At 34.8% G+C, this 57,671-nt stretch carries 50 protein-coding genes (1 of these 50 running past the window's edge); 25 read left to right on the top strand and 25 right to left on the bottom strand.

The window, feature by feature from the left end; translation table 11 throughout:
• The 4 genes in view from B3C18_RS01980 to B3C18_RS01965 are tightly spaced (at most 58 nt apart) and all read left to right on the top strand, a layout consistent with a single transcriptional unit that may run on beyond the window.
• Nucleotides 1–436, top strand: partial view of an NAD(P)H-dependent oxidoreductase gene (locus tag B3C18_RS01980; RefSeq protein WP_291141542.1) — the 3' portion only. 170 nt of this gene lie to the left of the window's left edge; the window shows 436 of its 606 coding nt (coding positions 171–606); its start codon lies off the left edge, out of view; its stop codon occupies nt 434–436.
• 2 nt (nt 437–438) lie between these two features.
• Nucleotides 439–717, top strand: a complete 279-nt coding sequence (locus B3C18_RS01975; RefSeq protein WP_291141537.1) for a putative quinol monooxygenase — start codon at nt 439–441, stop codon at nt 715–717.
• A complete protein-coding gene (locus B3C18_RS01970; protein ID WP_414655336.1) occupies nt 717–1,706 on the top strand; it encodes a zinc-dependent alcohol dehydrogenase family protein in 990 nt (329 codons plus the stop codon). The genes B3C18_RS01975 and B3C18_RS01970 overlap by 1 nt, the downstream gene beginning before the upstream one ends.
• 58 nt (nt 1,707–1,764) lie before the next feature.
• Nucleotides 1,765–2,226 (top strand): DUF3291 domain-containing protein, encoded by a 462-nt coding sequence (locus tag B3C18_RS01965; protein ID WP_291141531.1) that lies wholly within the window; start codon nt 1,765–1,767, stop codon nt 2,224–2,226.
• A gap of 95 nt (nt 2,227–2,321) precedes the next feature.
• Here the strand turns inward: B3C18_RS01965 and B3C18_RS01960 are convergent, their stop codons facing one another.
• Nucleotides 2,322–3,029 (bottom strand): class I SAM-dependent methyltransferase, encoded by a 708-nt coding sequence (locus tag B3C18_RS01960; RefSeq protein ID WP_291141528.1) that lies wholly within the window; start codon nt 3,027–3,029, stop codon nt 2,322–2,324.
• A gap of 201 nt (nt 3,030–3,230) precedes the next feature.
• Between B3C18_RS01960 and B3C18_RS01955 the strand changes: the two genes are divergently transcribed.
• Both B3C18_RS01955 and B3C18_RS01950 read left to right on the top strand, forming a co-directional pair.
• Nucleotides 3,231–4,118: a LysR family transcriptional regulator gene (locus B3C18_RS01955; protein WP_291141526.1), complete on the top strand. Its 888-nt coding sequence runs from the start codon at nt 3,231–3,233 to the stop codon at nt 4,116–4,118.
• Nucleotides 4,119–4,511: 393 nt separating this feature from the next.
• Entirely contained in the window at nt 4,512–5,792 is a 1,281-nt protein-coding gene (locus B3C18_RS01950) for a DUF2130 domain-containing protein (RefSeq protein ID WP_291141523.1), read from the top strand.
• A 163-nt stretch (nt 5,793–5,955) separates the two neighbouring features.
• Here B3C18_RS01950 and B3C18_RS01945 read toward each other — a convergent pair whose 3' ends face one another.
• Nucleotides 5,956–6,387: an META domain-containing protein gene (locus B3C18_RS01945; RefSeq protein WP_291141520.1), complete on the bottom strand. Its 432-nt coding sequence runs from the start codon at nt 6,385–6,387 to the stop codon at nt 5,956–5,958.
• Nucleotides 6,388–6,502: 115 nt separating this feature from the next.
• Nucleotides 6,503–7,282: an META domain-containing protein gene (locus B3C18_RS01940; protein ID WP_291141517.1), complete on the bottom strand. Its 780-nt coding sequence runs from the start codon at nt 7,280–7,282 to the stop codon at nt 6,503–6,505.
• A 268-nt stretch (nt 7,283–7,550) separates the two neighbouring features.
• On the opposite strand from B3C18_RS01940, the gene nirB reads away from it, so the two are divergent.
• The 11 genes from nirB to B3C18_RS01885 all read left to right on the top strand — a co-directional run bounded on the left by nirB (nt 7,551) and on the right by B3C18_RS01885 (nt 20,783).
• Entirely contained in the window at nt 7,551–10,064 is a 2,514-nt protein-coding gene (gene nirB / locus B3C18_RS01935; RefSeq protein WP_291141514.1) for a nitrite reductase large subunit NirB, read from the top strand.
• A 234-nt stretch (nt 10,065–10,298) separates the two neighbouring features.
• Entirely contained in the window at nt 10,299–10,676 is a 378-nt protein-coding gene (nirD, locus tag B3C18_RS01930; RefSeq protein ID WP_291141511.1) for a nitrite reductase small subunit NirD, read from the top strand.
• A 246-nt stretch (nt 10,677–10,922) separates the two neighbouring features.
• Nucleotides 10,923–11,507, top strand: coding sequence for a DUF4202 domain-containing protein (locus tag B3C18_RS01925; protein WP_180858793.1), 585 nt, complete (start codon nt 10,923–10,925; stop codon nt 11,505–11,507).
• Nucleotides 11,508–11,516: 9 nt separating this feature from the next.
• Nucleotides 11,517–13,325, top strand: coding sequence for an ATP-binding protein (locus B3C18_RS01920; RefSeq protein ID WP_291141503.1), 1,809 nt, complete (start codon nt 11,517–11,519; stop codon nt 13,323–13,325).
• Between the two features lie 715 nt (nt 13,326–14,040).
• Nucleotides 14,041–14,700 (top strand): response regulator transcription factor, encoded by a 660-nt coding sequence (locus tag B3C18_RS01915; RefSeq protein WP_291141497.1) that lies wholly within the window; start codon nt 14,041–14,043, stop codon nt 14,698–14,700.
• 95 nt (nt 14,701–14,795) lie between these two features.
• The gene (locus B3C18_RS01910; protein WP_291141494.1) at nt 14,796–16,295 is read left to right on the top strand and encodes an MFS transporter; all 1,500 of its coding nucleotides are present in this window, start codon (nt 14,796–14,798) and stop codon (nt 16,293–16,295) included.
• A gap of 80 nt (nt 16,296–16,375) precedes the next feature.
• Nucleotides 16,376–17,638 (top strand): alginate export family protein, encoded by a 1,263-nt coding sequence (locus B3C18_RS01905; protein ID WP_291141491.1) that lies wholly within the window; start codon nt 16,376–16,378, stop codon nt 17,636–17,638.
• Between the two features lie 141 nt (nt 17,639–17,779).
• Nucleotides 17,780–18,145 (top strand): hypothetical protein, encoded by a 366-nt coding sequence (locus B3C18_RS01900; protein ID WP_291141489.1) that lies wholly within the window; start codon nt 17,780–17,782, stop codon nt 18,143–18,145.
• 697 nt (nt 18,146–18,842) lie between these two features.
• On the top strand, nt 18,843–19,556 hold the full coding sequence (locus B3C18_RS01895; RefSeq protein ID WP_291141486.1) for an endonuclease/exonuclease/phosphatase family protein: 714 nt from the start codon (nt 18,843–18,845) through the stop codon (nt 19,554–19,556).
• Nucleotides 19,557–19,559: 3 nt separating this feature from the next.
• Complete coding sequence (locus B3C18_RS01890) at nt 19,560–20,180, top strand: class I SAM-dependent methyltransferase (protein WP_291141481.1); 621 nt, start codon at nt 19,560–19,562, stop codon at nt 20,178–20,180.
• A 60-nt stretch (nt 20,181–20,240) separates the two neighbouring features.
• Entirely contained in the window at nt 20,241–20,783 is a 543-nt protein-coding gene (locus B3C18_RS01885) for a transglycosylase domain-containing protein (protein WP_291141478.1), read from the top strand.
• Between the two features lie 19 nt (nt 20,784–20,802).
• On the opposite strand, the gene B3C18_RS01880 is transcribed toward B3C18_RS01885, so the two are convergent.
• On the bottom strand, nt 20,803–21,507 hold the full coding sequence (locus B3C18_RS01880) for a Crp/Fnr family transcriptional regulator (RefSeq protein ID WP_291141475.1): 705 nt from the start codon (nt 21,505–21,507) through the stop codon (nt 20,803–20,805).
• A gap of 175 nt (nt 21,508–21,682) precedes the next feature.
• Here B3C18_RS01880 and B3C18_RS01875 point away from each other — a divergent pair, with 175 nt between their 5' ends.
• Together B3C18_RS01875 and B3C18_RS01870 are read left to right on the top strand one after the other, a co-directional pair.
• Nucleotides 21,683–25,201, top strand: coding sequence for a nitrate reductase (locus tag B3C18_RS01875; protein ID WP_291141473.1), 3,519 nt, complete (start codon nt 21,683–21,685; stop codon nt 25,199–25,201).
• A gap of 285 nt (nt 25,202–25,486) precedes the next feature.
• Entirely contained in the window at nt 25,487–26,929 is a 1,443-nt protein-coding gene (locus B3C18_RS01870) for a rubredoxin (protein ID WP_291141470.1), read from the top strand.
• A gap of 29 nt (nt 26,930–26,958) precedes the next feature.
• Here the strand turns inward: B3C18_RS01870 and B3C18_RS01865 are convergent, their stop codons facing one another.
• Genes B3C18_RS01865 through B3C18_RS01855 form a run of 3 tightly spaced genes read right to left on the bottom strand, consistent with a single transcriptional unit; the run spans nt 26,959 to nt 28,296 of the window.
• Entirely contained in the window at nt 26,959–27,426 is a 468-nt protein-coding gene (locus tag B3C18_RS01865) for a MarR family winged helix-turn-helix transcriptional regulator (protein WP_291141467.1), read from the bottom strand.
• A gap of 10 nt (nt 27,427–27,436) precedes the next feature.
• A complete protein-coding gene (locus tag B3C18_RS01860; RefSeq protein WP_291141465.1) occupies nt 27,437–27,880 on the bottom strand; it encodes an EVE domain-containing protein in 444 nt (147 codons plus the stop codon).
• Nucleotides 27,877–28,296, bottom strand: coding sequence for an SRPBCC family protein (locus tag B3C18_RS01855; protein WP_291141462.1), 420 nt, complete (start codon nt 28,294–28,296; stop codon nt 27,877–27,879). Before B3C18_RS01855 ends, B3C18_RS01860 begins: the two co-directional genes overlap by 4 nt.
• A gap of 303 nt (nt 28,297–28,599) precedes the next feature.
• Between B3C18_RS01855 and B3C18_RS01850 the strand changes: the two genes are divergently transcribed.
• Nucleotides 28,600–29,265 (top strand): hypothetical protein, encoded by a 666-nt coding sequence (locus B3C18_RS01850; RefSeq protein ID WP_291141459.1) that lies wholly within the window; start codon nt 28,600–28,602, stop codon nt 29,263–29,265.
• Nucleotides 29,266–29,459: 194 nt separating this feature from the next.
• On the opposite strand, the gene moaA is transcribed toward B3C18_RS01850, so the two are convergent.
• The 18 genes from moaA to B3C18_RS01760 form a co-directional block, all read right to left on the bottom strand.
• Complete coding sequence (gene moaA, locus B3C18_RS01845) at nt 29,460–30,467, bottom strand: GTP 3',8-cyclase MoaA (protein ID WP_291141456.1); 1,008 nt, start codon at nt 30,465–30,467, stop codon at nt 29,460–29,462.
• On the bottom strand, nt 30,454–31,368 hold the full coding sequence (moaCB, locus tag B3C18_RS01840; RefSeq protein ID WP_291141453.1) for a bifunctional molybdenum cofactor biosynthesis protein MoaC/MoaB: 915 nt from the start codon (nt 31,366–31,368) through the stop codon (nt 30,454–30,456). Before moaCB ends, moaA begins: the two co-directional genes overlap by 14 nt.
• 9 nt (nt 31,369–31,377) lie before the next feature.
• Entirely contained in the window at nt 31,378–31,809 is a 432-nt protein-coding gene (locus B3C18_RS01835) for a molybdenum cofactor biosynthesis protein MoaE (RefSeq protein ID WP_056202704.1), read from the bottom strand.
• 98 nt (nt 31,810–31,907) lie between these two features.
• On the bottom strand, nt 31,908–32,261 hold the full coding sequence (locus tag B3C18_RS01830; protein WP_082577810.1) for a lysozyme inhibitor LprI family protein: 354 nt from the start codon (nt 32,259–32,261) through the stop codon (nt 31,908–31,910).
• 3 nt (nt 32,262–32,264) lie between these two features.
• Nucleotides 32,265–33,341: a HesA/MoeB/ThiF family protein gene (moeB, locus tag B3C18_RS01825; RefSeq protein WP_291141445.1), complete on the bottom strand. Its 1,077-nt coding sequence runs from the start codon at nt 33,339–33,341 to the stop codon at nt 32,265–32,267.
• Between the two features lie 10 nt (nt 33,342–33,351).
• A complete protein-coding gene (locus B3C18_RS01820) occupies nt 33,352–33,591 on the bottom strand; it encodes a MoaD/ThiS family protein (protein ID WP_291141442.1) in 240 nt (79 codons plus the stop codon).
• Between the two features lie 2 nt (nt 33,592–33,593).
• Entirely contained in the window at nt 33,594–34,382 is a 789-nt protein-coding gene (cobA, locus tag B3C18_RS01815; protein WP_291141439.1) for a uroporphyrinogen-III C-methyltransferase, read from the bottom strand.
• A 5-nt stretch (nt 34,383–34,387) separates the two neighbouring features.
• A complete protein-coding gene (locus B3C18_RS01810; RefSeq protein ID WP_291141437.1) occupies nt 34,388–34,957 on the bottom strand; it encodes a molybdenum cofactor guanylyltransferase in 570 nt (189 codons plus the stop codon).
• 262 nt (nt 34,958–35,219) lie between these two features.
• Nucleotides 35,220–35,966 carry a sulfite exporter TauE/SafE family protein gene (locus B3C18_RS01805; protein WP_291141434.1) on the bottom strand — a complete coding sequence of 249 codons (747 nt, stop codon included), beginning with the start codon at nt 35,964–35,966 and terminating at the stop codon, nt 35,220–35,222.
• A 171-nt stretch (nt 35,967–36,137) separates the two neighbouring features.
• Complete coding sequence (glp, locus tag B3C18_RS01800; RefSeq protein WP_291141431.1) at nt 36,138–37,310, bottom strand: gephyrin-like molybdotransferase Glp; 1,173 nt, start codon at nt 37,308–37,310, stop codon at nt 36,138–36,140.
• A gap of 162 nt (nt 37,311–37,472) precedes the next feature.
• Nucleotides 37,473–37,721, bottom strand: coding sequence for a DUF6755 family protein (locus B3C18_RS01795; protein WP_053470284.1), 249 nt, complete (start codon nt 37,719–37,721; stop codon nt 37,473–37,475).
• 24 nt (nt 37,722–37,745) lie between these two features.
• Nucleotides 37,746–38,258, bottom strand: coding sequence for a ubiquinol-cytochrome c reductase iron-sulfur subunit (locus B3C18_RS01790; protein ID WP_291141426.1), 513 nt, complete (start codon nt 38,256–38,258; stop codon nt 37,746–37,748).
• Between the two features lie 9 nt (nt 38,259–38,267).
• Nucleotides 38,268–38,837: a 4Fe-4S dicluster domain-containing protein gene (locus B3C18_RS01785; RefSeq protein WP_291141424.1), complete on the bottom strand. Its 570-nt coding sequence runs from the start codon at nt 38,835–38,837 to the stop codon at nt 38,268–38,270.
• Nucleotides 38,838–38,856: 19 nt separating this feature from the next.
• Entirely contained in the window at nt 38,857–41,073 is a 2,217-nt protein-coding gene (locus tag B3C18_RS01780) for a molybdopterin oxidoreductase family protein (protein ID WP_291141421.1), read from the bottom strand.
• A gap of 92 nt (nt 41,074–41,165) precedes the next feature.
• Nucleotides 41,166–42,215: an MFS transporter gene (locus B3C18_RS01775; RefSeq protein ID WP_291141418.1), complete on the bottom strand. Its 1,050-nt coding sequence runs from the start codon at nt 42,213–42,215 to the stop codon at nt 41,166–41,168.
• Nucleotides 42,216–42,243: 28 nt separating this feature from the next.
• Nucleotides 42,244–43,836, bottom strand: a complete 1,593-nt coding sequence (locus tag B3C18_RS01770) for a magnesium transporter MgtE N-terminal domain-containing protein (protein ID WP_291141414.1) — start codon at nt 43,834–43,836, stop codon at nt 42,244–42,246.
• Between the two features lie 18 nt (nt 43,837–43,854).
• Complete coding sequence (locus B3C18_RS01765; protein ID WP_291141411.1) at nt 43,855–45,327, bottom strand: MFS transporter; 1,473 nt, start codon at nt 45,325–45,327, stop codon at nt 43,855–43,857.
• 232 nt (nt 45,328–45,559) lie between these two features.
• Nucleotides 45,560–47,032: an MFS transporter gene (locus B3C18_RS01760; protein WP_291141408.1), complete on the bottom strand. Its 1,473-nt coding sequence runs from the start codon at nt 47,030–47,032 to the stop codon at nt 45,560–45,562.
• A 964-nt stretch (nt 47,033–47,996) separates the two neighbouring features.
• Here B3C18_RS01760 and B3C18_RS01755 point away from each other — a divergent pair.
• The 5 genes from B3C18_RS01755 to B3C18_RS01735 form a co-directional block, all read left to right on the top strand.
• Nucleotides 47,997–51,122 carry a SusC/RagA family TonB-linked outer membrane protein gene (locus B3C18_RS01755; protein WP_291141406.1) on the top strand — a complete coding sequence of 1,042 codons (3,126 nt, stop codon included), beginning with the start codon at nt 47,997–47,999 and terminating at the stop codon, nt 51,120–51,122.
• A gap of 19 nt (nt 51,123–51,141) precedes the next feature.
• Complete coding sequence (locus B3C18_RS01750; RefSeq protein WP_291141403.1) at nt 51,142–52,614, top strand: RagB/SusD family nutrient uptake outer membrane protein; 1,473 nt, start codon at nt 51,142–51,144, stop codon at nt 52,612–52,614.
• Nucleotides 52,615–52,618: 4 nt separating this feature from the next.
• Complete coding sequence (locus B3C18_RS01745) at nt 52,619–54,187, top strand: arylsulfatase (RefSeq protein ID WP_291141400.1); 1,569 nt, start codon at nt 52,619–52,621, stop codon at nt 54,185–54,187.
• 231 nt (nt 54,188–54,418) lie between these two features.
• Nucleotides 54,419–56,314, top strand: a complete 1,896-nt coding sequence (locus B3C18_RS01740; protein ID WP_291141397.1) for an arylsulfatase — start codon at nt 54,419–54,421, stop codon at nt 56,312–56,314.
• 61 nt (nt 56,315–56,375) lie between these two features.
• The coding region (locus B3C18_RS01735) for a sulfatase-like hydrolase/transferase (protein ID WP_291141394.1) at nt 56,376–57,671 on the top strand (1,296 nt) is incomplete at its 3' end.

The raw sequence follows: 57,671 nt of genomic DNA, 5'->3' as shown, positions 1-57,671 counted from the left end.
ATTTGTTTGGGCAGATGTTGTTGTATATCACACACCGGTTTGGTGGTTTCAGTTACCAAATCTTTTCAAAAAATACATCGATGACGTTTTCACAGCCGGACACCAAAAAGGAATTTACAAAAGCGATGGAAGAAGCCGAGTAAATCCTGACATCAATTACGGAACAGGCGGACAATTACACGGACGTAAATATATACTGACTACAAGTTGGAATGCGCCTGCAACTGCCTTTACACTTCCGGGAGAATTTTTCGAAGAAACATCTGTAGACGAAGGAGTTATGTTTGGTTTCCATAAAATGAATAAATTTGTAGGTATGGAAAAACTAAACAGTTTCCATTTCCACGACGTTGAAAAAGGTGCAACTGCAGAAAACATTGTCATCTTCAAAGAAAACTACACCAAACACTTAGAAGAAACTTTTAAAAATTTATAATCATGATCTCTATCACCGCAATTATAAAAAGTAAACAAGAAAACATTGAAGAAGTTAAAACCTTGATTCAAAACCTTGTTACACAAACCAGAAAAGAAGAAGCCTGCGTTCGTTACGATCTTCACACAACTGATAATGTATTCATTATTTGGGAAGAATGGAAAGATCAGGCAGGACTTGATATACATAACAATCAACCACATTTACAAGATTTTATTGCAAAAAGCGAAGCATTAACTGCCGCGCCAATTCAAGTTTACAAAACAATCCAAATACTTTAATAAATAAAGCTATGAAAGCACTTTTTACCAATACATACGAATCTGAGTTCGTAAAAACTGAGATTGAAAAACCAACTCCTAAAAAAGGAGAAGTTTTAGTTAAAATACACGCAAGCGGCGTAAACCCAATCGATAACAAAATCCGACTTGGACTTTCGCCTTATGCATCACCTGTTTTACCCGCTGTTTTAGGAACCGATCTTGCCGGAGTAATTGAAGAAATTGGTGAAGGCGTAATGGAATTTAAAGTTGGTGACGAAGTTTACGGACTTGCTGGCGGCGTTCTTGGTCTTCAGGGAACTTTAGCAGAATATACCGCTGTAGATGCAGATTTACTAGCTATAAAACCTAAAAACCTAAGCATGAAAGAAGCAGCAGGAATTCCGCTAGTATTGCTTACAGCTTGGGAAGGTTTGATTGACAGAGCAAGAGTTCAAAAAGGAGATAAAGTTTTGGTTCACGCAGGCGCAGGCGGCGTTGGGCATATGGTAGTACAATTAGCTAAAATTTTTGGTGCCGATGTATACGCAACGGTTTCTTCTCAAAAAGCAGAAATTGTAAAATCGTATGGAGCAACCGCGATTGATAAAAACACACCAGTTGAAGATTGCGTAAATCAATACACAGACGGAAAAGGTTTTGATGTTATTTACGATACCATTGGAGGTCAATCTTTTGATGATTCACTTAAAGCTATTCGTCATTACGGCCAAATCAGCAGCTGTTATGCTTTCGGAACTCATACATTAGCAATAAGTTCACTTCGTAATGCAAGTATTCATGGTATTTTTGTTTTACGTCCAATGATTGGCAACGAAGGAAGAAAACATCATGGAGATATTTTAAAAGAAACAACTAAGTTTATTGAAGAAGGAAAACTAAAACCATTAATTGATCCTAGAACATTCACTTTAGACAACGCAATGGAAGCTCATAAAGCTGTTAGTGATAATTCTGCCATTGGAAAAATTGTTGTAGATATCATTTAATTCTTTCTAGGATATATTTCAAAAAAAACTAAATTGCTTCATAATTAACAACATAAATATGAGCAATTACCATTTAGCAGAAATTAATATTGCCAAAATGAAAGGAGTCGATATCAACGATCCAATCATGAAAGAATTTGTAGATAACCTGGATTTAGTAAACACTTTAGCCGAAAACAGTGAAGGATTTGTCTGGCGTTTAAAAGATGATTCCGATAATGCCACGAATTTAAATCCATACAATGACGAGCAAATAATTATAAATGTTTCGGTTTGGGAAAACATTGAAACCTTAGAAAATTATATGTACAAAACTTTTCACAGCGAGTTTTTAAAGCGCAGAAAAGAATGGTTTCTTAAATTCGGAAAAGCACACACCGCCATGTGGTGGATTCCTAAAGGAAATATTCCTACTCTGGAAGAAGCGGTAGAAAAATTAGATTATTTACAACAAAACGGAGCATCAGAACTTGTTTTTAATTTAAGAAGCAAATTCCCTGCTCCTAAGCAAATCGCATAGTTTTTTTGCCACGAATTTCACTAATTTACACTAATTTTTATTCTCATAGAAAAAAAAATAATTCGTGAAAATTCGTGAAATTCGTGGCAAACCTTTTATTTAATCCCACCAAAAGCCCCAAAACACATATTCTTATGTAAAATTTCAACGCTTTTAAAACCTACTTTTTTCATCAAATCCAATTGGTAATTCATTGATCTTGGCGTATCTTCTTTGGCGATATAATCAAATACATTTTGACGATATTCTGCCCCTCCTATTCCTTCTAAATATTCCCCGTAACGCTCCCACGTATATTCATTCAACAAATCAGTATCCTGCGTGATTAAATCAGAAATCATAAAACAACCGCCTGGTTTTAATAATTTAAACAACTTTGTAAAAGTAGTTTCCCAATCTTTGTCGTCGCGTAGATGATGCAAAACGGCTCCAGCCAATATAATATCAAAACTATTTTCCTCTAAATAAACTTCCCGAATATCTCCTTGTTTAATTTCAACTTTTCCGTTTGTTGCAGCCGAAACTCTTTCAAAAGCTTTATCCAACATTGGTAAACTCAAATCGACCAAAGTGCAATTTAAATCTGGCAATTTAGACAACATCATTAAAGTGTAATTTCCGGCACCGCAGCCAATATCTAAAACATGAGTAGCATTTGGAACAATTCGTTTTGAAGCTTCCGTAATTAATTCTAATGAAACTTTAGCATCAATTGTAGACAACTGCCCCGTTTCTAAATTCGAAAATCGTTCGACATCATTATCAAACCTTTCTCTGATCTCTGCAATAGTTGATTTTTTCATAGCTTTTGTTTTAGATTGCCCACGGATTTTGCGGATTAAACCCGTTGGCGTAGATATTATTTAATCTTTATATAAAAACAAATTAGTGCAAATCTGTTTCATCCGTAAAATCCGTGGTCCATTATTTTTTTTCAAAACTATCCTTTTCATAAATACTTTAAAAATACTATTTTTATCAATTAATAATACTTTTAAAGTATCATGGAATTACGTCACTTAAAATATTTTCTGGCTGTAGCCGAAGAACTGAACTTTACGAAAGCTTCAGAAAAACTATTTATTTCGCAGCCGCCATTAAGCCGCCAGATTATCGAACTCGAAGAAGAACTTCAGGCGAAACTTTTCATTCGGAACAATAAAAAAGTAGAATTGACCGAAGCTGGAAAATATTTCGAAAAAGAAGTCAAAACACTTTTTCAAAATTTGGAACATATCTCTTTAAAAACAAAAAAGATTGCCGAGAATGTTTCAGGCGAATTCAGGATTGCTTATATCAGCTCTATTTATTCGGCAGTTATTTCCGATTTAATAAAACATTTAAAAATACAATTTCCGTATGTGAATTTCAAGCTTTTTGAAGTTTCTACCACAAAGCAAATCGATGCGTTAGAACAAGGAAAAATCGAAATGGGAATTATACGTTCTCCTATAAAATCTCCTAAAATAAAATCGCATTTATGGTTTCAGGATGGATTTTCAATTGTATTTAATAAAAATAACATTCAGCTGAAATCTGAAAAAGAGATATTAAATTTAAAAGATGAAACTTTTGTATTTTTCAATAAAGATTACGCACCTCATTATCATGAAGTTTTATTAGAGCTTTGTGCATTTTATGGCTTTACGCCGAAGATAATTCACGAAGCCAACAACATTAATTCAATAGTACAATTAGTCAAAAACGGATTAGGAATTTCGATTGTTCCTTCAAATATTGCAAAGAATAATCAAGATCCTGAAATTGGTTTTATCGAATTGAAAAAAGTCAATTTGCGTACAGATGTTTCGATAATTACATCAAAAGAAGATGAATCTGAAATCACTAAAGCCGCTGTTGATTTTTTATTGAAGAAAAGTGGTTCACGCTAAGATTGCTTTATAATTTAATCTCGCAAAGTCGCAGAGGCGCAAAGTTTTTTTTGAGTTGCGTCCAGCTTTAGCTGGATGGAAAAATAATTAAGTTTAAAAGGCTTTAGCTAAATCTGTAGTTTTTTGGCTAAAGCCTTTTCTAATTCAACTTTTATACCTCCAGCTAAAGCTGGAGGCAATTGAAAAAATCCTTTTAATCTTTTTAATCTGTGGCTAAAAAAAACTTTGCGCCTCTGCGACTTTGCGAGATTAATCAAAAACAATTCGTGAAAATTCGTGCAATTCGTGGCAAACAAAAAAATCGTTACAATTTATCACACCAATCTCACTCATAAAAAGAGAACTTTTAAATACCTTAGCAAATTATAATTCTACAAAATAAAATCAATAAAAATGGCTGAACAATCTTCAATTCAGTGTCCAAACTGCGGAACTCCCATCGATGTCAATGATGTATTAAAACATCAATTGGAAGATAGTATACGCAAAGAATTTCAACAGAAAGCTACCATCCAAAATAAAGAATTAGAACTCAAAAACGAGCAGTTCGAAAAAGCAAAAGCCGAATTTGAAGTAAAGAAAAAACAGGAAAATGAGCTTTTTATTGAGCGTCTTGAGAAAGAGAAAAAAACAGCCGAAAAAGAAATTACCGAAAAACTAAAAGTCAAACTAGAAGAAGAAAACAAAGATCGTTTGCTTTTAATGGAAAAAGAACTCTCTGAAAAATCAGAAAAAATCAGAGAATTAAATAAAATGGAAGGCGAAATTGCAAAATTACAGCGTGAAAAACTGGAAATGAAAGAAGCAATTGAAGCCGAAGCACAAAAGCAATTAAACGCTACTTTGGTGTTAGAACGTGATAAAATCCGCAAACAGGAAGAAGAAAAAAACGAGCTGAAAATCAAAGAATATCAAAAACAATCTGACGATCAAAAAAAGCTGATCGAAGAAATGAAACGCAAGCAGGAACAAGGTTCTATGCAATTACAAGGCGAAGTAATGGAATTAGCGATCGAAGAATGGCTGGCAAATAATTTCCCTCTTGACAGCATTGATGAAATCAAAAAAGGTGCAAATGGTGCCGATTGTCTTCAAATTGTAAACACCCGCGAACTGCAAAATTGCGGTTCTATTTATTACGAAAGTAAAAGAACAAAAGCTTTTCAGCCTTCCTGGATCGAAAAATTTAAAAACGATATTAGAACAAAAAGAGCCAATATCGGTGTTTTGGTAACCGAAGTTATGCCGGCCGGAATGGAACGTATGGGAATGCGCGACGGAATCTGGATTTGTACGTATGAAGAATTTAAAGGTTTAAGCGCTGTTTTACGTCAGTCACTAATTCAGGTAAGTCAGGCCGTTCAGGCGCAGGAAAACAAAGGCGATAAAATGTCGATGTTGTACGATTTTTTAACCAGTAATGAATTCCGTTTGCAGATTGAAGGAATCGTAGAAGGTTTTACGCAAATGCAAGGTGATCTTGATGCGGAGAAAAGAGCGATGCAAAGAATCTGGAAACAACGTGAAAAACAAATCGAAAAAGTAGTTCACAACACTTTAGGAATGTACGGATCAATTCGTGGTATTGCTGGAAAGGCGGTTCAGACTGTACGAGCTTTAGAATTGGATTTTATTGAAGGTGATGATGAAGATCCTAAAGAATTATTGGAATAACAATGTGAGATGGCACGCGGATTTAACGGATTCGCTTACGCGAAAACGCGGATTTGCACGGATTTTTTTTATCTTTTTCTTTGCGGAATTATTAGTGCGATTTCTCGTTCCTCGAAATGACAAAATAAAAAAGGCTTCGAAATTAATCGAAGCCTTTTGTGAATTAACCTTTTTTGAAAGACATTGTAAGACCAAATTGATTAGAAAGGTAAAGTTTGTTATTTTCAATAGAATAACCAGAAGTCGTTCTTAATAACTGCATAAATTCACCTTCTTTTTTTGCATCACATTTTTTAGTTTCTGAAGTAAGATTAGGAAATTTAAGTTTTCCTGCACCATCAGATTCTAAACTTCCTTTAATACCGTTGCATCCTGTTGATCCAGAAAAACTTGATGAAGTTAATTCTAATTTTGGAGCACTTGAAAAGTCTTTATCCGTAATTACTTTTCCGTTTAAATTCTCTAAAATCCAGGTTTGTTGTAATTTCTTTTCAATTGCGTTTTCGTTAGTTACAGCTACTGAATTTGTAGTTTTACTTGATTTGCAGCTACAAACTAATGATACAGCAACAAACAACATTAAAATCTTTTTCATGTAAAATAAATATTTATAAGTTTTATTTTACAAAAATATTCCAGCTTTAAGTCATTTTTATGTTACTATAAGTCATTTTTAAACCATTATAAGACATTTTAAAAACTCAAAATTATCAATCTACTTTCTTAAAAACCAAAAGTTTACCTGAAGGATTCGACAAAGTCAATCGGTTATTTTCAATACTATATGTAGTCGTATTTTGAAGAGCTTTCGTAAATTCTCCTTCTTTATTTCCCGGTGCACAAGCCATTAAAGTCGAAATCACTTTAGAGAAACGAAGTAAATCTTTTTCATAAAAAATACTTCCGCTTATCGCATTACAACCACCGTAACCCATAAATCTATTTTCAGAAGAGTTGATTTCAATTCGTGGCAATTCTCTTTGAAAATCGGTTATGAAAACTTTAAATCCGTTGAGTTCTTCCAGAACCCAAATATCATGTAAACGATAATCGGTATTATACTTTCCGCAGCCGCCAATCTTTTTAGTTTCTAATTCAGCATTATTTTTAATTTCTATCGAAACTTTATAAGGAGAAATAGCTCCCGACATTGAATTTTGACAATCTACCTGCTGTATTGTAATAGTCGCTGTCGAAGTTTCATTAGCAACTTTATACATCTTAACATTAGCATCCATTGCTTTAACTGCATCAACAGGCGCAAAAAAAAGTTTTTCTTTTCCCGTAATTAAAGAGGTGAAAATGATTTCTTCATTTCCCATCTTTAAGCCCCAAAACGGCTCATTTCCGGTTGCAGTAAAATAATATTTCATTTCATCTTCCTGAGAACCATATTCAGAAATAGTTTTAGTATCCGAAGTTTGGCCCGTTGTAGATTTACAGCCCACAATTAAAGAAAATACGAACAAAAGTGAAAATATATTTTTCATAACATTTTATTTGAAATAAGACCTTTTAACAAAATACAAGTAAAATTCTTATGAATTTACGACATTATTTTGAATTTCTTATTTAGAATCTTTTCAAATTTAAAATAATTATCACTCTTCCATTTCGCTAAAAACCCGCACTACGTAAAAGATTACGATCAAATACGTATTACGGAAAAACTATATCTACTTAAAAAAATAAATACCATACGTATTTTTATAAGTATTAATACTTATATTTGCGTAGTAATACTTAATTAAAGAAATCATGATTAGAGTAATAGTAGTTGGAAACGGCATGGTTGGTTATAAATTTTGCGAAAAATTCATTGCAAAATCAGGACAGGAAAAGTATCAAATTACCGTTTTTGGTGAAGAACCAAGGCGTGCTTACGACCGTGTTCATTTAAGTGAATACTTTGGAGGAAAAACGGCCGATGATTTATCATTATCAACAACCGAATGGTACGCCGAAAACAACATTATTCTAAATACATCTGAATTAATTACAGATATTAATCGTACCGAAAAAACAATACATACCCATTTAGAAAAAACACATACGTACGATTACTTAGTTTTAGCAACAGGTTCATCAGCTTTTGTTCCGCCAATTGACGGAGTCGAAAAAGAAGGCGTGTTTGTATACAGAACTATCGAAGACTTAGACGCTATTATGGCTTATGCCAAAAAAATAAAACAAAAAGGTGCAACCGAAGCCGCTGTTCTTGGCGGAGGATTATTAGGTCTTGAAGCTGCAAAAGCCGTGAGGGATTTAGGATTGAATCCGCATGTTGTCGAATTTGCCCCGCGCTTGATGCCGAGACAATTAGACAAAGGCGCAAGTGATATGCTGCAATCTAAAATTGAAGAATTAAATATTGGAATTCATCTTAACAAAGCAACGCAATATATTGATGGAAAGGAAAGTATAACAGGAATGATGTTTGCTGACGACGAATTGTTAAAAGTAGACATGTTGGTTATATCTGCCGGAATTAAACCTCGCGACGAATTAGCTCGAGTTTCTGGACTTGAGGTGGGTTTAAGAGGCGGAATCGTGGTAAACAATCAAATGCAGACATCAGATCCTTCTATTTATGCGATTGGCGAAGCGGCACTTTACAATCAAAACATTTACGGACTTGTTGCTCCAGGTTACGAAATGGCCGATGTTGCTGCCGAACAAATCTTAAATGGTTCTAAAACCATGAGAGAAACCATCGATATGTCGACACAATTGAAATTAATTGGTGTCGAAGTTGCGAGTTTTGGTGATCCTTTTGTTGAAAATGAAAACGTAACGGCCATTATTTATGAGAATAAATTAAGCGGAGTTTACAAAAGAATCAACGTTACCAAAGATTCTAAAACGCTTTTAGGCGGGATTTTAGTTGGAGATTCAAGTGATTATAATTCACTTTTCCAGATTTACAGTAACGCAATGGCACTACCTAAAAATCCGGAAGATTTGATTTTAGGTTCTCGCGACGGATCTGAAGGTTCAAGTTTAGGAAGTGTAATGGATTTGCCAGACACCGCAGTAATTTGTTCTTGCGAAAATGTTACGAAAGGGGCTATCTGCTGTAAAATTTTAGATGAAAGCTGTGCTAGTTTTTCAGATGTTGTAAAAGCAACGAAAGCTACTTCTGGGTGCGGTGGCTGTAAACCAATGGTTTCAGATTTGGTAAAAGCCACTCAAAAATCTTTAGGAAAAGAAGTAAAAGAAGTGATTTGCGAGCATTTCAATTACAATCGTCAGGAATTATTCGATTTAGTAAAAATCAATAAATACGAGAATTTTTATGATGTTTTAGATCATCATGGAAAAGGCGACGGCTGCGAAGTTTGCAAACCTGTTGTCGCTTCGATTTTCTCAAGTATTTACAACGATACAGCAAACAAACACGTTACCACTCAAGATACAAACGATAGATTTTTGGCTAATATTCAACGTAATGGAACTTATTCTGTAGTTCCCAGAGTTGCCGGAGGCGAAATTACTGCCGAAAAATTAATTGTAATTGGCGAAGTAGCTAAACAATTCGATTTATATACCAAAATTACCGGAGCGCAACGAGTTGATTTATTTGGAGCGCATTTAAGTGATTTACCAAAAATCTGGAAAATATTAATTGATAACGGTTTTGAAAGCGGACATGCTTACGGAAAATCACTTCGTGCCGTAAAAAGCTGTGTCGGAAATGCATGGTGCCGTTACGGAATGGACGACAGCGCCGGATTTGCCATCGAACTTGAAAACAGATACAAAGGAATTCGTTCTCCGCATAAATTAAAAGGCGGTGTTTCGGCCTGCATTCGCGAATGTGCAGAAGCAAGAGGAAAAGATTTCGGATTAATCGCCGTTGAAGGCGGATGGAATTTATACATCGCTGGAAATGGCGGAGCAAATCCAAAACATGCCGTTTTATTAGCCGAAAAAATCGACAAAGAAACGGTTATCAAATACATGGACAGATTCTTAATGTATTATATCCGTACCGCTGGCCCGCTGATTAGAACTTCGACCTGGTTAGAAAAATTAGACGGAGGTTTAGAATATTTAAAACAAGTTATCATCGAAGACAGTTTAGGAATCTGCGAAACATTAGAAGCCGAAATGCAGACTCTCGTTAACACTTTTGAATGCGAATGGAAACAAGTTTTAGAAAAACCAAGATTATTAAAACGTTTTAATCATTTCGTAAACTCAGACGAGAAAGACGACAATGCCGTTTTTGTTCCACTAAGAGATCAAAAGGCGCCAAAAGCGTGGACTTAAAAAAATTGTTTTAATCTCGCAAAGACACAAAGTCACAAAATCAAATTGCAAAACTTAAGAAAAAAACTTAGCGACTTTGCGTCTTTGTGGCAAAACATCATAAAGCTCCAAAAAAAAAACAAAAAAATATCAATAACGTTTGCTGTCCTTCTTACCCTCTTTTTTACTGCGCCATCAAAACTCTCTTGATTGTAAAAAGAGGGCTAAGAAACAGGAAATCAAAACAAAATTACAATGGAAGAAATCTTAAATCAATACGAAACAGTCCATGCAAACGACGCTACAATTTGGTTTAAAGCGGGCAAAGTTGAAGATTTCCCGACCAATCGCGGCGGCTGCATTAAATACAAAAACAAGCAGATTGCAATTTTCAATTTCACACGCCGCAACGAGTGGTACGCGTGCCAAAACGCGTGTCCGCATAAAATGGAAATGGTACTTTCAAGAGGAATGACAGGATCTACAGATGATATCCCTAAAATCGCCTGCCCAATGCATAAAAAAACATTTTCTTTGGTTGATGGTTCTAACTTAAATGGCGACGATTTTAAAATTGCAACTTATCCAATTAAAGTTATTGAAAATGAAGTTTTTGTTGGATTTGTAGATTAATTTTAAAGCCACAGATTTCACAGATTAAAAGGATTAAAATTTTTTGCCACGAATTTCACGAATTAGCACGAATTAAATTAGTGGAATTCGTGAAATTCGTGGCAAAAAAACTTAACACCAGATTAAATCTGTGAAAATCCTTTAATCTGTGGCAAAAAACAAAACAATAATTCGTGCTAATTCGTGAAATTCGTGGCTAAAAAAAACTTAATTCCGTATCTTTGAAATCTATTATCAAACCAAAAAATGACTACACCTTTTCAAAAAGCAAGCGAATGGATTGATGCTGAAAACGCTCAGGATCCAAACTTCGAAACCGACCAAAACAAAGAATATCCAAAAGAATTATTGTATTCAAACAGGATGTACGAAAGACTGATGCAGTTTGAACCCAATGCATCCGAAGAAATCCAAATTGCGTCAAAAGCGCAACATATCTGCCGATGGAAAGTCGCTCGCGAATCGTACCCAATGGATCGTGTAGGTTATTTGAAATGGAGAGAAGAATTGAAAAAATTCCACGCTAAAACTACAGCCGAAATTCTTGAAAAAGCAGGTTATGATCAAACTTTTATCGATCGCGTTTCTTTTTTAATAGAGAAAAAATTACTTAAAAAAGATCACGAAACACAATTATTAGAAGATGTTATCTGTCTTGTATTTTTAGAATATTATTTAGAACCTTTCGTTCATAAACATGACGAAGAAAAACTAAAAAATATCATCAAAAAAACCTGGGATAAAATGTCGGATAAAGGTCATCAGGAAGCCTTAAAAATCAATTATTCTGAAGAAAATTTAAATCTTATAAAAGCATCTTTAGGATTGTAAACTGACTTTATGAAGAAAAGCAATCAGGAAGAAGATAAAATCACATTCAAAAATTTACGCCGCCTGTATTTTTTTGCACTTCTTACTATTGCCTTAACTATAATTATCAGTCAGGTTTTAGTTCAGTATAATCTGAATCAGCAGTTAAGCGATTCTAAAATCATCAACTTTTCGGGAAAACAAAGAATGCTGAGCCAGAAAATCGTCAAAGAAGTTCTGATTCTGCATTATGTTTCTGATACTGCTTCAGCTAAACAAATTTCACATTTACAAGATGTTTTATCACTTTGGAAAAAAAACCAAAATGCACTCGAAAACGGCAGCGACAGTTTGGCTTTTCCAAAAGAAAAATCAGAAACACTCAGCAAATTATATCTGGAAATCAATCCAATTTTCAATAAAATTGCACAAACAACCGATTCGTTTTTATCGAATTTAAAGCAGAAAAAACAATCCGCAGTAAATCAAAAACTGGTACAGATCATTTTAGAAAATGAAGGTTCTTTCCTTTCAAAAATGAATCAGATTGTAACGCAATACGATCTCGAAGCACACGAAAAAGTAACCGAACAGCGCAAAATAGAATATTGGATTTTTGGCTTTACTTTATTAGTTCTCCTTTTAGAATTCTTTTTCATTTTCAAACCCACAAACAAGAAAATAGAACGATTAATTACAAGACTTTTATCTTCTGAAAAGAAAGCTTTAAAACTAGCTTACGACACTGAAATTATTAGCGAAATCAAAGAAAATTCGGTTAAAGAATTAAAATCGCTCAACTACGCAATGGAGAACACTTTACTCTATTGCCGAATTGCGCCCGATGGTTCGATTATTCATATTGGAGAAAAATTTGCCAAACTTTTAAACTACACCAAATTTTCATCCAACAAAAAATTCTCTGAAGTTTTAACTGTTGATGAAAAAGAGCAAATCAATATTGACCGACTTATTTTCGAAAAACAAAGAAGCGGCTGGCAGGGCGAAATCAAAATTTTAAACAAAGAAAATCAAACCATTTGGTTAGATTTATCAATGGTTCCCGTAACTATTAAAAAAGACGAACTTGAACTTTTGATTGTTTGTTTCAACATTACCGAACGCAAAAAGGCACAGCGCGAAGTCGAACGTTTGAATCTTGAAAACACCACCGAAAAAATCAATCAGCAAAAGATTATTTCGAGCAAAATTGTTGAAAATCAGGAAAACGAACAAAACCGAATCGCCAAAGAAATTCATGACGGAATTGGTCAAATGCTTACGGGTTTGAAGTTCAGTCTGGAAAGCATCAATTTAGACGACAGAGAAAAATCGGAACAAAAAATTGAATACCTAAAGAAACTTTCGCTAGACATTATAAAAGGCGTCCGCACCGCAACTTTCAACTTAATGCCTCCGGAATTGAGCGATCACGGAATCGTTTCTTCTTTGGCAAAACTAACTCAGGAACTTTCAAAACTAACTGGAAAAGAAATTCTTTTCTACAACAAAACCGATTTCGACCAGCGTTTAGATTCTCTAATCGAAATCAACATTTATCGTCTTACACAGGAAGCCATAAACAACGCCATAAAATACGCTGAGTCGTCGCATATTATTGTACAACTTTCACACAGCGAGACACTTTTAAGCGTAATTATCGACGACAACGGAAAAGGTTTCGACATCAATTCTGTCGATAAAAAACGAAACAGCGAATCTGGAATGGGATTATTATTTATGAAAGAAAGAATTCAATACATCAACGGCCGCGTTTTCATCAACTCAATTCCGGGCGAAGGAACGAGAATTACTTTTAATATTCCGATACTGAAGTAGAAATTCTAAATTTTTAAATTCCAATATTTAAGTACCAAATTCCAATTGCGTAAAGTATTGTCAGGCTGAGCGAAGTCGAAGCCCACGCAAAGTAAATCCACAATCAAAAAAATAAAAATAATTATCTGGGCGAGCCACCATCCCAATAAGAGGGCAAATTTACTTTGTCTTTATTCGCCCTCTTATCGGGATGCTGTCGGGCTATCCGGGCTACTTCGGTAGCTTCCTCCTATCCCTCTCGCGGGCAAACGTTTTTAGAAAGAAGATTTTAATTTCATTGAGAGTTAAAATAAAATAAATCAATTGCCTCCAGCTTTAGCTGGAGGTATACAAACAAGTATTAAAAAGGCTTTAGCCAAACTAACACATTTGGCTAAAGCCCTGTTTTTATCAATCTATAAAACCTCCAGCTAAAGCTGGAGGCAATTAAAAACCAAACTTTGTCAAAGTTTTAAAACTTTGACAAAGTTGACCACATTCTTGTCAGGCTGAGCGAAGTCGAAGCCCGCGCAAACTTAATCGACAATCTTTACAGAGCTACTTACGCAGGCTTCGACTTCGCTCAGCCTGACAATACTAAGTCCAATTTTGCAATTTAAAATTTCCAACATTAGAAATTTTAATGTTAGAAATTAAAATCTAAAAAATTACGTATATTAGCGTCTTCTTTATAGATGAATATACGTAAAAATCCAGAATCTAAATTAAGTAAATTATGAGTAATATCATTCGTGTAGTGCTGGCAGATGACCATGTTTTTGTTAGAGACGGAATCAAATCTCTATTGGAAAACGAAGCAAACATTGAGGTTGTAGGTGAAGCAATTGATGGTGCTGATGCACTTGAAGTTGTTGCCGATACAAAACCCGATTTACTTATAGCCGATATTCGTATGCCAAACTTAACCGGCATCGAACTAGTAGAAAAACTTAGAAGCGAAAATAACAACATAAAAATCATTATGCTTTCGATGCACGAATCGGAAGAATACGTATTGAAATCCATAAAAGCCGGAGCCGATGGTTATTTACTGAAAGGTTCGAGCAAAGAAGAATTTTTAAAAGCACTTCATACGGTTTCTGCCGGCGGAAAATATTTTAGTGGCGATATTTCATCTATCTTAATTGGTCAATTGACAAATTCTTCTAATTCATTAGAGCCGAAGCAAAACTTAAGCGATGAAATGATGATTACCAAAAGAGAAAAAGAAATCCTGACTCTTTTATTATCCGGAAAAGGAAACAAGGAAATTGCCGAAGCGCTGGATATTAGTAAACGTACAGCCGAAGTACACCGTTTTAACTTGATGAAAAAACTGAAAGTAAAAAACTTAATGGAACTTTCTAATAAAGCAACTGAGTATTCTTTGATTTAAAAATACGTATAAATACGTAATTATTTTTCAAAAACTGCGTTTTAGCATGTTTTAACTAAGTTATAGTACTTATTTTTACAAAAAATATAAGTGCTATGAAAACTACAAACTCATTATCTCAATCACACAAAATTTTATTTTTGAACACATTGGCTTTTACCGTGTGTTTTGCCTGCTGGACCTTAAACGGGGTTTTAGTAACCTTTTTAGTCGATAACGGAATTTTCCACTGGAGCGTTGTTCAGGTGGGATGGCTTTTAGGTATTCCAATTCTAACGGGTTCCATTATGCGTCTGCCAATTGGAATACTGACAGATAAATTTGGAGGAAAATATGTTTTTTCACTTTTACTCCTTCTCAGTTCGATTCCGTTGTTTCTCCTTCCTTACGCCGACAGCTTTTTTATGTTTGCATTACTAAGTTTCTTCTTCGGAATGGTTGGAACAAGTTTTGCAGTCGGAATTGGATATACCTCAATTTGGTATCCAAAAGAATGGCAAGGTCGCGCTTTAGGTATTTTCGGAATGGGAAATGCCGGTGCCGCTATCACAACCTTTTTAGCTCCTTCCCTATTAAATCACTTTTCGATCGATGATCCGCAAAACGGATGGAAAATACTTCCTGTTATTTATGCTGTTTCTTTAGTTGTAATAGGAATCGCTTTTTTGATTTTCACACAAAATAAAAAGCCGGAAAACAATACCAAAACAGTTTCTCAAATGCTGGTTCCTTTAAAATCAGCCCGTGTTTGGCGTTTTGGAGCGTATTACTTTTTAGTTTTTGGATGCTTTGTAGCTTATTCACAATGGTTGTTGCCAAATTTCATGAACGTTTATCAAACTAGTTTAGTTATGGGTGGTTTATTTGCTACGATGTTCAGCCTTCCTTCTGGCGTAATCAGAGCGTTTGGAGGTTATTTATCAGATAAATTTGGTGCAAGAAAAGTGATGTATTGGGTTTTAGGATCTTCAGTAGTTTTAAGTGCTTTATTAGCCATTCCGAAAATGGAAATAACAACTACTGGTCCAGGTGTTTTAGCAACTAAAAAAGGAACTATTACTGCCGTTACAAATGATAAAATTAAGATTGGTGAAACAGACTTTGCAGTCGCACAGAAAAAAGAAAACAATGCCGAAAATGCAATTTTTCCAACTTCAACTTCATGGCAGCAAGTTGTTGTCGCAGAAAACCAAAGCGTAAAGAAAAAAGAACTTTTGGCTAAAGGAATTACCGTTATTAAATTTGATGCTAACATGTGGGTTTTCCTGGTTTTAGTAATCCTAATAGGAATTTCATGGGGAATTGGAAAAGCAGCAGTTTACAAACATATACCGGAATATTTTCCAAATGAAGTGGGTGTTGTAGGCGGAATGGTTGGAATGATTGGCGGATTGGGCGGTTTCTTCGGGCCAATTATCTTTGGCTATCTATTAACTGCAACCGGAATCTGGTCAAGTTCATGGATTTTTATTCTTCTTTTTTCAACTGGATGTTTGGTTTGGATGCATTATGCCATTACCAAAAGTGTGAGCAAAAAACAAGCTAAAACAGTAAAAACAATTGAAAAACAGCAACTTGTACCTGTTACCAATTAAATAACAAAATAAATGATTTTTATCATTAACAAAGACTTAATTTTCTTATAATTTTACGCCATCAAAAAATTACCAGTTTTATGAAAAAATTAAAATTAATCGTTCTATTACTTTTAGGCGTAACTGCTGCACAAGCGCAAGAATTAGATGTAAATTTACAAATAAGGCCGCGTTTTGAATATCGAAATGGATATAAAGCTCTTTTACCAGAAGGTCAAAAAGGTACATCGCAAATCTCACAGCGTTCTCGCTTAAATTTCAATTATAAACAAGAAGATTTAATTGTAAAATTAACGTTGCAAAATACCAGAACCTGGGGAGATGTAGTTCCAGCTGCAACAGCAGATAAAAATGGAGTTGCCGTTTTTGAAGCCTGGGCACAATATAATTTCACTGAAAAGTGGAGCGCCAGAATGGGGCGTCAGGTACTTTCGTACGATAATCAACGTATTTTAGGAGAACAAGATTGGGGACAACAAGCACAAAGTCATGATGCACTTACAGTTTCGTTTCATACCGAAAAACAGAAATTAGATTTTGGAGGAGCTTATAACTCTACAGCCGAAAATTTAATTCAGACTCCTTATACAGTTGCAAACTATAAAGCTATGCAATATGCATGGTATCATAACCAATTTAACGAAGCTTTTGGTTTGAGCTTTTTATTACTGAATACAGGTTACGAATATGCTCCTAATCCTAATCCTGAAAACAAACTATTAGTAGATTACACACAGACTTTTGGGCCTTATTTAGCTTATAAAAAAGGCAAAATCGATACTAATTTTTGGGCATACGGACAAACAGGAAAAAGCACAGATCAACAAGTAAGCGCTTGGAATGCTGCTGCTAACTTTGGGTACCAAATAACAGAATCTTTTAAAGCTGGTTTAGGATATGAATTCCTTTCTGGAAAAGATACAAATGACGGAAGTACTGTTATTAAATCTTTCAATCCTATTTTTGGAACCAACCATGGTTTTAACGGTTATATGGATTATTTTTATGTTGGAAATCATTTAAAGAATGTTGGTTTACAAGATGCATTTGTAAAATTAAATTACAATGTAAACAAATGGCAGTTTGCTTTGATTCCGCATGTATTTTTATCTGCTGCTGATGTAGTAACACCAGCTGAAAAATTAGATTCATATTTAGGAACGGAGATTGATGCAACTTTTGGATATAACTTCAAAAAAGACATTACAGTTTCAGGAGGTTACTCTCAAATGTTTGGTTCTAAAACTTTAGAATTTATTAAAAATGGAGATGCCGGCCATACTAACAATTGGGCATGGTTAATGATTTCTGTAAATCCTAGAATTTTTAGCTGGAAAAAATAATTTTTCTTCAAAATTCACTCAAATATTTTACCCTTTTCCTATTTCGGAAAAGGGTATTTTTTTTATTTACAAAAAACTTACGATATCTCGTTTAATTAATTATATTTGAATCGATTACGAACCCCAAATTCTATCCCCCAAATGAAACAATTTTTAAAACTATCAATGTTAACCTTCATTGTTACGCAGCCTGGTATTGGCCAAAAATACAATGATGCTTTAATTTCAAAAAACTCTGAAATTAATTTCGCAAAAACACAAAAAAGAGGCATTAAAAAAGACAACATTATTTATTATGTTGAAAATGATCTGCAAACCATTTCGGCCTACAAAAGAAGTAAACTAAAATGGCAGACCAATGTAATTTCTGCTTGCGGAAAACCAAAAGTGGGACAACCTGAAATAAGATATGTAGGATATAATGCTGACAAACTGCTTATCGTTATTGGAAAACATAATTTTGCAGAAATTGATATTAATAGCGGTGTAACAACATTTGTTGGATAAGATTAAAATTAACAAGCACTATTTAATCAAATTTTCTAAAATATAAATTTTTAATTTACCCTTTTTCAGTTTTGGAAAAGGGTATTTTTTTTGTAGAAAGCACAAATACTTTTAATATTAAATTAGGTACATTTGGATAAAGATCATCAAGAAATTAAAGAAGTTTATTCTATGAAATTTAAAAACATACTTATTCTATTGGTTTTCATAATCTTGTTTTTTATAATTGGCTTATTTTATGACACAGAGTACAGAATTTTAACTCGAACCCTTGTATCTCAAATTGCTAATTATGACTTAATATTTTATGGAGGAAAAGAGTTTAGATTTTTTATTCCTGACTTCGGTTTTATATTAACACTAATTCCAATCGGTTTTTATATAATTACTAAATTTAAAAACTCGGTAAAAACTACCTTTATTTCAGTTTTATTTTTTATTTCTCTTCTAATATTATATTACTTTTTCTTTTGTTATTTAGAATCTCAAATTATAAAATACACAACTGTAGCTGACAATAAAAACATTTACTATTATCATCACAGCAACGTAAATTATAGATTAATTGCCTTTTTATCAATTGTTGCATCTTTAATTTCAGAATACTTTCTTCTGTATATTAGGAAGGATAGAATTCAAACCTAATCAAAACCTCTCAAGTTTAAATATTCAAAATCCCATATAACTTCTCCACAAAATGAAACTCATAGCTTGGAATTGCAACATGGCATTCAGAAAAAAAGCAGAATTCATTCTAGCCCACAATCCTGATATTGCCGTAATTTCTGAGTGTGAAAATCCTGAAAAATTAAAATTTCCAAACGGAACACAATTACCAAACGACATTCTTTGGTACGGAACAAATCCGCATAAAGGACTTGGCGTTTTCTCTTATAGCGATTGTCGGTTTCAATTGCTGGATTGCCATAATCCAAACTTTAAAAATATCTTACCAATAGCCGTAACTGGCGGAAAATTAGATTTTATCTTATTTGCAATCTGGGCAAACAATCCCGAAGACAAAGACGGACAATATGTAACTCAGGTTTGGAAAGCCATTAATTACTATGAAGATTTAATTAAAGAAACCAAAACCATTTTAATTGGCGATTTCAACAGCAATACCATTTGGGATAAACCTCGAAGAGAAGGCAATCATACAACGGTTGTAGACAAATTAGGAGACAAAAATATTTTTAGCACGTATCATAAATATTTTAATCAAATTCAGGGTAAAGAAGAGCATCCAACTTTATATCTTTATAGACACGAAAACAAACCGTATCATCTGGATTATTGCTTTGCTTCAAATGATTTTATTGAAGTCCTGGAAAGTGTCGAAATAGGAACTTATCAAGATTGGACTGCACTCAGCGACCACAAACCTTTAATAATTAAATTCAATATATAAACCATGAACAACTGGACTCAGCGATGGGACGACCGTTACAGCAGCGAAGAATTTGCGTACGGCGAAGAACCCAACAATTATTTAAAAGAACAATTAGAAAAACTAAATCCCGGCGCTATTCTTTTCCCTGCTGAAGGCGAAGGACGAAATGCCATTTTTGCAGCAAAATTAGACTGGAACGTTTCCGCTTTTGATATTAGTGAAGAAGGAAAAAACAAAGCTATTCGTCTTGCCGTAGCAAACAATGTTTCAATTGATTATCAAGTTGGCGAATTAGAAACGCTGGATTTTCACACAGATCAATTTGAAGCGATTGCTTTAATTTACGCTCATTTTCCGGCAGAAATTAAATCGGCTATTCACAAACAGCTTGATAAATTATTATGCAAAAATGGAATTATTATTTTTGAAGCGTTCAGCAAAAAACATTTAGAATATCTTGCTATAAACGAAAAAGTAGGCGGTCCAAAAGATATCGAATCTCTATTTTCTATCGAAGAAATCAAAAGTGATTTTCCGAATTATGAAATCATCGAATTAGAAGAAAAAGAAATCGAACTTAACGAAGGTTTATTCCATAACGGAAAAGGTTCTGTAATTCGTTTTATTGGCAGAAAAAAATAAATCATACTCGACGTGGAGACGCACTGCGGTGCGTCTCTACAAAAACCCCCTCTCTTCTTTATGCTCAAAAAATCATTAAAAATACTTTTAGGATTTACAATCTTTTTAATGATCTCAATTATCTATTTACTAAGCGATTTCAATGCTATTTATAAAAATGAAGAGTTTTTATTTATAACCAAAGAATTAAAAAATGCTCAAAAAGAAGAATTAAAATCTTTCATTTTTACTTACAATACAATTTATGGAAAAATAAAAGAGCCAGGTTGTCCTTGTCAAAACACTGCAAACAATATTCGAACCGATACTAGAAATACATCTTTATTAAAAAGAGCTCTTTATTGGCTAAAAATAAAAAAAGAGTTTAGTCATGATGAATGTGTTAAATTCGTTTTAATACACTACGATTTTGGGTTTGATAATATTGGAATAAAAGATGCTTCCAAATTTTACTTCAAAAAAGATTTGAAACAATTGAATGAAAAAGAAATAATAACTTTAGTGGTTATGCTTAGAAATTCAGCATTATACAATCCTATTCGAAATAAGAAAAGACTTGATGCTAAAGTTTTATTATTTGAAGAAATACTTCATAGCAAATAAGTACTAATACGTAAATAGCCTAAAAATATTTATGCTCCATAATTTCAGAACGCAATTCTGAAACTCCCAAAATCCCGATACGTTTTCCAACCGTTTTTATCAAATCTTCTTTTTTCAAACTTGAAATAACACGAATCGCCTGTTCTTCTGTCGTTCCGGCAAAATCAGCGATTTCTTTTCGGGAAAGATCAATATCAATTAAACCATTGATTTGTCCAAACTTACGATGAATATAAAGCAGTAAATCAATCACACGTTCACGAACATTCATGTGAGCAATTTTACGAATATTGTTCTCGCTTTTGTTTAGTTCTTCGGCATAAAACAACATTAAAGCATACGTAAATTCTGGAACTTGTTTTAAAATATCAAGCATCGTTTCATTGCTAAAATTACATAAAACCGTATCTTCCAGCGCATAAGCACCAATTAAGTATTTTTTACCTGTTCCAAATCCGCGAAAACCTATTGTATCTCCGTTTTTTGTGAGGCGTACGATTTGTTCTCGTCCGTTTATTCCGGTTTTTACTGTTTTTGCTTTTCCTTTACAAATAAAGTAAAGTCCTTGCAGTGGCGCACCTTCCGTAATAAATTGATCCGATTTTTTGCAGACAATATTCTGCTTTTTAGAAACAAACTGACTCATTTGTTCTAAATGCAGATGTTTCTTGATAAAACAATTTTCATTGACACAAGAATAACAAGCGGTTTGTTCTTCTTTCATGAGTCCAAATTTTTATCGGATTAAAAACTAATTTGTTGTTCCTCATTTAATTGGATCAAAAATAGAAAAATAAATTTAAAAAATACGTATTTATACGTAAAAATACTTATTTTTGTATAAGTGATTTATCTAAATCCCTGCAGATTCAAGAAATAGTATCTAAAAAAGAACTGTAATGCAAAATACCAAAATCAAAACTACCTGTTCTTATTGTGGCGTTGGCTGCGGCATAATCGTAACCAACGATGCCAAAAACGGCGTAATGGTAGAAGGCGACAAAGATCATCCGGTTAATAAAGGAATGTTATGTTCTAAAGGAATGAATCTGCATTACGTAGTTAATGATACTTCAGACAGAATTTTATATCCGGAAATGCGTGGTAGCAAATCTTATCCGCTTGAACGTGTAACTTGGGATACCGCACTAGATCGCGCTGCCGCTGTTTTTTCTTCTATCATAAAAAAACATGGACCAGACAGCGTTGGATTTTACATTTCGGGACAATGTTTAACTGAGGAATATTATCTGGTAAACAAACTCGTAAAAGGTTTTTTGAAAACCAATAATATCGATACCAATTCCCGACTTTGCATGAGTTCTGCCGTTGTGGGCTATAAAAAGACTTTCGGAGAAGATTCTGTACCAATTGCTTATGATGATATCGAACTTGCCGATACACTTTTAATTACTGGCGCAAATCCGGCTTGGTGTCATCCAATTTTATTTCGAAGAATTGAAAAACACAAAGAGAAAAATCCGAAAACAAAAATAATTGTAATCGATCCGAGGCGAACAGATACCGCCGCTTTCGCCGATATACATTTACAAATTATTCCCGGATCAGACATTATTTTATATCATGCCATTGCTAAACGTATTATCGAAAAAGGATACGTAGATCATGATTTCGTTAAAAATCACGCAGAAAATTTCAAACAATATAAAGACTTAGTTTTAGGAACTTCTTTAGAAAAAGCTTCTAAACTTTGCGGAATTCCGGTAAACGATATAAAACTCGCTGCCGATACTATCGGAAAAGCAAAAGGATTCCTTTCGTTTTGGGCAATGGGTTTAAACCAAAGTGCTGTTGGCGTTGACAAAAACACCGCTTTACTTAATTTATCTCTTTTAACAGGACAAGTTGGAAAACCAGGTTCAGGGCCTTTTTCTTTAACCGGACAACCCAACGCAATGGGCGGACGTGAAGTTGGAGGAATGGCAACGCTTTTGGCCGCGCACAAAGATATCGCCAATCCAACGCATAGAAAAGAAGTCGCAGATTTCTGGGGCGTTGACGAACTTTCAGATAAACCGGGATTGACAGCAACAGAAATGTTTGATGCCTTAGAATCGGGAAAAATGAAAGCCGTTTGGATTATTTGTACTAATCCGCTTGTGAGTTTACCTGATTCCAGAAGAATTGAAAAAGCACTTCAAAATGCTAAATTCGTAGTCGTTCAGGATATTTCGCATAATGCCGATACCGCAAAATTTGCCGATTTACTTTTACCTGCCGCCGGATGGTTGGAGAAAGAAGGAACAATGACCAACTCAGAACGTCGTATTTCTTATCTTTCAAAAGGAATAAATGCGCCGGGAGAAGCACTTCCGGATATTGAAATTCTAATTCGTTTTGCTAAAAAAATGAATTTTCACGGATTCAATTTTAATAATGCCGAAGAAATCTACAAAGAACATTGCGCACTTACCAAAGGCACAAACATCGATATTTCATTCTTAAATTATCATCGTTTAAAAACCGAAGGCACTTTTCAATGGCCCGTTCCAGATTACGGACATCCGGGAACTCCCCGTCTTTTTACGGATAAAAAATTCTATACGCCGTCGCAAAAAGCCATTTTTAACCTTCCGGTTTCAATAGAAAATACATCGGTACAACCAAATGCTGAATTTCCGTTTATTTTAACAACGGGAAGAATTCGCGATCAATGGCATACCATGACAAAAACCGGAAAAGTATCGAGATTGTTGACTCATATTCCGAGTCCGGTTTTAGAAATAAATCCAATTGATGCTTTTAAAAATGAAATTAAAAATGGTGATATCGTTACCGTTACAAGTAAAAATGGCGAAGTCAGAGTAAAAGCAAAAGTTACGGATTCCATTAAAGAAAAAGTAGTTTTCCTGCCGATGCATTGGGGAAAACAACTCGAAAATGATTTAAACCGAACCAACAATTTAACGAATACAGTTGTTGATCCCGTTTCAAAAGAACCTGATTTTAAATTCACAACCGTTTCGATTACGAAATATGTAAAACCATTTCAGAAAATTGCAATTGTTGGTGCCGGAGCGGCTTCTTTCAGATTCATTCAAAACTACCGTGAATTCAATACAACCGATGAAATTATTGTTTTTTCGAATGAAATAAATCCGTTTTACAATCGTGTTTTACTTCCGGAATATATGACGGGAGAATTTACTTGGGAACAGCTTTTAAAAGTAAAAGACGGCGAAGCTTTAAATAAGCTCAACATTACCATGAAAGCCGGAGTTGCGATTGATAAAATAGATACAACCAACAAAATTATAAAAGACAGTTTAGGCGAAACGCATACTTTCGATTCCTTAATTCTAGCTACCGGAAGCCGTCCGTTTATTCCGGAAAACGCACAGCTTCATCTTCCGGGCCGATTTACTGTAAGACGAAAAGAAGATGCAGATCGTTTAAAAAAACATCTTGACAGCACTAATCTTCCGCCCGAAGAACAGCATGTTGTGATTATTGGCGGTGGATTATTAGGATTAGAATTGGCCGCCGCTTTAAAACATAAAAAAGTAAAAACAACCATAATTCAAAGAGCTTCCCGTTTAATGGAACGTCAGCTGGATTTAATTTCCAGTAAATTATTGTCCGAAGAAGTGCAGCTTCGTGATATTCAGATTTATTTTGATAATGAAGTCAGTACCGTTTTTGAAACCGATAATCCAAACGAAATTGAAATCGCATTAAAAAGCGGCAGAATCATTACCGCAAATGCCATTGTGTATACCATCGGAACAATTCCGAATATAGAAATTGCCAGAGAAAGCGGTCTTTCCTGCGGACGCGGCGTGAAAGTAAATCAGTATTTACAAACTTCAAATCCAGATATTTTTGCGATTGGAGAAATCGCCGAATTCAACAATAAATTATTCGGAATCACTTCTGCAGCCGAAGAACAGGCTGATATTCTGGCTAACTTTTTAGCGGGCGATATCAGCAGTTATTATAAAGGTTCAATCTTAATGAATATTCTGAAATTAGAAGATATTAATTTATGCAGCATTGGAGAAATCTTAATTCCTGAAAATGACGATTCCTACGAAGAAATTGTCTTTTCAGATCTTAAAAAACGCTATTATAAAAAATGCATCGTAAAAGATGATTTGCTTGTGGGCGCGATTTTAATGGGCGATAAAAACGAGTTCGCCGAATTCAAAACGATGATCGAAAGCAAAATCGAATTATCAGACAAACGCAATTTATTATTAAGAGGAAGCTCAAGCGCAAAACCTGTTTTAGGAAAATTAGTCTGTTCCTGCAGTCAGGTTGGAGCCGGAAACATCGAAGAAACAATAAAAAGCGGTGTAAATAATTTCACCGATTTATGCAAAAACACAGGTGCCGGTTTAGGCTGCGGAAGCTGTAAAACAGAGGTTAAAGAGATATTGGCGAAGTGTAAAGTTTAGTTGATTGTGTTAGATTGTGTTGATCTGAACGCAAAGTTCACAAAGGTTTTTCGCAAAGTTTCGCGAAGATTTATATTCTTTGCTTAAGATTATTTTCTACCGAAAAAAGTTCACAAAGCTATGCGCTAAAATCTTTACCAAATGCTTTGTGGACTTTGGCAACTTATTAAAAATAAAGTAAAAAACCTTTGCGAAACTTTGAGAAAAACCTTTGCGAACTTTGCGGTAAAATGTATGTTCAAAGTAAAGCAACCTGAAACAAAGAAAACCTGAAACAAAAAACAAATGGAGTTGACAAGATTAATAGTAAAAGGAGGCGTTATTTCGCCGGGAGAGTTGAGAGAAGTCGTTAATATGGCTGCAGATCAAGGACTTGATTCTATTTCGTTTGGTTCTAGACAAGATATTATTTTCCCGAAAGGTTTTAAATCTTTGGATAAAACCGCTTTAGGAAAACATCATTTTGTTTATCCCGATCAAAAAAGCGGAAATAATATTGTTTCCTCTTACGTTTCAACAGATATTTTCAGAAATACCAATTGGCTTACGGGGAATAAATTCCTTTACATTTTAGAACTTTTTAAAGAACAGCCCAAACTTAAAGTAAATATAAACGATCCTAAACAACAACTGGTTCCGTTATTTACCGGGCATTTAAATTTTATTGCTTCAGAACACGAAGATTATTGGTACCTATATATTCGTTTACCAAAATGGGAACGTATGGAAGTTTATCCCGTTTTGATTTATAGCTGGGATATTGCCAAATTTTATTACGAAATCGAAAAAATTACTGCCGAAGAATCCATCGGAATTGATTTGATTTTCAATCTCGTAAGCGAAGTTTTAGACACTAATAACAGAACGATTGACAAACCTTTGAACATTCCGTTTTATCCGTTTCCGTATTACGAAGGAATGAACAGAATGGGAATCGATCAATATTGGCTTGGTCTTTATTGGCGAAATAATTTATACGATCTCGATTTCCTCAAAGAAATGTGCGATTTGTGTTTCGACTGCAAAATCGGGAAAATTTGTATCACGCCCTGGAAATCATTTATTATAAAAGGAATTCCAAAAGACCGAAAACTGGAATGGGAAAAATTCTTAGGCAAAAGAGGAATCAATGTTCGACATTCTTTACTCGAATTAAACTGGCATTTACCCGTTGCTATGGAATGGGCATTGAACTTGAAAACTTTTTTAGTCCGCACGCTCGATCAATTTGATATCAGTACTTACGGATTGAATTTCGGAATATCCGAATATAATCGTGACGGACATTATTTTACTTCTATCGTAATTGAAAAAAACGAACTTCCTTCCGCTTTAGAATCCATAAAAATTCGCGATACCTATAATGTATTGTTTGCGAAGAATTTCGACCCAAATACACGTGAATACATTGTGCATTCGCAAGACATTGACAAACTCGAACTTCCAACGATTTTAATTGAATTAAGCCGAAAATATTTCAATGAACTAGGAAATGCAACAACAGAATCCACCGAAAAAACGCAGAAAAAAGAAAAACCGCAACAAGATATTTACCAATGTCAGGAATGCTTAACGCTTTATAAACCTGAATACGGAGACGAAAGTCAAGGTATTCCAAAAGGTATTTTGTTTACAGATTTAGGCGAAGATTACTGCTGTTCCTTATGCGAAGCACCAAAAAGCAATTTCAAAATTCTGGACACGAGCGATAGCGAACTAGCGAAGTAAATTGCCAAGAATTAAATCTTAAACTAAATTTATTCAACCAATTTCTGCCCTAATAATGCGATTAAGTTTTGATTTAAATCATTTGTTTTTACTCCGGAAACAGAAAAGAATTTTCTATCAAAATCTTCAACAGTTACAATAGCTTTTTTTATAATTTCTTTTCCTAAATCTGTAAGTACAACTACTTTGGCTCTTGTATCTGTAGCATGTTCTTCTCTGGCAATGAAATTCTTTTGCTGTAAAGTTCTTAAAACTGTAGAAGTTGTCATTGGGTCAATTTTAGTATTTGCCGAAAGCACAATTTGTGTAACCTCTTGTTTATGAATCGTAAGCCAATGTATACTAGCCATTAACACAAACTGCGAGTGCGTAATATTATATTGCTCTAAAGCCTTTTTGATTTCGCGCTGCCATAGGTTTGTTACCTGCCACAACAAAAAACCAGAACTTTCTTCTGGCGTTTCAACACTAAATGTATTATCTTCTGATGTACTCATTTTTTATTTTTTATTGTGAATTTTCAGCAATGTTAGAAATCATTTTTGAAGTTATAAAGTTAAAATCATTTTCATTGATTTCAAAGAATCCATAACGAAATGGATATCCCCACGATTTTTTATTGGGGATAAACACCAAATTCTCAATCAGCGGAAGTATCGAAACTTCATTGCATTTCATAAATTGAATATTTCTTCTAAAGGGTACAAATTTTTCAGTCATTTCAAATGCATATACTTCATCACCTACTACTTTTCCTAAAGCTGTAAAAGATTGACATTTTTCATTTCCTTCCATTGTTATTTTAGAGGAATAAATTAAGATCTGATCTTCTTTCTGCATTCTTTTCAACGGACCTTCTTTTCCATGGCAGACTTGAATAAAACCTCCATTTATAGCTCTTTGTGCATGTTCTCTTGAAATCGTGGCTATCCAATACTTTTTTGCTCTCATAATTTAGAAGCTGCTTTTATTTGTTCCTGAACATCAACAGGTAAATTATCAACAATTTTTTTCGCTACTAATTTCACCCAAAGAAAACCTAATAATCCTTTTACGGTTATAATATTCGTAATCTTCAATCCGTCTGGAGTTTCTTCAAATAAATGTTCATCATACATTTTGGCTAATGGAAAATTAGTTACATCCAGAAATCCTTTATTTTCTAAAACTTCGAGTAATTCAACTTTTACATTCGGCCCGCCTTTTGGTCGTAATAAAAAATGATTTCCTTTTTCAAAGTTTCCTTCCAATTTAGCATATTCAATACCTGTATCCCAAGTATGCCAATTATTGACGTCTGCAAACAGATTCCACATTTGTTCTTTTGTTACCTCTTTTGTAATTATTGAATGAGATTTTGACCACATTTTGTTTCAAATTAAAATTAATAAGTGCAAATATAATAAGTACGCTTATTAAAAAATAATTATTTATTACATTTTTTCTGTATTTTTTCAATTAAAACCTCAATTTTCCAAGTGGAATTGTTAAGAGATTTATGTTTTTAATTTCACTTAAAAAGACAAATATTTCACTTTCAAATACTTAATACTAAATTTTATCAAAAAACTTAACATTGGGAGACTTGTTTTATAGTTATCTTTACTTAACTGTAAATTAACAATTTAGTTACATTGTTAATGATAATCCTCATTAAAAGCACTAAAAATATGGAAAACAAGAACGAAGAAGTAACCCCAGAGAAAATCGATTCACCTACAACAGAAAATACTCAGCCAGCGGCAGAAGCTGTAAAAACTGAAGATAAAACACCTGCTAAAGCTGCTCCAGCTAAAACTGCTGCTCCAGTAAAAACTACTGCAACAGCTAAACCTGTAGCAACAACTGCAAAACCAGCTGCAACAGCTGTAAAAAAAGCAGCAGCTACAGCAAAAGCTCCGGCAGCATCTGTTTCAAAAACAGCTGTAACTACAGCAAAACCGGCAGCACGTAGAGCTCCTGCTAAAAAAGTATTGACTCCAACTATTAAACCGGAAGCAGTAAAAACGGTGGTTACAAAAACTGCTGTTTCTGATGCAAAAGAAGAAAACACAAGCGGAACAACTACAACTGTAGAAACTGCTAAAAATAAATCTGATAAAAAAGTAAAGAAAGTGAAAGACAAAGAAAAGGACAAAGCAAAAAAGAAATTAGCTAAGAAAAAAGAGAAAGCTAAAAAAGACAAACAGAAAGAAAAAGCTAAAAAAGCAAAATTAAAAGCTGCTGCTAAGAAAAAAGAAAAAGCTAAAAAAGCAAAAGATAAAGCGAAAGCAAAAAAAATTGCTAAAAAGAAAGTTAAGTCTAAAAAGAAGGCTAAAGCTAAAAAGAAAAAATAATATCTAAGAAAGGTTTGACTTTAATAAAGTTGAACCTTTTTTTATGCGTTCCAGTCATTGCGAGGAACGAAGCAACCGCACTAACAAAAAGTACGTTGATTACAATAGTGTGATTGCTTCGTTCCTCGCAAGGACAATCTGCACGTATTATCTTTGTCAAAGTTTAAAACTTTGACAAAGATTCTGTTGAAACCTTACCCCCCAATCGCAATCATACTACGATTATCAAAATGTTTTGCAGGATCATTCATTTCATCAATTGTAACCATTCCGGCGCGGACTTTCTTTTTATTTTGAACAGATTGAGAAATTAAATTCGTAATCGATTCGCCATTTCTAAAAGGCGTTAAAAGATCCGTTTCTGAATTCGAAAAAAGACAGTTTTTAATTTTTCCATCAGCCGTTAAACGAATTCGGTTGCAACTGTCACAAAACGGATTTGTAATCGAACTTATAATTCCGAAATCGCCTTGAAAACCTTTTATTTTATACGTTCTGGCCGTGAAGTTTTTTTCGTCTTCCAGTTTTTGAATTTCATCAGCTGAAAATGTATTTCCGACCAAAGATAAAATCTCATTTTGAGAAACCATTTTGCTTCTGTCCCATTCATTTCCAGCAAACGGCATAAACTCAATAAAACGAACAGAAATCGGCAGAAATTGTGTCAGTTTTACAAAATCAACAATTTCATTATCATTAAAACCTTTCATCAAAACGACATTCACTTTGACCTGAAAATCGTTATTCAAAAGCAAATGCAAATTATCAACAACTTTCTCAAACTGATTTCTGAGTGTTATAGAATGGAATTTAGACGAAACCAAAGTATCTAAACTCAAATTGATCTTTTTGACTTTAAACTGTTTTAAAACATCAATATGACGATCAATTAAAATTCCATTTGTGGTTATAGAAAGTGAAATATCTAGAGTCGCTAATTTTGCAACAATTTCGGGAAAATCTTTTCTTAACAAAGGTTCGCCTCCTGTCAATCTAATTTTGTCAACACCATTTTGCACAAAAGTTTGAGCGATGCCAAAAATCTCCTCGGCCGTCATTAAACTGGCTTTTGGAGAAAGCGTAATTCCGTCAGCCGGCATGCAATACGTACAACGCAGGTTGCATTTTTCCAGCAGCGAAATGCGCAGGTAATTGTGTCTGCGCCCAAAACCATCCGTCAAAATTGTGTTAGAGGCTGTCATGATTTTTTCCTTTTAAAATATGAAAGACGTGCATTACATGCGGAAAAACAGCGTCCATCGATTCTCTCGCTCCGTTTGTTGAACCCGGCAAAGCCAAAACTAAACTTTTACCCAAAGTACCGGCTACAGTTCTTGAAAGCATTGCATACGGCATTCTTTGCTGTCCGTAATCGCGAATTGCTTCTTCGATTCCCGGAATTCTACTTTCTAAAATTGGCGACAAAGCTTCCGGCGTTACATCTCTTGGAGATAATCCCGTTCCGCCCGTAAAAATCACCAGCTGATTATCTTTTGCGTAAGCTTTTGTTCTTTCCTGAATAATATCTAATTCATCAGGAATAATTTCATAATGCGAAGTTTCAACTCCGTACGAATCTAATTTCTCTACAATAATTTTTCCAGATCGATCTTCTTTATCTCCTGCAAAAATCGAATCAGAACAAACAAAAACCGCTGCTTTTATAGCATTCGGAAATTTATTTTTGAAAGAAGATTTTCCACCTTCTTTATTAATCAATTTAATGGTTGAAATTTCAATTTCTTTATCAATTGGTTTCAGCATATCATACATCGTAAGCGCGACAATCGATGCACCGTGCATGGCTTCAACCTCAACTCCGGTTTTGTAAACGGTTTTTACATTGAAAATAATCTGAATCTCCAATCCTTCAATTTTATATTCGACCGATGTAAATTCAATTGGAAGCGGATGACAATCCGGAATAGACAAATGCGTATTTTTTACCGCAAATAATCCTGCCGTTTTTGCCATTTCGAGCACATTTCCTTTCGGAACTAAATTATTCACTACCGCATCAATTGTTTCTTGTCTGCTGACTTTTACAATTGCCGTTGCAGTTGCTTTTCTTAATGTGCTTATTTTATGCGTAATATCTACCATTCTGTTTTATTAGGTATTTTGTTTCCAGGTGAATGTATCGTTTTCAAATATTTCTTTACCAAAAATCGGCACATCGGTTTTAATCCAGTTTACGATTGCTTCTGTTGCTTCATAAACTTGTTTGCGTCGCATCGCCGAAACAAAAACAAACAAACAAATTTCGCCTGCTTTTACAACGCCCAAACTATGGTAAATGTGCATACAGGTTAAATCGAATTTGGCGAAAGCTTTTTCGCGAATCGTGTGCAAAGCTTCGTTTGCCATATCCGTGTAAGCTGAATAATCAATCGCCACGACTGTATTGTCGTGAATTACATCGGCACGAACTTGTCCTAAAAAAATATTGTGCGCCCCAATTGTATGTTTCGATTGGTGTTTCGCAATCGACTCGGCTATAAATTCAGGAGAAATTGGCCCTTCTACAAATACATTTTTACTCATTTTTTATGTTTTTTTTGATAGCCACGAATTCACGAATTTTTATTTTATTCAATCTGTAAAATAGTGTCAAATTTATCTCGAATTATTAATTATAAATTTTAAAAATCACTCAACAAACTTTTCAATTCTTTAGTTCTGTCGATTGTCATTTGAGTTCTACAATCTATATACATTTTGTTTGCTATAACTCCTCCTTCATCTTCAGAATAGCTTTGAAATTTGCAATTTGAATCTCTAAACTTTATCCAGTCTTTTTGTGCAGTAACCAAATTTGCCTGATCATTTGCCGTTAGTTTCTTTTTCAACTGATTATAAACGGTATTCAACTCTTTATCTGCTTTTTCATAAATTTTATATAATTCTGTTTCGCCTGTATAATCAACCTCTTTTTGGGAAAACATAAATTGTGTAAAGCAGAAAAACATAAATAATACGAATGAGGTTTTCTTCATAATTTAAATTGAAATGGTAGTTTTTTCTTTTATTAAATCTTTCATTGCTAAAATACCTCCAGCAACGCTTTTTATATTTTTAAATTGATACTTTTGAAGTAACTCTGCTGCGACTTTACTTCTAATTCCAGATTGACAGAAAATGTAAATCGTTTGGTTTTTATCCAGTTTTTCAATTTCATTTTCTAGATTAATTAATGGAATCTGGATTTGATTTTTTAAATTGATTTTTGGAAGTTCCTCTTCATTTCTAACATCCAAAAATAGAACCTCATCATTATTTATTTCATCCAAAATCGATTCAAAATTAACTTCTTCAACTTCAGATTTATAGTATTTTTCTTCGAATGATTCTCTGCTTATTGACTTAAAATCACTTTTATCAAAATCATATTTTTGCTGTTCGTTATTGAGAATATTATAAACTAATATTTTACCGCTTAAAACTTCTCCAATTCCGAGAATCATTTTCAGAACTTCATTTGCCTGAAGCATTCCGATAATTCCAACCGAAATTCCGGTTACTCCGGCATCTTCGCAGTTTAAAGCGTTATTGTTTTCATCTGGATACAAACATCTGTATGTTGGTCCGTTTTGATAATTGAAAACTGAAACTTGTCCTTGAAATCTAAAAATTGATCCGTAAACCATTGGTTTATTGGTTAACAGACAAGCATCGTTTATTAAATATTTAATTGAAATATTATCTGTTGCGTCAACAATAATATCATAGTTTTGAAATAACGAAATGGCGTTTTTACCTGATAATTTCTCTGCAAAAGCGTTGACTTTTACCAGCGGATTCAATTCTGAAATCATCAGTTTTGCTTCTTCGACTTTGGATTTTCCAACAGCCGAACTTTTGTAAATCACCTGACGATGTAAATTCGAAATCTCAATATCATCATCATCTACAATCCCAATTTCGCCAACTCCGGCAGCTGCTAAATAAGGCAGAATCGCCGCTCCCAAACCTCCGGCACCAATAACCAAAACTTTCGCTTTCGATAATTTGTACTGACCATCCTCTCCTATTTCAGGAAGAATCATTTGTCGGTTGTATCGGTTTGATGCACTCATAAATTAATTTTTATCCTCCGGCAAACGGTGGTAATAAAGCAACAATATCACTTGTTTGTAAATTGTAATCTGCTGCTTTTGAAATTATTTTTTGATTTACTGCTACGCTGAAAGAAAGCGATTCAAATTGGTATTTTTCGTTTAAATCATGCAATAATTTTTGCAAAGACAATTCTTCGGAAAAAGATAATTTTTCGAATTCACATTTTGTCTTTTCAGCGACAGCTCCAAAATATTTAATCTCGATCATTTTTATAAATTTAAATTCTGAAAAATGAATTCATCTTCAAAATGTTCCTGAAAATAGGAAATCCAGCTTGAAGTATTTCTCACTACTTCGCCAATCACAATAATAGCGGGCGATGATATATTTTTTTCAGCAACCAATTTAGTGATTGTATTGATAGTTCCAATCACTTTTTGTTCTGAATTTTTTGTTCCGTTTTGAATAATTGCGATTGGTAAATCATCATTTCTGTTTTCCTGATAAATAGAAATTATTTCATCCAATTTATGCATTCCCATCAAAATAACTACCGTCGCCGCCGATTTTGAAGCCAAAAGAACATCTTTTGATAATTTATGATCTGAAGTTGTTCCGGTAATTACCCAAAAACTTTCGGCTACTTTACGCTGTGTCAAACTAATTCCAACGGAAGCAGGAACAACCAAAGCAGATGAAATTCCGGGAACGATAGCAGTTTCAATTCCAAATTCTTCTGCAAATTCGATTTCTTCGCTTCCTCTTCCAAAAACAAACGGATCTCCGCCTTTTAAACGCACTACATGTCCGTGACTTTTTGCCATGGAAACAATCAAATCATTAATCTGATCTTGTGTATAAGCATGACAGCCCAATCGTTTTCCAACAAAAACAATTTCTGCATTTGATGCATATTCTAATAATTCTTCGTTGACCAAAGCATCGTACAAAACTACATCGGCACTTTTTAAAGCTTTTATGGCTTTCATCGTAATCAATTCAACGTCGCCTGGGCCTGCGCCAACAATCGTCAATTTTGGTGTTTTTAAGTTTTGCATAATCTTTAACTTAAATTGATATTCAGATCATTTAATTCGTCGGCCGAATTAATATTCGTCAAATGAAAGTTTTCACTTTCTTCTATATTCAAAATTTGATGCGGCACTTTTGCCAATAAATCCATCATTTTTAATTCATCTGAATCAATCGCATTTTTAATAATCGGAACAATCTTTTTTGAATAAATCCCAATTAATGGATGTGTTTTACTTTCGGAAGCAAAAACGGTTATTCCGGCTTCTTCTGTATGTTTTGAAATTAATTCGGTTAACAATTCAGTCGAAATCAACGGAATATCACAGCTTAAAATCAAATTGAATTCGGTTTCAGAATGGGATAAAGCGGTATAAATTCCGCCTAAAGGACCTTTATCTGAAATAATATCGGGTATTTTTTCATACGGCAGATAATCGTATTCTTTTGATGCCGTAATTAGTTTTATTTGTTCTGTAATAGGCAAAATCGCCTTAATTATATGTTCTATAAATGGTTTTTCCTGAAACAGCACTAATCCTTTTTCAGACTGCATTCTGGAGCTTTTTCCTCCGCAAAGAATAAATACTGATATATTCATAGTTTCTTTTGTTTCAAATTTCACGTTTCAAGTTTTGCTCATATTTGTCAGGCTGAGCGAAGTCGAAGCTCACGTTCCAATTGGAGCGCCCTTCGACTTCGCTCAGGGTGACAATTTTTACTTCAAGGTTTTGCCAATCTTTGTCTCCAGCGGTTAAAACCGCTGGCTATGTTTATTTAGCAATCTTTTACATTTGCTTTTCAAATATTGCCCGAGGTTTCAACCTCAGGGACGTATTATGAGCGATTTTTCTTTTTCAATCTCAAGGAAAAATCAATTTGACGCTTGCCATCAAAATAACCGTTCCTAAAACCATTTTTAATGTTCTGTTAGAGAAAGAACCACTTCCGTAAAATCCGCCTAACATTCCTCCTACAACTGCAATTGGAACCAAATAAAAACTTTCTATTGGGATTGTTTTTCCTCCTAAAAAGAATCCTAACATTCCGGCTGTTGAATTCACAAAAATGAATAAACTCGAAACCGCTGCCGATTCTTTTACTGATGCCCATCCTAAGAATAATAAAATCGGACTCAGGATAATTCCGCCGCCAATTCCTAACATTCCTGACAATAAACCTATCGCAAAACCAATTACCAATGCGATTGGAAGATTGATTTTTACTTCTTCTTTTTCTTTAAAATTAAATACTCCAAACAATCTCAACGCTGCGAAAACCAATACAATTCCTAAAACTATTTTATAAATCGCATTGTCTAAAGTTATAAATCCCCCGATAAATGCTGCCGGAATTGAGGCAATGGCAAACGGATAAAACAGCTTTGGTTTAAAATAATTCTTTCGATAATAAAACAAAAATGAAATACTCGAAACAAACAAATTCAACAACAAAGCCGATGGTTTCATAATCGAAACCGGAAAAGCAAAAATGCTCATCAATGCCAAATATCCAGATGCGCCGCCGTGACCTACACTAGAATATAAAAACGCAATAACGATTAATGCGAAACTAAATAGTAATATGTTTTCGGAACTTAATAGGTTCATTATTTTTTTGTTTCAAGTTTTCTTTGTTTCAGGTTTCAAGTTGCTAAGCTATATGTTTTATATTACACACTGCTTTTCATCCTTAATACCAAAAAATCTATTTTCTATACTCTTTATTCTATTTTCTTTTTCTAAAAATCTAAATTCTGAATTCTAAAATCTAAAATTCTCTTAATCAATCGGTAATAATGTTACTAATTGGCCTTTTTTATATTCCTGAACATCTTCCGGCACAATAAGTAAACTGTTGGCAACGGCAAAAGTGTTGAGCATTGCTGAACTTTGTCCGTCGAGAACGGTGACTTTTGTTTCGTCGTATTTTGCTTTTAAGAATAATGTTTTTCCTGTAGTATTCTTAATATCCGAATTTAATTTTCGAACTACTTTGGTTTTATAAATTTCCGAAAATCCTAATTTATTTTTGATTGCTGGTGAAACATAAATGTAAAAATTCGTCAGCGATGAAGCAGGATTTCCCGGCAAAGCAAAAACTAGAGTTTCATTTTTTGAACCAAAGAACATTGGTTTTCCGGGTCTTTGATTGATTTTATAAAACAATTCCTGAACACCGTTTTGCAATAAAGCTTCTTTTACGAAATCATAATCGCCTACTGAAATTCCGCCGGAAATTAAAACAACATCGTATTTTTTCAGAATACTTTTAAGCGCATTTTTTGTCGCTTTGAGATTATCTTTTACTCTGTAAACTTTTGTTTTTTTGATTCCGATAGTTTCCAGCGCTGCTTCCAGCATAACCGAATTACTTTCGAAAATTTTTCCTTTTTTAAGCTTTTTCCCTGGTTGTACTAATTCATTTCCGGTTACTAAAATGGCCACTTTGGGCTTTTTGTAAACCTCAACTTCTGTGATTCCTAAACAAGCTAAAAATCCAATTGCTGCGGGCGTTATTAAAGTATTGGCTTCAAAAACTACTTCGTCTTTTCCAATTTGTTCTCCTTTTGGACGAACGTTTGACAATTTTTCAGGCATTGTAGCAATCAAAATTGAATCTTTATTTGCCATTACATGTTCCTGCATTACAACTGTATCTGCATTATCGGGAACAAAAGCGCCTGTAAATATTCGAATTGCTTCGGTATTTTTTAGCTTTATATTCGAATGATCTCCAGCCTGCGAAGTTCCAATAATATCATATTGGTGTCGAATACTGTGCGTGAATGCATATCCATCCATTGCCGACTGGCGAAACGGCGGCATGTCGATTGGCGAAATTACTTTTTCTGCCAAAACATAACCTAACGCTTTGCTAACCGGAATTAGCTTTGTGGACATTTTTTTGCTGTTCGCCTCAATAATCGCTATAGCATCTTCTACTTTAATCATTCGTGTTATTTTTACAAGCAAAAAATACTTATTACAAATATAAGTATTTTTACTTAGTTAAATCAATTAAGTACCTAAATTTTTTAAAAATATAAATTTAGCTTAATTCTTTTAAATACCGAGCGAAAAAATCAAATAGCTTTTAAAGTTGAAGTGTTTGATTTACTTTCTTTTAAAATTACCTTTTGGAAGGTAATATAACCACGCAAAACCAATAAAAAATAGTATTGCAGAAGCTATAAAGGCGGGAATTAATATTTCTTTGTTATTTTCTAATGCATTATTTAAGGATGCATATAAAAGCCAGATTTGAATGCTGACATTTAAAATCAGAATAAAAATAAGTGTCGAAAGTATATTGTTCAGCTTATTAGGGTTAGCGCGGTTTTGGCTTCGTCTAAAAGTACTCATATCTATAAATTTTAATTATACAGTTTAGCTGTCTTTTTTCTCTATCATTGCTTTTACAAAAACAGCATTTTCTTTAAATACTACTTCTAACTGCGGTAAAGCTCTTGGCGGCGGGCCCGCAATTACATCGCCTGTCATGGCATCAAATGAACCTTCGTGACAAGGACAATGTATAATTCCGGTTCCGGGTTTGTAAAATACGGAACATGAAAGATGCGTACATTTTTGTTCGTAAGCTCTAAAATCACCGCTTTCTAAGTGAATTAATATGTATGGAATTGTACTTCCTTCTAAAACAAAACCGCGAGTTCCGCCCACGGGAACATCTTCTTTATTACAGATAAAATGTTCGCCTTGTACTTCTTCTTTTGGTAAAAAAAGTGCTTTTGCAGTAACAAACCCAGTTCCTACCATTAATCCGCCGGAAACAAAAGTCAGGAATTTAGCAAAATCGCGTCGGCTGACTTGTGTTGATTCCTGCTTTTTAATAGGGAAATCTTTTTTCCAGTTTTGATTTAAATTATCTTCTTTTGACATGATTCTGGTTTAATAAATTCTTAATTCTGTACTGCCTTTTGGCATCATAATATTCACTTTTGTTTTAACTTTTTCCTGTCCAAAAATAAAGTTGTTGACTGGCGTACTATTCGGTCTCATTTCTTCGATTTGTTCTCTTGTTCCATAAAACAATGCACCGCTTGGACAAACTGTAGCGCACATTGGTTTTTTACCTACGCTTGTTCTGTCGTAACACATTGTGCATTTCATCATTAAATCGTATTCTTCAACTTTTTTAGGCACTCCAAATGGGCAAGCCATAACACAGTTCGAACATCCTATACATCTTTCAGTATTTGCTGTATGCACTATACCAAATTCATCTTGCGAAATTGCATCAGCCGGACAGACATTAGCACAAACCGGATCTTCGCAATGCATACAAACCTGAACTGTGGTTTGAATTGTCGACGAACGATCTACATAATTTACGCTTATTAAAGTTTGCTGGCCATTGGTTTCACATTCGGCGCAGGCCATTTCGCAGGCTTTGCAGCCAATACACCGCTGCATATCTACAAAAAACTCTTCGTTTGTATTAAAATTGGTCAAATTCATAACTTCATTTTTTTATAGATTAAACACTTGCATACGCTTCAGATTCTTTGGCTGGCGGTGCTATTTTCCCCTGCGGATCTAATAAACAGGCGCAGACTTTAAACTCCGGAATTTTAGAAATCGGGTCTAAAGTTCCCGGCGTTAATTGATTGGCCGATTTATGTCCCGGCCAGTGATACGGAATGAAAACGGTATCTTTTCTAATGGTTTCTACAATATTGGCAGGGAATGTTCCTTCGCCTCTTCTTGTTGCTACTCTTACTAATTCTCTTTGTTTGATTCCGTATTTTGCTGCTAATTCAGGATGAATTTCTAGCATTGGTTCCGGAAATTGATCTACCAGTTTTCCAATTCGGCGTGTTTGTGTGCCGCTTAAATATTGTGAAACGACACGGCCTGTTGTTAGTGTTATTGGATATTCTTCATCGGTAATTTCGCCCGGAAGTTTATAAGGCGCGGGATTAAAATGCGCTTTTCCGTCTGGGGTTTTAAACTTTTTATCTTCCCATAATCTTGGCGTTCCGGGATGATCTTCTGTTGGACAAGGCCAAAAAACGCCCATATTGTCTTCTACTTTTTTATACGTGATTCCGAAATAATCTGCTGTTCCGCCTTTTGAAGCGACACGCAGTTCGTTGAAAATTTGTTCACTATTATCGTAAGTAAATTTATCTTCTTCGCCTAGTCTTTTTGCTATTTCTAATAAAATTGAAGTATCGGTTCTTGCTTCTCCCGGAGGCGTAACGGCTTGTCTGATTCTAATCACTCTTCCTTCTGCAGAAGTTGTTGTTCCTTCTTCTTCTTCCTGTAAAGATCCTGCCAAAACAATATCGGCATGACGGGCTGTTTCATTTAAAAAGAAATCGATACAAACGTAAAATTCTAATTTTTCTAATGCTGAACGAACGTAATTATTGTTAGGAAGAGAAACCAGCGGATTGAAACAAATCGAAATTAATCCTTTTATTTCATCTCTATGAATGGCTTCAATAATTTCATACGCTGTTAGTCCTTTTCCGGGTAAATCTTTTTCATCGATTCCCCAAACTTCAGAAATATATTTTCTATGTTCCGGATTTTCAATATCACGGTTTCCTGGCAATTGATCGCATTTATGTCCGTGTTCTCTTCCACCCTGACCATTTCCTTGTCCGGTAATTGTGCCGTAACCGCAATATGGCCTTCCAATTCTTCCTGTTGCCAAAACGAGATTGATACAACCTAAAACATTATCAACACCTTTTGAGTGATGTTCGATGCCGCGTGCATGCAGTAAAAAGCTTGTTTTTGCTTTTCCCCATAATTCTGCAGCAGCTTTTATTTTTTCTTTATCGATTCCGGTAATTTCTTCTGCCCATTCTAAAGTATAATCTTTTACGGCATCAATTGTTTCCTGAAATCCTGATGTATAATTATCAATAAAATCATGATCCAGCATATCATGATCTACTAAATATTTCAGCATTGCGCCGTATAAAGCAGAATCTGTTCCGGGTTTTACATCCAGATGAATATCGGCAGTTCTGGCAAGCGGAATCATTCTTGGATCGATTACAATTAATTTTGCTCCGCGATCTCTTGCTTTCCAAATCCAATGTGTTAAGGTTGGGAAAGTTTCACTGATATTAGCTCCGGCAACAATAATTACTTCGGCATATTCTAAGTCTGAATAATTGTTTGAAGCGCGGTCTAAACCAAATGCTTTTTTATTTCCGGCTCCGGCGCTTACCATACAAAGTCTTCCGTTGTAATCGAGGTTTCTTGTTTTTAAAGCTACGCGCGCAAATTTTCCAACTAAATAACTTTTTTCGTTGGTTAATGAAACTCCAGACAACATGGAGAATGCATGTTGTCCGTATTTTTCCTGAATGCGTTTTATTTCAGAAATGGTTTTATCCATCGCATCATCCCATGAAATTTTTTCAAATCCTTTTCCTTCCACTCTTTGTATCGGATGCAAAAGTCTGTCTGGGTGATTATTTTGAAGATATCTTTGAACTCCTTTTGGGCACAAACGTCCTTCATTAAACGGAAATTCCATCCACGGTTCAAAACCTACTACTTTATTTTCTTTCACTAATAACTGAATTCCGCATTGCATTCCGCAAAAGCAGCAATGCGTTTTTACAACGTCATCTGGTTCGTCTCTTCCATTATAACCATCCACTGGTGCATAGTTTAGATGTGGTCCAAATGCTTCAATTATTTTTTCAGTTGATACGGGTAGTTTTGCCATGTCTAATTTTTGTTTGTTTTGTTTCAAGTTTCAGGTTTCACGTTCTGTGTGGAACTTGAAACTTGAAACCTCAAACTTGAAACTATTTTTTTCTATCCAAATAAATTTCCGCCTTCTAGTCTGGCTTTTAAATGTGCTTGTGCCAGGCGGGATCTTTTCCCTTCTGGGCTTAAATCGAGGTGAGAAGTTCCGTCTTCGTGGGTGAAATCAAAACCTAATTCTTTGGTTACGATTTTTAAATCATTGATGTGAAGCTGGGTTGCAAATTCTTCTCCGGTATGCGGACAAACTGCCATTCCTTGTTTAATTCCTTCTTTTTTATAAATGTGTGCTCCAATTTGTGCGGGACGCTGAATGATATGAAAGAATTTCCCAAACGGAATCCAGATCAAAAACATAATTACAGTTACAGCATGAATTACGGCTAAGAAATCATATGCAAAACCTTTCATGAACTGATAGGAATACGTTAGACATAATCCGGTAACTGAAATGGCGATTAATAAAATCAACGGCAATAAATCACCTTCAAAAGTTTGGGTTGCAATTAATCCAGGGTTTGTTAATCTTCTTCTTAAATAATAAACTGAACCTATAATTACTAACCACGAAGACCAATTTAAGGCATGAAAAATCAGAAATGCCAAAAAGGAATTTATCTGAAAATCCATCATTTTAAACCCGAAGAAATGTGCTTCGTAAATGGAAATTGAATTTGGTGCCAATGTAAAGTGAATCCATCCAAATGTAAGCGGGATTGTTATGGCAAAAGCCGATAAACAGCCTATTGCAATACAAAAATGGGCAAACCAGCGCCATTTGCTTCTTGGATAAATAAACTTTTGTACGACAATATTTTGTACGGATTCTTTTCCCAGAAACCATAAATGAGAAATTATTTTTCCGGTAAAAAGGAATTTAAGGCTTCTTTTAAAATACATCCATGTTGGAGGTCTTTGCAGCCAAACGGTATAACGATATACGATTCCGAAGAAGGCGAAAACGGTTCCGAATAAATAGGTAACTAATGCTGCATCAAAATTTTGTAATTGTCTTGATCCGTAAAACACTAGTATGATTGTAAGTATAGAAACTAGTATTGCAACAAGTAAGGCTTTGGTATTGTACGTTTTATCTTTCATCCTTAATTTTTAATTTAATGATTACTTCTTAACTTGGTTTTTCACAATTTTTACGATTGTAGAACCACCAATTGATACCTGTAGCTAATATAGTGAAAAAACAAACACCAATAAATAATTGATTTACAGTACCATTAGCAGAAATATTATTTCCAATTAGTTTAGAAAATATAAAAGGTCCAAATGCTGCAATTGCGGCTGTCCAGCCAATTACGCCTGCTGCCTGACGTTGATTTTCGGCAAAAATAATTGGGTATTGTCTAAAAGTTCCTGCGTTTCCAATTCCGGTAAAGAAAAACATACCCAAAATTACGGCTACAAAAAGAGGAAACTGATCCATGCTTGTTGGCGCAACCAATCCTTGCGTTACCAATATAATAGCTCCCGCTAAAATCCCTAAACCTGTTATAGTTGTTAAGATAGCTCCGCCCACTTTATCAGCCACAAATCCAAAACCGATTCGGCTTGCTGAACCAATTAGCGGGCCATAAAATGCATATACTAAAGGATCTGGTGCATTTGGAAAATCTCCGTATAAAAATTTAATCATTAATGGAAAAGCTGCTGAAAGTCCTGCAAATGTTCCAAAAGTCATTACATACGTAATGGTGCAGTACCATGTATGTTTATTTGAAAATATATCCAGCTGTTCTTTAATAGAGGCTTTCATTGGAATACTTCTCAAATAAAACCAGCTTACAATGGCTAAAAGAATTAAAAAAGGTGCAAACCAAAATGCTGCTGACTGTAAATAGATTGGTGTATTTTTAACGGCTGCATTTTCCGGGCTTATTTGATTTAATATTTTTTCTGCCAGTTTTGGATTTGCATTGGCAATTGCTTTGGCCTTTGCTTTTACAGGCAATGAAGCAAAAACAATTGTTTTATCTGTAGAATGTATTGCTGTACTTACAGAATCAACTACATTTTGTTTTACGTTAGAAAGTATTTTGATTTGTATTTCTGCATCAAGTGATCCAAAAACTTCTTTTTGTTTTTCTACAGTAGAGTTTTGAAAAACAGTTATAGCTTCTTTAAAATCTATACTTGTAAATACTGTTGATGCTCCGTAGATTCCGACACTTATAATAAGCGGCGTTACAAATTGTGCTATCGAAACTCCAAAATTTCCTATTCCGGCCTGAATTCCCAGTGCTGTTCCTTTTAATCTTTTTGGGAAAAACAGGCTTGTGCTTGGCATGTAAGATGAAAAATCGCCTCCTCCAAAACCTGTTGTAAATGCTAAAACAGCAAATACCCAAAAAGGTGTGTTTGTATCCATAACGGCAAAACCAATTCCGATTACGGGAATTAATTTAATTGCTGTTGCAAATGAAACGACGTGACGTGTTCCAAATATGGGTAATATAAAAGTGTGAATTATTCGCAGCAATCCGGCTGCTAATCCGGGAATTGCGGTTAACCAAAAGAGCTGATCTTTAGAGAAATTAAATCCTAAGCCGGGTAATTTAACGGCTATTACGCTCATCATAAACCAAGAGGCAAATGATAATATTAATGTTAATGTTGTTATTGTTAACGTTCTCCATGCAATTTTACTTCCGCCAGAGTTCCAAAATCCTTCATCTTCCGGTTCCCATTTGTCTAACCAAGTTTTCATTATTTGTATTTATTTAAATTATTTATCTTCTATTTCTTTTGTAAATTCTGGTGATTTGCTTCTCAAAGCTTTAATTATCGTTCTGTGCATCCATAGCAGACAAAGCACAGAAACTATAAAAATGAAGATCCATGAGCTCGTCCAAAGTCCTGTGTAGTTGAGAAGATATCCAAAGATTATTGGGCCGAAGAATCCGCCGAGTCCGCCAATTAAACCTACCATTCCACCCACAACTCCCACTTCGTTTGGAAAATATTCGGGAATGTGTTTATAGACAGCGGCTTTTCCTATTCCCCATGAAATACCAATTAGAATTACTAAAACCAGATACACCCAAAGATTAGCGCTGAAGTTTATTTGTGTAATTCCTTTCGCCAGTAATTCTTTCTTTTTGACTTCCTGATTTTGCTTTACCACAATTTCCTGCCATGATTTTTTTACTGGAAAAACAGATTCGGTACTTACGTCTGAATCTTTTTTAGTATTGATTTGATGTGTTTTATCGTTTACGTTTATTTTATCGGCATAAACTTCTGTTACAACTCCATTATTCATTGCCAAAACGCCCGGGCCTGCGGTATAGATTTCCATTTTTGGAAACATTAATAAAAAGCTGATTGCTATTGATGATCCTAAAACCCAATACATTACTTTTCTGGCTCCAAATTTATCTGAGAGATATCCGCCGAAAGCTCTGATAACGCCTGACGGTAAACTAAACAACGTTGCAAACATTCCGCCCATAACTAATGTCGTGCTGTACACATTCATAAAATTGGGAAGCAGCCATTGTGAATAGGCTACAAAAAAACCAAAGACTAAAAAGTAGTAAGCACCAAAACGCCAAACTCGCAGGTTTTTGAGCGGAGACATTAATTGTGGGATTGTTTTAGAAACTCCGGGATTGGTTTTATTTTTTGCAAAAACAATAAAAAGGATTCCTATTATTACCAATGTTGCGGCATAAATTACGGGAAGCATTTTCCAGCCGTTTATTGGGTCTTTTTCAGATAAATAATTTAGCAAAGTTGGTGCAATAAAAGTGGTAATTGCGGCTCCGGCATTTCCCATTCCGAAGATTCCTAACGCTCTTCCCTGCCATTCTTTTGGATACCAGATTGAAGTATATCCAATTCCGACTGCGAAACTAGTTCCTACCAATCCAAAGAAAAAACTCAGCAAAGCAAAACTTAAAAACGAATTGGCAAAAGGCAGTAAAAAAAGTGGAATGGAACAGAGTAAAAGTAAAATCGAGAAAACAATTTTACCGCCATATTTGTCTGTTAAAATCCCTATTGGAAGTCTGAAAATTGAACCGGAAAGAATTGGAATTCCTAACAGCCATCCTGTTTGAACAACTGTAAAATTGAAAATTCCTTTATCAGTTAAATAGGTTATTAAAACTCCGTTTAATGTCCAGCAGGCAAAACATATCGTAAAAGCGAGCGTATTTAAAAATAAAATTCGGTGGGATTGAGATAAACTGCTCATAAAACTTTAATCTATTTTGACTTGATGAGGCATAGTTCCTCAATTATCAAAAACAAAATTAAAGCGATACATTCTTACAGAAAATGATATATATCATGTAAAAAAGATATTTTTATCTTTAATAGAAATACAACTCAAAATACTGAAAATAAACATCTAAATTTATTTGCATAAAAAAGCTTTTCTCCTTTTTGTAAGAGAAAAGCTTTTGTAAATTTTGAGTTATAATTTTTTAATTTTTTCGATCCATATCTTTTGCGTATTCCGGTGATTTCTCTTTCATTAGATTTACTACGATTCGATGCATCCAAATCAAACAAATTAAGGATATGGCTAAAATAAACATCCAGGAACTGGTCCAGAAACCGGTAAAACTTAAAAGATATCCAAAAATGATTGGGCCGAAAAATCCACCGAGACCACCAAGTAATCCGACCATTCCGCCAATAACTCCTACTTCGTTAGGGAAATAATCGGGAATATGTTTGTAAACCGCCGCGGCACCAATTCCCCATGCGGCACCAATTAAAATGACTAATACAAGATATACCCACATATTGGCTTCAAAATGAATTTGTGTGATTCCTTCTGCCAATAAATCTTTCTTTTGAATCTGCTGATTTTGTTCGACGACAACTTCCTGCCATGATTTTTTAGAAGGGAAATATTTATTGTGTACCGCGTTTTTGTCTTCCTGTGCAATTTGATAGGTTTTTCCTCCTGCTATAACTTCATTTTCTGAAACTTTAGTTACGGTTCCGGCTTTTGAAGCAACAAGTCCTGAGCCTGAAGTTGTGATATCCATTTTGGGAAACATTAGTAAAAAGCTGAGTACAACTGAGGAACTTAAAACCCAATACATTACTTTTCGCGCTCCAAATCTATCCGATAAAAATCCGCCATACGCTCTGATTACGCCTGACGGAAGGCTAAATAAAGCGGCAAAAAGTCCGCCCATTACTAAAGTCGTATGGTATACATTTAAAAAATTGGGAAGCAGCCATTGCGAAAAAGCTACAAAAGAACCAAAAACCAGAAAATAGTATAATCCGAATCGCCAGACTCTGGCACTTTTAAGTGGTTTTAATAATTGCGAAACTGTTTTAGACTGTGCTTCTATTTTTTTATTTTTTGTAAAAATCAGAAATACGATTCCCATTAAGAGTAAAGCGCTTCCGTAAATTACGGGAAGCCATTTCCACCCGTTTTCAGGATCAGTTTCTGAAAAATTAGTTAATAAGGTGGGTGCAAGAAATGTGGTGAGTGCGGCACCGGAACTTCCCATTCCGAAAATTCCTAAGGCCCTTCCCTGCCATTCTTTTGGATAATAAATAGAAGTGTATCCTACTCCAATTGCGAAACTGGTACCAACCATTCCGAACAAAAAGCTTAAAATGGCAAATGTCCAAAAACTGTCTGCAAATGGTAATAGAAAAAGCGGAATTGAGGATAAAATCAATAAGCATGAAAAAACAGGTTTTCCGCCAAATTTATCGGTTAGGATCCCCATTGGCAAACGCATAATTGAGCCTGTTAAAATTGGAATCCCAAGCAGCCATCCAATCTCGACGACGCTCCATTCAAAAATTCCTCTGTCGTTTAAAAAAGTAACTAATACGCCGTTTAACGTCCAGCAGGCAAAACAAACCATAAAGGCTAACGTGTTGAAAAAAAGAATACGGTGTGATTGTGAAAGATCTGCCATAGAAAATACTTTTTAGTAATTAATGATTAAAAACTTATTGTGTATAACCTGATGTTTTTTTTGGCGAATAAAATTTCAGTCTGTCTTTGTATGTATATATTAAAATTAAGAAAAAAACCTATTAAAACATTAATTATTAATCTTTTAAACTCTAAAAGCAGTTTTTATAAATCTGAAGTTTTTTTCTAATTTTTTGAATTGAAGTGCTTTTCAAGACATTTTTGGGTGTTTTTTAATGTCTTAAAAAGTAATTTAAGACATTAAAAACTAGCAAATTAAATGAAAAATATTACAATTTATTATTACGTCAAAAAATATTTTTAACATTTTTAAAAATAAAAAACAACAATCAAAGTGTTTATTATCAATAACTTAAATTAAAAAATAAATTAATTGAAGCATAATATTTGCACCGTTTAAAAAAAAACTTTAGTAAACTTTTGGTTTTTATTAGATTAAAATTAACTTTGTCTATAGGATTAGTAGAGTTATAAATAATATTCGAAACCAAAAAAACTATATTTTGAAAACAACCGAAAGCATATCGTATTATATTCTTCCAAAAAATGATACTTATAACAATTGTTGTTATATGTGCTTCTGTTGTTAATTACCAACGCAATCCTTTCGTTATTAGATTAAATTCTAAATCTAAAAAACGAAATCTCAATTTCACCACCAAGATTACTTTTATTGAAAATACAATCATCTAATTGATGCATAAAACTGCAGCAAAAGGATTTTTGAATATACCTATATTTTAAAAAGAAAACAATTAATCAACTAAAAAACAACCAAAATGAAAACAATGCAAACCTGTTGCTGTAAATAAAAAAAGCCATTTCTGCGGCAACAGAAATGGCGAGGCTTAAAGAACATTTATCACTAAATCAAGGACACAATTAGAGTGCTGAAAATTCAGCTCTCAGGGCGCCTTGTTAATTACTTAAACCATTACAAAGAAATGAAAAAAAATATAAACCTCATTTTATGGGTTACAATTTTGTTAACATCCCTGCAATTTCAGGCACAAAATACAACACCGCTTATCCAATCTAAACTCGACGGAACGGTAGTCGATGACATTACAAATCAGCCAATTATAGGTGCATCAGTAACAATTAAAGGTACAACTCACGGTGTACAGACAGATGCTGAAGGAAAATTTTATTTTCAAACGGGTCAGAAATTTCCTTACACCTTAATCGTAAGTTATATAGGATATAAGAAACTAGAAATTATAGTAGAGAAAAATCCGGTTACGATTCATTTAAAAGAAGAAAGACAAGAACTGGACGAATTAGTTGTTGTAGGTTACGGAACTCAAAAGAGAAAAGACATTACAGGTTCTGTAGCTTCTGTTCCAAAGGCCAATTTATCTCAGGTAACTTCATCAGCAGATAACTTATTACGAGGCGCTGTTGCCGGTGTGGTAGTTACACAAAGTTCTGGTCGTCCGGGTGCTTCTTCAAGTGTACGTATTCGTGGAGGAAACTCAATCACAGCGGGTAACGAACCTTTATATGTAGTTGACGGAATTTTGATTTACAATGACAATAATAACAGCTCTGCCGGAATATCTAACGCCGGAGCAAGTTTGAATGTTTTGTCTACTATAAATCCTGCTGATATTGAATCTATTGAAGTTCTTAAAGATGCGTCTGCAACTGCAATTTATGGTTCTCGTGGTGCAAATGGTGTTGTTATTATTACGACTAAAAAAGGAACAAAAGGACAGGATAATATTTCCTACCAAGGTTATTTTGGATTTCAAAATGTTTCGAAAAGACTTCACGTAATGAATGCCAGCCAATGGGCTAGTTTACGAAATGATGTTCAGGCAAGTATTGGTCAGGCTCCATCTTTTTCTGCAGCGCAGATCGAAGCTTTTAAAACTTCTGGAAGCTACGACTGGCAGGATGCAGCGTTTAGAACTGCTGCTCCGGTTCAAAATCATCAATTGTCATTTTCTGGAGGAGACGAAAGATCAAGATATGCAGTTTCTGCAGGATACTTTGATCAGGAAGGTACTGTTCTGGGATCTGATTTTAGACGTATCTCTCTTCGTATCAATTACGAAAGAAACTATTCTCAAAACTTTAAATTTGGTATTAATGCTAATTACAGCAACTCACTTTCTAATGGTATAGCCAATAACGGAAGCGGAGGAAGAAATCCAAACCCTTTGGTTAGTGTTTTGTTAACTGCTCCTGTAGTGCCAATTAGAAATGAAAACGGAAGTTATAACGTAACTAACAATCCTTATGCAACTTCTGTTAACGGTTTTGTTCCAAACCCTATTAATGATTTGGAAAATACAATTAACGAAACTAAAATCAACAGAATTTTAACCAGCTTATTTGGTGAATACAAAATCACTAAAAAATTAACAGCTAAAGTGGCTGTAAGCGGTGACGTAATCAATACAAAACAAAACTATTACGCCCCTGCAAATACTTCAAACGGTGCAGGAACAAAAGGTTCAGCAGCTGTTGGAGACAGATTGGTAAGTTCTGTACTGAATGAAAATACTTTGAACTATAATACCAACTTCGGTGAAAACCATAAATTCTCAGCATTAGGAGGTTATACACTTCAATATACACAAGGTGAAGTGGTTACAGCGGGAGCTAATACATTTGTAAATGATGCCAATACCTATAATGCACTTCAGGATGGTGTTGCGGTAAAACCTGGCAGTGATGCTTTTGAAAGTGTTTTAAAATCATGGCTGGCGAGAGTAAACTACTCTTATAAAGGAAAATACAACTTTACACTTTCTGCCCGTGCCGATGGTTCTTCAAGATTTGGTTCGGAATCACTTTGGGGTTATTTCCCTTCAGCAGGTTTCTCTTGGAATATTACGGATGAAGAATTTGCAAACAACATTAAAGGTGTAACGGAGGCTAAACTTAGACTTACGGCCGGAACAACAGGAAATCAGGAAATTGGAAACTATTTAGCTTTGGCTCAAATGGGATCTGTAAACTATTCTTTTGGAGGAACATTATACACTGGACTTGCCCCTACCCGATTGGCAAATCCGGACTTGAAATGGGAAAAAACAACGCAGTATAATGTTGGTTTAGATTTATCATTATTAGAAAGAAAAATCAATTTTGTTTTTGATGTGTATTACAAAAAAACAAACGATTTGTTAATCAGCGTTCCGGTACCGTTAACTTCTGGATATGCAAGTGTACTTCAAAATATTGGAGGTGTTGAAAATAAAGGTATCGAGATTGGTTTAACAACAGAAAATCTAAAAACAGAAAATTTCTCATGGAATTCAAATATTGTTTTCTCTGCTAACAGAAATAAAGTTGTAGCTATTGGAAATGGAGTAAATCAGTTTTTCCCTGTAGTACCAAACGGTTCTTTATTACAACAGCAGCCGGTTACGGTAAAAGTGGGATTACCATTAGGAACTTTTTGGGGATACAGAACAAATGGAATTTTCCAAACTCAGGAAGAAGTTAATACACAGCCAAAAATCAACAGTTTAGCGAACACAAAAGTGGGAGACAGAAAATATGTTGACACAAACGGAGACGGTGTAATTACAGCTCTTGACAAAGGAAACTTAGGCTCATCTCAGCCAAAATTTGTTGGAAGTTTCAGCAACACGATTTCCTATAATGATTTCGATTTGAACTTCTCGTTCCAAGGTTCTTATGGTGCAAAAATCTTCAATGCATTAAATCAGCAGTTAGAAATTTCTACACTTGGAACAAATGCTTCAACAGCTTTAGTTGACCGTTGGACGCCAACAAATCCAAGTAATGAAATCCCAAGAGCAACAAGTTCTCCATTAGGAATTGTTTCTGAGCGTTATGTTGAAGATGCTTCTTTCTTACGATTAAAATTAATTACTCTTGGTTATACATTACCTAAAAGTACCTCTAAAAAACTGGGAGCAAAAAGTGTGAAATTCTATGTTTCTGCCGAAAATCTGGTTACATGGACAAAATATAAAGGATATGATCCAGAGGTAAGTTCATACGAACAAAACAACTTATATCCGGGAATTGATTTTGGTTCCTATCCAAACTCAAAAACATTCATCTCGGGCTTGAACGTAACTTTCTAAGTAAAAAAAATATATCAAAATGAAAAAGATTATAATAACATTCCTTTTAAGTGCCGGACTATTTGTATCGTGCACGGACCTGGAGGTAACACCAACCTCTTTTGTAACCGAAGATAATTACTTCATCACCCAAGATGATGCTGTTGCGAGTGTAACTGCAGTTTATGCTTCTTTAAGCCTTGATCCGGGAGAGCAGAGTTTATTCGGGAGAAACCTTTATTTCCTTACAGATATGGGTTCTGATTATGCTGCGGCCGGAGTTTCTGCAACAAACCCTCAAGTTAGAGCGATGAGCAGTTTAACACATGATGCTACAAATGACCGTGTACAAGTGGCTTGGAGACAAATTTATGCGGGAATCAACAGAGCGAATGTTTCCATTGATAATATCCCAAAAGTATCTGGTTCTGAAATTGTAAAAACAAGATTAATCAACGAAGCAAAGTTTATCCGCGGATTACTTTATTTTCAGGCTGTTCGTATTTGGGGCGGTGTTCCAATTGTTTTACATGAACCAACTTCTATTCAATTAGAAAGTTTAAAATCAAGAAGAGAATCTGTAGAGAATGTGTATGCACAAATTATTTCAGATTTAACTGCTGCCGAAAGTTTACCTGCAACTTATGGTGCTGCAGATACTGGACGTGCCACTTCTGGAGCTGCAAAAGCTATTTTGGCAAAAGTGTATTTGACAAGAAAAGATTATCCAAATGCTATTTTAAAGGCAAGAGAAGTAATTAATGGCGGATACGGTTATGCTTTGTTCGAAAACTTTCAGGACATTTTTACGAAAACAAAAAAGAACGGAAAAGAACATATTTTCTCTGTTCAGTTTGAGCCAAACCAAGCAGGAAACGGATCTAGCGGAAGTACTTTTCAGGCAACATCTTTTACCGGATTTACAGCAACGGAACCTGCTGATATTATTTCAGATGTAGCCTTATTTTATGATATTTATCAACCTGGAGATACTCGTAGAGATGTAAGTTATGCTAAACAATTGCTTAACCCAACAACCGGAACTTTATATACTTTCCCTAAACCAATCTTTAAAAAATATCTGGATTTAAGCAATTTGGCAACGCCGTCAAACGTAGCTATCAATTTCCCTTTAATTCGTTATGCAGACATCTTATTGTCTTTGGCGGAAGCCATAAATGAGCAAGGTGCACCAACTGCAGAAGCTTATGAATTAATTAACCAAGTAAGAAGAAGAGCTTACGGAAAACCAATTACAACACCGGATGCTACTGTAGATTTAGTTGGATTAAACCAAACCACTTTTAGAGCTGCAATCCAAGAAGAACGCAAAAAAGAATTTGTTCAGGAAGGACAACGCTGGTTTGACTTAGTTCGTTGGGGAACTCTAGTTACTGAAGTTAAAAAAGTTACGGCTAAAAACTCAGTTTCAGAAAGAAACAATTTATATCCGATTCCGCAAAGCGAAAGAAATATTGATCCGGTAGGATTGCCACAAAATCCAGGTTATTAATAAAATGATTAAAAAACTGTTCATCCTTGCCCTTTTGGCTGCTGCACAATCTCACCTTTTTGCACAGAAAAAGCAGCCTAACATCATCGTCATTTTGGCGGATGATTTAGGTTTCTCAGATATTGGTGCTTTTGGCTCAGAAATTAAAACGCCAAACCTGGATAAACTTGCTAAAAACGGGCTTATTCTAAACCAGTTTTATAATGCAGGCCGCTGCTGTCCTTCGCGGGCTTCATTGCTCACGGGCTTGTATTCGCATCAGGCAGGTATTGGCGATATGGTTCAGGACAAAGGAGTTCCGGCTTATCAGGGATATTTAAACGAGCATTGTATCACCATTGGGCAGGCACTTAAACAGGCAGGATACAGTACAATTGTTTCAGGAAAATGGCACGTTGGTTTAGTGCCATCAGCCTGGGCGGTTAATAGAGGATTTGATGATTCTTTTACATTACAAAACAACGGAAGCAGTTATTTTAACTCGCAGCCTTTATATAACGACGGAAGAAAAGTTACTTTTTTGAAAGGAGATAAAGAAATTATTCGCACGGATACTTCTACTTATCTGACTCAGGAAATAACCAATTTTGCCATCAGTTCTTTAGAAAAACAGCACAATCAGCAAAAACCATTTTTCCTGTATGTTGCTTATAATGCGCCGCATTGGCCCATTCAGGCATTGCCGGAAGATATTGCAAAATACAAAGGTAAATACCTCGAAGGCTGGGATAAATTGAGAGCAAGCCGTTTTAAAAAATTAAAAGAACTAGGAATCATTGATAAAAACTGGGACTTATCTAATCGTTTTGAAAAAGTGCCGGATTGGGAAAAACTAAGTGCCGAAGAAAAAGATAAATGGGATACCCGAATGGCAATTTACGCCGCTATGATTGACAGAATGGATTCCGGAATTGGAGAAATCCTGCAGAAAGTCAAGGCGTTGGGAGAAGAAGATAATACGCTTGTTCTTTTTCTTTCGGATAATGGCGGAAGTGCTGATGATGTAAAAAACTGGAATTATGTTACACAAAAAAATGGAACACCAGGTTCAGCTGCGTCGATTGATAGTTATGAAAGTCCGTGGGGAAATGTGAGCAACACGCCTTTTCAACTATTCAAAAAGAACACTCACGAAGGCGGAATTGCTTCTCCTTTTATTGCTTACTATCCAAAGCATATTAAGGCCGGAACAGTAAGTAACAGAGTAAGTCATGTGATTGATATTTTCCCGACTTGTCTGGAATATGCAGATTTTCAATACCCGGATTTATTTCAAGGAAAAAGCCTTACTCCTTTAGAAGGAATTAGCTTAAAAAAGGAATTTGAAGGACAACAATCTAATGCGCATGAAGCTTTGTTTTGGGAACATGAAGGCAGCAAAGCAGTAAGAAAAGGCCAGTGGAAAGCAGTAGCCGAAAACAATCAGCCTTGGGAATTGTACAATCTTGCTGAAGACCGAACAGAAACAAAAAACGTAGCAAAATTAGAACCGAAAATACTCCAAACCTTGATTGAGTTACATCAACAATGGTCAGTAAAAGTAGGTGTCGAAGATTGGAATAAAATAAAATAACTCGCTGTGTATAATATTTAAACACATAGAAACATAGATTTTATAACTAAAAAAGAATGCAAAAAGAAACACATTTCTTTCACATAGTTAAACTCTGTGCATTTAATCTAAGTGAAACGCCTTTTTTGAGAGGACAGAAGCTATGTTTCTATGTGTTAAAAATAACATCAACGAGTTAAAATAGCAGAATTAAACAGTGATTACGAATTAAATAACTAAAAATTTAATCTAATGAAAAAGTTTAAAAATAACATTGCAATCAAAAGTCCGCAAAAAGGACTTTTGATTACTGCATTGCTTCTTGCACAATTGAGTTTTGCGCAAACAAAACCAGAAGATTTTAAAGGAGTTATTGGCAAAACCTTAGCCGAATCAAAAGAATATTGGCCGGAACCAGTTACGCCTCCTAAAGGTGCCCCAAATGTCGTTTGGATTATTCTGGACGATGTAGGTTATGGCGCTTCAAGTGCTTTTGGAGGTCAAATCGAAACTCCGGTTTTAGAGAGTTTAGCCAACAACGGATTGCGATATACCAATTTTCATACAACAGCAATTTGTGCTCCTACCCGCTCTGCTTTATTGACCGGAAGCAATTCGCATAAAGTGCATGTTGGAGGATTCTCACACACCATAATGTCGGCAGGATTTCCGGGTTGGGACGGAAGATTACCCTCTAAAAACGGAACCGTTGCTGAGATTTTACGTGATAAAGGATACAACACTTTTGGCGTAGGTAAATATGGGATAACGCCTGACGAAGAAGCAACAGATGCCGGACCGTTTGATCACTGGCCAACCGGAAAAGGATTTGAACATTTCTACGGCTTTTTGGGTTCTGCTACAGATCAGTACAAACCAGATTTAATTGAAGATCAAGTTCATATTACGCCTGACGGAAGACATCTTAGCGAACAAATTACCGATAAAGCAATTAGTTATATTCAGAAACAACAAAAAGCAGCACCGGGGAAACCATTCTTTTTATACTATTCTCCCGCAGCCGTTCATGCACCTCATCAGGTAGCTCAAAAATGGAGCGATCCGTATAAAGGAAAATTTGATGATGGTTGGGACGCTTACCGAGAAAAAACACTAGCTAATCAAAAGAAATTAGGAGTTATTCCTGCCGATGCTGTTTTACCGGAACGCAATTCACTTATTGCAGACTGGAAAAAATTAACGCCGGATCAGAAGAAAGTATATTCAAAATTCATGGAAGTTTATGCCGGATATTTGACGTATACCGATTATGAAATTGGAAGATTGATTACTTATTTAAAAGAAAGCAATCAGCTGGAAAATACTGTTGTTTTTGTTTTAATTGGCGATAATGGAGCCAGTAAAGAAGGAACACTTCAAGGGGCTGTAGACAGACAAACCTATGTAAATGGTGATACAGAAGAAAAAGTATTCCAAAATAACTTAAATAGAATTGGTGAAATTGGAACAGCTCAAACATACACCAATTATCCTTTGGGTTGGGCTCAGGCTACGAATACACCTTTCAAATACTGGAAACAAGATGCCAATTCTGAAGGAGGAACACATAATCCGTTGATTGTTTATTATCCAAAGGGAATCAAAACTCCGGGAATCAGAACGCAATACAGTCACGTAATTGATATTTTACCAACAACTCTTGATATTTTGGGCGTTAAAGCACCGGAATCTATTAGAGAAGTTAAGCAAGACACCATTCAGGGATATTCATTTTACAATTCCTTGAATGATTCAAAAGCTGTTTCCTTACATAAAATTCAACATTATTACATCTTTGGATCAAGAGCCATTTATAATGACGGCTGGAAAGCAGCTGCGGCACATCATCCCAATTCAATTGAAGTAAAAGAAGCTTTGAATAATAAAGTAAATCTTCCGCCAAGTGATTTTGACAAAGATGTTTGGGAACTATACAACATCAACGAAGATTTTAACGAAAGAAAAGATTTGGCTAAAAAATACCCTGAAAAAGTAGCCGAATTAAAAAAACTTTTCGATCAGCAAGCTAAGAAAAACAATTTATATCCTTTAATAGACTGGCAGGATGTTTACCTAAGAAAAATACACAAAACGCCGTCTACCGAAGGAAAATCTGCTCAGGAATTATTAACCAAAGCAAACAAGTAAAAAAATTTACTCAAAAACTCTACTAAATCCATAGATAAATAAATATTAAAAAAAAGAAATAATGAAAAAATTTGAAATTAACTCAAAAATCAAAAACTCTGGAAAAGGGCTTTTGATTACTGCACTGCTAGCTGCACAATTTGGCTTTGCACAAGATACTCAAGAGTTCAAAGGAACAATTGGTAAAACATTAGCCGATTCAAAAGAATATTGGCCAGAGCCTGTAAAAGCGCCAAAAGGTGCACCAAATATTGTCTGGATTTTATTAGATGATGTTGGATTTGGAGCTGCAAGTGTTTTTGGCGGTTTAATCCAAACGCCAACTTTTGAAAATCTGGCTAATAACGGTTTACGTTATACCAACTTTCATACAACCGCAATTTGTGCGCCAACGCGTGCTGCATTATTAACCGGAAGAAATTCTGGAAGAGTGCACGAAAGTGGATTTTCACACACTATTTTATCGGCTGGTTTTCCTGGCTGGGACGGAAGAATTCCATCTGATAAAGGAACAATTGCAGAGATTTTACGTGAAAACGGATACAACACTTTTGCCGTTGGTAAATACGGTGTAACTCCAGATGAAGATGCTACAGATGCAGGTCCGTTTGACAGATGGCCAACCGGAAAAGGTTTCGATCATTTCTACGGATTCCTTGGTTCTCAAACTGATCAATACAATCCTGATTTAGTGGAAGATCAGGCACATGTTAAACCAGACGGACGTCACTTAAATGAATTAATTACAGACAAAGCAATCAGCTACATTAAAAAACAGCAAAAAGCGGCACCTGGAAAACCATTCTTTTTATACTATGCACCGGGAGCTGTTCATGCACCTCATCAGGTTGCTGAAAAATGGATCGAGCCTTACAAAGGAAAATTTGACGAAGGTTATGATGTGTACCGTGAAAAAGTATTAGCAAACCAAAAGAAATTAGGAGTTGTTCCTGCAAATGCGGTATTGCCAGAACGTAATACACTTATTACAGACTGGAAAAAACTAACTCCGGATGAAAAGAAAGTATACGCAAGATTCATGGAGGCTTACGCAGGATTCCTGACTTATACAGATGCAGAAGTTGGAAGAGTTGTAAATTATCTAAAAGAAAGCGGACAGCTTGACAACACTTTGATTTTTGTTGCTATTGGTGATAACGGAGCAAGTAAAGAAGGAACTTTACAAGGAACCATTAACCAAAGTTTATTTTCTCAAGGAAAAACAGAAGCAGAAAATCTTCAAAGCAATTTAAATAATATTGGAGAAATTGGAACTGCAAAAGGTTTAAATACAAACTATCCGTTAGGATGGGCGCAGGCAACAAACGTTCCTTTTAAAAACTGGAAACAAGATGCA

The organism is Flavobacterium sp. UBA7680, assembly GCF_002482975.1.
Classification (GTDB): Bacteria; Bacteroidota; Bacteroidia; order Flavobacteriales; family Flavobacteriaceae; genus Flavobacterium.
Note: the sequence above shows the minus strand (reverse complement) of the source record. Positions and strands in the feature narration are given on the sequence as shown.

Coding starts and splice junctions, on each gene's coding strand:
- B3C18_RS01870 (WP_291141470.1), top strand. CDS start 25,487: ATGGAGTTGACAAGATTAATAGTAAAAGGAGGCGTTATTTCGCCGGGA.
- B3C18_RS01780 (WP_291141421.1), bottom strand. CDS start 41,073: ATGGCAAAACTACCCGTATCAACTGAAAAAATAATTGAAGCATTTGGA.
- nirD (WP_291141511.1), top strand. CDS start 10,299: ATGGAAGAAATCTTAAATCAATACGAAACAGTCCATGCAAACGACGCT.
- B3C18_RS01925 (WP_180858793.1), top strand. CDS start 10,923: ATGACTACACCTTTTCAAAAAGCAAGCGAATGGATTGATGCTGAAAAC.
- B3C18_RS01900 (WP_291141489.1), top strand. CDS start 17,780: ATGAAACAATTTTTAAAACTATCAATGTTAACCTTCATTGTTACGCAG.
- B3C18_RS01915 (WP_291141497.1), top strand. CDS start 14,041: ATGAGTAATATCATTCGTGTAGTGCTGGCAGATGACCATGTTTTTGTT.
- B3C18_RS01945 (WP_291141520.1), bottom strand. CDS start 6,387: ATGAAAAAGATTTTAATGTTGTTTGTTGCTGTATCATTAGTTTGTAGC.
- nirB (WP_291141514.1), top strand. CDS start 7,551: ATGATTAGAGTAATAGTAGTTGGAAACGGCATGGTTGGTTATAAATTT.
- B3C18_RS01770 (WP_291141414.1), bottom strand. CDS start 43,836: ATGAAAACTTGGTTAGACAAATGGGAACCGGAAGATGAAGGATTTTGG.
- B3C18_RS01910 (WP_291141494.1), top strand. CDS start 14,796: ATGAAAACTACAAACTCATTATCTCAATCACACAAAATTTTATTTTTG.
- B3C18_RS01765 (WP_291141411.1), bottom strand. CDS start 45,327: ATGAGCAGTTTATCTCAATCCCACCGAATTTTATTTTTAAATACGCTC.
- B3C18_RS01805 (WP_291141434.1), bottom strand. CDS start 35,966: ATGAACCTATTAAGTTCCGAAAACATATTACTATTTAGTTTCGCATTA.
- B3C18_RS01865 (WP_291141467.1), bottom strand. CDS start 27,426: ATGAGTACATCAGAAGATAATACATTTAGTGTTGAAACGCCAGAAGAA.
- moaA (WP_291141456.1), bottom strand. CDS start 30,467: ATGACAGCCTCTAACACAATTTTGACGGATGGTTTTGGGCGCAGACAC.
- B3C18_RS01950 (WP_291141523.1), top strand. CDS start 4,512: ATGGCTGAACAATCTTCAATTCAGTGTCCAAACTGCGGAACTCCCATC.
- B3C18_RS01745 (WP_291141400.1), top strand. CDS start 52,619: ATGATTAAAAAACTGTTCATCCTTGCCCTTTTGGCTGCTGCACAATCT.
- B3C18_RS01820 (WP_291141442.1), bottom strand. CDS start 33,591: ATGATCGAGATTAAATATTTTGGAGCTGTCGCTGAAAAGACAAAATGT.
- moaCB (WP_291141453.1), bottom strand. CDS start 31,368: ATGGTAGATATTACGCATAAAATAAGCACATTAAGAAAAGCAACTGCA.
- B3C18_RS01960 (WP_291141528.1), bottom strand. CDS start 3,029: ATGAAAAAATCAACTATTGCAGAGATCAGAGAAAGGTTTGATAATGAT.
- B3C18_RS01755 (WP_291141406.1), top strand. CDS start 47,997: ATGAAAAAAAATATAAACCTCATTTTATGGGTTACAATTTTGTTAACA.
- moeB (WP_291141445.1), bottom strand. CDS start 33,341: ATGAGTGCATCAAACCGATACAACCGACAAATGATTCTTCCTGAAATA.
- B3C18_RS01965 (WP_291141531.1), top strand. CDS start 1,765: ATGAGCAATTACCATTTAGCAGAAATTAATATTGCCAAAATGAAAGGA.
- B3C18_RS01785 (WP_291141424.1), bottom strand. CDS start 38,837: ATGAATTTGACCAATTTTAATACAAACGAAGAGTTTTTTGTAGATATG.
- B3C18_RS01810 (WP_291141437.1), bottom strand. CDS start 34,957: ATGAATATATCAGTATTTATTCTTTGCGGAGGAAAAAGCTCCAGAATG.
- B3C18_RS01975 (WP_291141537.1), top strand. CDS start 439: ATGATCTCTATCACCGCAATTATAAAAAGTAAACAAGAAAACATTGAA.
- B3C18_RS01920 (WP_291141503.1), top strand. CDS start 11,517: ATGAAGAAAAGCAATCAGGAAGAAGATAAAATCACATTCAAAAATTTA.
- B3C18_RS01760 (WP_291141408.1), bottom strand. CDS start 47,032: ATGGCAGATCTTTCACAATCACACCGTATTCTTTTTTTCAACACGTTA.
- B3C18_RS01850 (WP_291141459.1), top strand. CDS start 28,600: ATGGAAAACAAGAACGAAGAAGTAACCCCAGAGAAAATCGATTCACCT.
- B3C18_RS01880 (WP_291141475.1), bottom strand. CDS start 21,507: ATGAAAGAAGAACAAACCGCTTGTTATTCTTGTGTCAATGAAAATTGT.
- B3C18_RS01855 (WP_291141462.1), bottom strand. CDS start 28,296: ATGTGGTCAAAATCTCATTCAATAATTACAAAAGAGGTAACAAAAGAA.
- B3C18_RS01940 (WP_291141517.1), bottom strand. CDS start 7,282: ATGAAAAATATATTTTCACTTTTGTTCGTATTTTCTTTAATTGTGGGC.
- B3C18_RS01905 (WP_291141491.1), top strand. CDS start 16,376: ATGAAAAAATTAAAATTAATCGTTCTATTACTTTTAGGCGTAACTGCT.
- B3C18_RS01890 (WP_291141481.1), top strand. CDS start 19,560: ATGAACAACTGGACTCAGCGATGGGACGACCGTTACAGCAGCGAAGAA.
- B3C18_RS01740 (WP_291141397.1), top strand. CDS start 54,419: ATGAAAAAGTTTAAAAATAACATTGCAATCAAAAGTCCGCAAAAAGGA.
- B3C18_RS01885 (WP_291141478.1), top strand. CDS start 20,241: ATGCTCAAAAAATCATTAAAAATACTTTTAGGATTTACAATCTTTTTA.
- B3C18_RS01860 (WP_291141465.1), bottom strand. CDS start 27,880: ATGAGAGCAAAAAAGTATTGGATAGCCACGATTTCAAGAGAACATGCA.
- B3C18_RS01775 (WP_291141418.1), bottom strand. CDS start 42,215: ATGAAAGATAAAACGTACAATACCAAAGCCTTACTTGTTGCAATACTA.
- B3C18_RS01955 (WP_291141526.1), top strand. CDS start 3,231: ATGGAATTACGTCACTTAAAATATTTTCTGGCTGTAGCCGAAGAACTG.
- B3C18_RS01895 (WP_291141486.1), top strand. CDS start 18,843: ATGAAACTCATAGCTTGGAATTGCAACATGGCATTCAGAAAAAAAGCA.
- B3C18_RS01875 (WP_291141473.1), top strand. CDS start 21,683: ATGCAAAATACCAAAATCAAAACTACCTGTTCTTATTGTGGCGTTGGC.
- glp (WP_291141431.1), bottom strand. CDS start 37,310: ATGATTAAAGTAGAAGATGCTATAGCGATTATTGAGGCGAACAGCAAA.
- B3C18_RS01750 (WP_291141403.1), top strand. CDS start 51,142: ATGAAAAAGATTATAATAACATTCCTTTTAAGTGCCGGACTATTTGTA.
- B3C18_RS01835 (WP_056202704.1), bottom strand. CDS start 31,809: ATGAGTAAAAATGTATTTGTAGAAGGGCCAATTTCTCCTGAATTTATA.
- B3C18_RS01795 (WP_053470284.1), bottom strand. CDS start 37,721: ATGAGTACTTTTAGACGAAGCCAAAACCGCGCTAACCCTAATAAGCTG.
- B3C18_RS01830 (WP_082577810.1), bottom strand. CDS start 32,261: ATGAAGAAAACCTCATTCGTATTATTTATGTTTTTCTGCTTTACACAA.
- B3C18_RS01790 (WP_291141426.1), bottom strand. CDS start 38,258: ATGTCAAAAGAAGATAATTTAAATCAAAACTGGAAAAAAGATTTCCCT.
- cobA (WP_291141439.1), bottom strand. CDS start 34,382: ATGCAAAACTTAAAAACACCAAAATTGACGATTGTTGGCGCAGGCCCA.